The sequence below is a fragment of the Microbacterium sp. gxy059 genome (genome assembly GCF_050958665.1).
In the GTDB taxonomy this organism is placed as follows: Bacteria; Actinomycetota; Actinomycetes; order Actinomycetales; family Microbacteriaceae; genus Microbacterium.
Window position 1 is genome coordinate 1 of record NZ_JAMXWT010000027.1, and the last position, 42,435, is coordinate 42,435.

The 42,435-nt window shown below is 72.6% G+C and carries 34 protein-coding genes and 1 riboswitch; of the genes, 18 read left to right on the plus strand and 16 right to left on the minus strand.

All coding sequences use genetic code 11. The features are described 5' to 3' along the window. Positions 1-185, plus strand: a 185-nt coding sequence (locus NHL53_RS13095; RefSeq protein WP_433777317.1) for a hypothetical protein, incomplete at its 5' end; no start/stop codon positions are given. A gap of 90 nt (positions 186-275) precedes the next feature. On the opposite strand, the gene NHL53_RS13100 is transcribed toward NHL53_RS13095, so the two are convergent. Further along, positions 276-2,300 (minus strand): choice-of-anchor A family protein, encoded by a 2,025-nt coding sequence (locus NHL53_RS13100; protein WP_433777318.1) that lies wholly within the window; start codon positions 2,298-2,300, stop codon positions 276-278. Positions 2,301-2,492: 192 nt separating this feature from the next. On the opposite strand from NHL53_RS13100, the gene NHL53_RS13105 reads away from it, so the two are divergent. Genes NHL53_RS13105 through NHL53_RS13115 form a run of 3 tightly spaced genes read left to right on the plus strand, consistent with a single transcriptional unit; the run spans position 2,493 to position 6,922 of the window. Further along, positions 2,493-4,061 carry a phenylacetate--CoA ligase family protein gene (locus NHL53_RS13105; RefSeq protein ID WP_433777319.1) on the plus strand — a complete coding sequence of 523 codons (1,569 nt, stop codon included), beginning with the start codon at positions 2,493-2,495 and terminating at the stop codon, positions 4,059-4,061. Between the two features lies 1 nt (position 4,062). Beyond that, the gene (locus tag NHL53_RS13110; RefSeq protein ID WP_433777320.1) at positions 4,063-5,916 is read left to right on the plus strand and encodes a hypothetical protein; all 1,854 of its coding nucleotides are present in this window, start codon (positions 4,063-4,065) and stop codon (positions 5,914-5,916) included. A gap of 1 nt (position 5,917) precedes the next feature. After that, on the plus strand, positions 5,918-6,922 hold the full coding sequence (locus NHL53_RS13115) for a hypothetical protein (RefSeq protein ID WP_433777321.1): 1,005 nt from the start codon (positions 5,918-5,920) through the stop codon (positions 6,920-6,922). 27 nt (positions 6,923-6,949) lie between these two features. On the opposite strand, the gene NHL53_RS13120 is transcribed toward NHL53_RS13115, so the two are convergent. Continuing rightward, the gene (locus tag NHL53_RS13120) at positions 6,950-8,419 is read right to left on the minus strand and encodes an alanine/glycine:cation symporter family protein (protein WP_433777322.1); all 1,470 of its coding nucleotides are present in this window, start codon (positions 8,417-8,419) and stop codon (positions 6,950-6,952) included. A gap of 196 nt (positions 8,420-8,615) precedes the next feature. After that, positions 8,616-9,047, minus strand: coding sequence for a MarR family winged helix-turn-helix transcriptional regulator (locus tag NHL53_RS13125; RefSeq protein ID WP_433777323.1), 432 nt, complete (start codon positions 9,045-9,047; stop codon positions 8,616-8,618). Positions 9,048-9,116: 69 nt separating this feature from the next. On the opposite strand from NHL53_RS13125, the gene NHL53_RS13130 reads away from it, so the two are divergent. Further along, positions 9,117-10,916 carry a DUF2207 family protein gene (locus NHL53_RS13130; protein ID WP_433777325.1) on the plus strand — a complete coding sequence of 600 codons (1,800 nt, stop codon included), beginning with the start codon at positions 9,117-9,119 and terminating at the stop codon, positions 10,914-10,916. A 194-nt stretch (positions 10,917-11,110) separates the two neighbouring features. On the opposite strand, the gene NHL53_RS13135 is transcribed toward NHL53_RS13130, so the two are convergent. Both NHL53_RS13135 and NHL53_RS13140 read right to left on the minus strand, forming a co-directional pair. Beyond that, on the minus strand, positions 11,111-12,112 hold the full coding sequence (locus NHL53_RS13135; RefSeq protein ID WP_433777326.1) for a COG1470 family protein: 1,002 nt from the start codon (positions 12,110-12,112) through the stop codon (positions 11,111-11,113). 28 nt (positions 12,113-12,140) lie between these two features. Next, positions 12,141-12,746 (minus strand): hypothetical protein, encoded by a 606-nt coding sequence (locus NHL53_RS13140; protein ID WP_433777327.1) that lies wholly within the window; start codon positions 12,744-12,746, stop codon positions 12,141-12,143. A gap of 295 nt (positions 12,747-13,041) precedes the next feature. On the opposite strand from NHL53_RS13140, the gene NHL53_RS13145 reads away from it, so the two are divergent. Together NHL53_RS13145 and NHL53_RS13150 are read left to right on the plus strand one after the other, a co-directional pair. Beyond that, positions 13,042-16,377, plus strand: a complete 3,336-nt coding sequence (locus tag NHL53_RS13145; protein ID WP_433777328.1) for a family 16 glycoside hydrolase — start codon at positions 13,042-13,044, stop codon at positions 16,375-16,377. Positions 16,378-16,442: 65 nt separating this feature from the next. Continuing rightward, a complete protein-coding gene (locus NHL53_RS13150) occupies positions 16,443-18,614 on the plus strand; it encodes an MMPL family transporter (protein ID WP_433777329.1) in 2,172 nt (723 codons plus the stop codon). A 15-nt stretch (positions 18,615-18,629) separates the two neighbouring features. Here the strand turns inward: NHL53_RS13150 and NHL53_RS13155 are convergent, their stop codons facing one another. Beyond that, positions 18,630-18,854, minus strand: coding sequence for a hypothetical protein (locus NHL53_RS13155; protein ID WP_433777330.1), 225 nt, complete (start codon positions 18,852-18,854; stop codon positions 18,630-18,632). A 106-nt stretch (positions 18,855-18,960) separates the two neighbouring features. Next, positions 18,961-20,151: a xylose isomerase gene (gene xylA / locus NHL53_RS13160; RefSeq protein ID WP_433777331.1), complete on the minus strand. Its 1,191-nt coding sequence runs from the start codon at positions 20,149-20,151 to the stop codon at positions 18,961-18,963. 54 nt (positions 20,152-20,205) lie between these two features. Here xylA and NHL53_RS13165 point away from each other — a divergent pair, with 54 nt between their 5' ends. Together NHL53_RS13165 and NHL53_RS13170 are read left to right on the plus strand one after the other, a co-directional pair. Continuing rightward, the gene (locus NHL53_RS13165; protein WP_433777332.1) at positions 20,206-21,363 is read left to right on the plus strand and encodes an ROK family protein; all 1,158 of its coding nucleotides are present in this window, start codon (positions 20,206-20,208) and stop codon (positions 21,361-21,363) included. A 241-nt stretch (positions 21,364-21,604) separates the two neighbouring features. Then, the gene (locus NHL53_RS13170; protein WP_433777333.1) at positions 21,605-23,002 is read left to right on the plus strand and encodes an inorganic phosphate transporter; all 1,398 of its coding nucleotides are present in this window, start codon (positions 21,605-21,607) and stop codon (positions 23,000-23,002) included. 45 nt (positions 23,003-23,047) lie between these two features. Here NHL53_RS13170 and NHL53_RS13175 read toward each other — a convergent pair whose 3' ends face one another. Then, positions 23,048-23,431 carry a hypothetical protein gene (locus NHL53_RS13175; RefSeq protein ID WP_433777351.1) on the minus strand — a complete coding sequence of 128 codons (384 nt, stop codon included), beginning with the start codon at positions 23,429-23,431 and terminating at the stop codon, positions 23,048-23,050. Between the two features lie 105 nt (positions 23,432-23,536). Further along, positions 23,537-24,532: a bifunctional hydroxymethylpyrimidine kinase/phosphomethylpyrimidine kinase gene (thiD, locus tag NHL53_RS13180; RefSeq protein ID WP_433777334.1), complete on the minus strand. Its 996-nt coding sequence runs from the start codon at positions 24,530-24,532 to the stop codon at positions 23,537-23,539. Then, a riboswitch (TPP riboswitch) is annotated at positions 24,525-24,617 on the minus strand. Its footprint overlaps the gene before it by 8 nt. Positions 24,618-24,663: 46 nt before the next feature. On the opposite strand from thiD, the gene NHL53_RS13185 reads away from it, so the two are divergent. The 4 genes from NHL53_RS13185 to NHL53_RS13200 all read left to right on the plus strand — a co-directional run bounded on the left by NHL53_RS13185 (position 24,664) and on the right by NHL53_RS13200 (position 27,844). Next, positions 24,664-25,206: a DUF1697 domain-containing protein gene (locus NHL53_RS13185; RefSeq protein ID WP_433777335.1), complete on the plus strand. Its 543-nt coding sequence runs from the start codon at positions 24,664-24,666 to the stop codon at positions 25,204-25,206. Positions 25,207-25,503: 297 nt separating this feature from the next. Continuing rightward, on the plus strand, positions 25,504-26,340 hold the full coding sequence (locus tag NHL53_RS13190; RefSeq protein WP_433777336.1) for an aldo/keto reductase: 837 nt from the start codon (positions 25,504-25,506) through the stop codon (positions 26,338-26,340). Between the two features lie 55 nt (positions 26,341-26,395). Then, positions 26,396-27,157, plus strand: a complete 762-nt coding sequence (locus tag NHL53_RS13195) for a lytic transglycosylase domain-containing protein (protein ID WP_433777337.1) — start codon at positions 26,396-26,398, stop codon at positions 27,155-27,157. Between the two features lie 87 nt (positions 27,158-27,244). Next, positions 27,245-27,844, plus strand: coding sequence for a nucleoside/nucleotide kinase family protein (locus NHL53_RS13200; protein ID WP_433777338.1), 600 nt, complete (start codon positions 27,245-27,247; stop codon positions 27,842-27,844). A gap of 224 nt (positions 27,845-28,068) precedes the next feature. Here the strand turns inward: NHL53_RS13200 and NHL53_RS13205 are convergent, their stop codons facing one another. The 7 genes from NHL53_RS13205 to NHL53_RS13235 all read right to left on the minus strand — a co-directional run bounded on the left by NHL53_RS13205 (position 28,069) and on the right by NHL53_RS13235 (position 33,858). Beyond that, positions 28,069-29,109, minus strand: coding sequence for an NAD(P)-dependent alcohol dehydrogenase (locus tag NHL53_RS13205; RefSeq protein WP_433777339.1), 1,041 nt, complete (start codon positions 29,107-29,109; stop codon positions 28,069-28,071). Between the two features lie 210 nt (positions 29,110-29,319). Beyond that, positions 29,320-30,234, minus strand: coding sequence for a glycine betaine ABC transporter substrate-binding protein (locus tag NHL53_RS13210; protein WP_433777340.1), 915 nt, complete (start codon positions 30,232-30,234; stop codon positions 29,320-29,322). A gap of 23 nt (positions 30,235-30,257) precedes the next feature. Beyond that, complete coding sequence (locus NHL53_RS13215; RefSeq protein ID WP_433777341.1) at positions 30,258-30,914, minus strand: ABC transporter permease; 657 nt, start codon at positions 30,912-30,914, stop codon at positions 30,258-30,260. Further along, entirely contained in the window at positions 30,911-31,579 is a 669-nt protein-coding gene (locus tag NHL53_RS13220; RefSeq protein ID WP_433777342.1) for an ABC transporter permease, read from the minus strand. Before NHL53_RS13220 ends, NHL53_RS13215 begins: the two co-directional genes overlap by 4 nt. Before the next feature lie 103 nt (positions 31,580-31,682). Next, positions 31,683-32,192, minus strand: a complete 510-nt coding sequence (locus NHL53_RS13225) for a DUF1992 domain-containing protein (protein WP_433777343.1) — start codon at positions 32,190-32,192, stop codon at positions 31,683-31,685. A 186-nt stretch (positions 32,193-32,378) separates the two neighbouring features. Next, on the minus strand, positions 32,379-33,146 hold the full coding sequence (locus tag NHL53_RS13230) for a metal-dependent hydrolase (protein ID WP_433777344.1): 768 nt from the start codon (positions 33,144-33,146) through the stop codon (positions 32,379-32,381). Between the two features lie 13 nt (positions 33,147-33,159). Further along, on the minus strand, positions 33,160-33,858 hold the full coding sequence (locus NHL53_RS13235) for an NRDE family protein (RefSeq protein ID WP_433777345.1): 699 nt from the start codon (positions 33,856-33,858) through the stop codon (positions 33,160-33,162). A gap of 151 nt (positions 33,859-34,009) precedes the next feature. On the opposite strand from NHL53_RS13235, the gene NHL53_RS13240 reads away from it, so the two are divergent. The 5 genes from NHL53_RS13240 (at position 34,010) to NHL53_RS13260 (ending at position 42,373) form a co-directional block, all read left to right on the plus strand. Continuing rightward, positions 34,010-34,960: a hypothetical protein gene (locus NHL53_RS13240; RefSeq protein WP_433777346.1), complete on the plus strand. Its 951-nt coding sequence runs from the start codon at positions 34,010-34,012 to the stop codon at positions 34,958-34,960. A gap of 45 nt (positions 34,961-35,005) precedes the next feature. Further along, positions 35,006-36,226 (plus strand): bifunctional phosphopantothenoylcysteine decarboxylase/phosphopantothenate--cysteine ligase CoaBC, encoded by a 1,221-nt coding sequence (gene coaBC / locus NHL53_RS13245; RefSeq protein ID WP_433777347.1) that lies wholly within the window; start codon positions 35,006-35,008, stop codon positions 36,224-36,226. A gap of 558 nt (positions 36,227-36,784) precedes the next feature. Beyond that, positions 36,785-39,973 (plus strand): PQQ-dependent sugar dehydrogenase, encoded by a 3,189-nt coding sequence (locus NHL53_RS13250; protein WP_433777348.1) that lies wholly within the window; start codon positions 36,785-36,787, stop codon positions 39,971-39,973. Between the two features lie 95 nt (positions 39,974-40,068). Continuing rightward, a complete protein-coding gene (locus NHL53_RS13255) occupies positions 40,069-41,082 on the plus strand; it encodes a sugar phosphate isomerase/epimerase family protein (protein ID WP_433777349.1) in 1,014 nt (337 codons plus the stop codon). 10 nt (positions 41,083-41,092) lie between these two features. Then, positions 41,093-42,373: a hypothetical protein gene (locus NHL53_RS13260; RefSeq protein ID WP_433777350.1), complete on the plus strand. Its 1,281-nt coding sequence runs from the start codon at positions 41,093-41,095 to the stop codon at positions 42,371-42,373. The last annotated feature ends 62 nt before the right edge of the window (positions 42,374-42,435 follow it).

The following is a 42,435-nucleotide window of genomic DNA, read 5'->3' on the forward strand; positions in this document are numbered from 1 at the left end:
GACGTGTCCGTCCAGGCGCAGGTGCTCAACCTGCTCGACGGGGGGAGGACCCGCCGTTCGACGGCATGGACGGGGAGGATGTCAGCGGGGATGCGTTCGAGGAGCTGCGAGCGGATCGGACGGCGCTTCCGATCCGCGTGGACGACAGCGGGCGGATCTTCCCGGAGCGCTTGCTGTTCGGCTGATGATCCCCCTGCGGGAGGAACGACGGCTCAGCGGGGACGACGAAGGGCGGGGGGCAGCGATGCTGCTCCCCGCCCGTGTGCGTCGTCGGATCAGACGGTGCGGCGTCGCACGGCGAGGAGGACCCCGCCGCCGATCAGCAGCACGGCCGCGCCGCCGAGCGCGAGGCCGGCGATGTCGCCGCCCGTCGCGATGAGGCCGCCGCTGTTTGAACCGTCGGCGTTCGCGTCATCCGCGCCCGAACCCGCGTCGTCCGCCGCATCCGCGGCCTGATCGGCGCCCTCAGCGCCCTCGGCAGACTCCGTCGCGCCGGGGTCGTCGCCCGCCTCAGCCGACTCGTCGGCCTCGGCGCTCTCGCCCGTCTCGGTGCTCTCGGTCGCGTCGTCGGCGTTCTCGCCGGTCTCCGAGCTCTCGGTCGACTCGTCGCTCTCGGCGGCGTCCTCCGAGCCTTCGCCGGCCTCGGCCGACTCGCCCGCGTCCGTCGCGTCGGCGCCATTGTCCGCCGTGTCATCGCCCGCCTCGGTCGACTCGTCGGCCTCGGTGCTCTCGTCCGCCTCCGTGGTGTCCTCGCCGGTCTCGGTCGCGTCGTCCGCGTTCTCCGAGCCCTCGGCGTTCTCGGCCCCGTCGTCGGCGGACTCGGCGCTGTCGTCTCCCGTCTCGCCCGCGTCGTCGGTCGACTCGGTGGCCTCGGTGGCGTCGTCACCCGACTCGGCGCTCTCGCCGGCGTCGTCCGCGTTCTCGTCCGTCTCGGTGGCGTCGTCACCCGACTCGGCGCCCTCGGCGTCGTCCTCGGTGGCGTCGTCCGCGTCCTCCGAGCTCTCGGTGCTCTCGTCGGCCTCGGTGACGTCCTCGCCGGCATCGGTGCTCTCGCCCGCGTCGTCCGCGTTCTCGCCCGTCTCGGTCGCGTCGTCGCCGTTCTCCGTGGCGTCGTCCGCGTTCTCGGCGCTGTCGTCGGTCGACTCGCCCGCGTCGTCGGCGCCCTCGTCACCCGACTCGGCGTTCTCGCCCTCGTCGGTGCTCTCGCCGGCGTCGTCGGCGTTCTCGGTGCCCTCCTCGGACCCCTCCTCGCCGTTCTCGTCGCCGTCGTCGATGGGCTCGACGGTGCAGTCGAACGCGGTCGAGCCGATCCACGGGTAGTTGTGCTGCTCGTTGCCCGAGCCGCGCGTCGTCAGGTCGCCGCCGGCGTAGACGCGTCCGTTGGTGCTCGCCGTGATGTCGAGGCCCGCGTTCGGGGCGAGGATCGACCCCATGAACTGCGAGGTGCCGGTGATCTTCACGTCATCGGCGTCGACGAAGTTCCACATGAGCTGCGACGCCGCGTTGCCGTAGTTCGGCGAGGCGAAGTCGTCGACGCGCTCGCCGCCGATCATGACGCTGCTGATGTCGGTCGTGACCGGCCCGCCCGTGACGTTGATCACGACGGGCGTCGTCGGCGAGATCCCCTCGAGGACCAGGCCGCGTGCGGCGGAGAGCTGGTCCGCGGTGACCTCGAACACCTGCAGGCCGTCGCCGCCGTCACCCGTGAGGGTGAAGTCCCAGGTGCCGCCGCTCACCGCGCCGGTCGCCTCAGCGGCCGCCAGACGCTGCGACTCGGCGGCGATCACGGATCCGAATCCCGCGAACGGCGCGAGCGCCTCGTCGGCGCCCAGCTGCTCCTGCAGAGGGCTGGCCTCGATGCGGCCCGTGGCCGATCCTCCGACCTTGACGCCGCTGCCGGCGGCGACGCCGCCGATCGACTGCTCGACGAGGAGGGTGGTGCCCGATCCGACCGTGAGGCTGCCGCCGACGTGCAGGGTGTCGGTGCCCTCCGGGGCGACGATGCCCGAGCCGACCCCGACGATGCCGACGTTGAAGCTGCCGCCGCCGGTCTTCTCGAACCGCGCGTCGCCGCGCACGACGAGGACGCCCTCCGACTCGGCGGATCCGCCGGTCGCGACGTAGTCTCCGCCCACGTAGACGGCGACGTTCGCGTCGCCGAAGGTGATGCTGTTGCCGATGCTCGGCATCTCGCCCGGCGCCGTGCACTCGCCGGCGGCGGCGGCGGCAGCGGCGGGCGCGGCAGTGAGGGCCGCCAGCGAGCCGCCGGCGACGAGAGCAGCCGCGGCGGAGAATGCCACGGGGCGCGAGAATGCGCGCGCGTGTGGAGACATGCGTTTCCTCCCCAGGTTGTTGCATGTGCGATGTCGCCCGTTTCGGGACAGGCAATTCGACAAGCGTAGCGAAAGCGGTGCGAAGATTTCGTGCGCGGTGTGCAAGTTCTGGAAGGGCTAGGCTCCCTCCCAGGTGATTCACCGCCTCGGGGAGGACCCATGACCGTTCCGATTCCTGGCGACGCGGGACGACCGAGCCTGCTGCGGCAGGCGACGCTGCGGGCCGTCTCGGCCGCGCTCACGTCCGTCTACTCGCTGTACCGCGTGCATCCCGCGGTCTGGCGGTTCGCGTCGCGCGCGTACCGGCCCGCGCTCGACCGGTTCGCGAAGCTGCACGCGTGGATGATGTGCCAGCACGGGTTCCTCGACGTGCCCGCCTATCGCCACTTCCAGCTGCGCGAGGGGTTCCGCTTCCGCTGGTGGGACCTGTCGCGCTACGCCGAGACCGACAAGAAGCGCTACGTCACCCGCTACGCGGAGGCCGACCGCTGCTGGGGCGGACGCATCGAGATCGCCGGCACGGTCGTCGACGAGTCGAGCGGATCCAGCGGCACCCCGTTCAACTGGATGCGCTCGAAGCGCGAGCTCAGCGCCGTGCACCGCAACGTCGCGGGCTACGTCACGGCGCTTTTCGGGACGAAGCGGCTCTTCTGCATCAACGCGTTCTCGATGGGCGCGTGGGCGACGGGCACGAACACGGGCATCGCGATGTCGCGGGTCGCGATGGTGAAGAACACCGGCCCCGACATCGACAAGATCGTCGACACCCTGCGGCACTTCGGGCCCCGCTACACGTACATCGTCTCCGCGTACCCGCCCTTCATGAAGCACCTCCGCGATCGCCTCGACGCGGAGGGGTGGAACTGGGATCGCTGGAACATCAACGGGTTCGTCGGCGGCGAGGCCATGACCGAGGGGCTGCGCGACTACCTGCAGGAGCGGTTCGGGCGCGTGTACTCCGGGTACGGGGCCTCAGACCTCACGATCGGGATGGGCGGCGAGAGCGACCTGTCGGTGTGGCTGCGCCGCACCCTCGTCGAGCACCCGTCGCTGCGCGCCGACGTGCTGGGGGAGGACGAGCCGCGCACCCCGATGGTGTTCCAGTACAACCCGCTCGACACCTACCTCGAGACGACGGACGACGGCGAGCTCGTCGCGACGCTCAACACGACGTCGATCATGGCGCCCAAGCTGCGCTACAACATCCACGACGAGGCGAAGCTCCTCTCCTTCCCCGAGATGCGCCGCCTCGTCGCGCGCTATCCGCGACTCGTCGCCGAGTTCGACCGCGCCCACGCGACGCAGCGGCTCGGCCTGCCCTTCCTCCTCCTCTACGGGCGCAGCGACTCGACGATCTCGTACATGGGCGCCAACATCTATCCGCTCGACGTCGAGAACGGCCTCTACGCCGACAACCCGCACGCGCAGGCCATCGAGGGGTTCCGGCTGAGCCTCGTCGACATCGGCGGCCACGAGCAGCGCCCCGTCATCCACGTGCAGCTGCGGGAGGGATCCGCGCTGACGCCGGACGAGCGCGACGAGCTGGCGCGGGCCGCGTCCGACGGCGTCGTGCGGCACCTCGCCGGCGTCTCGCGCGACTTCGCGCAGTCGCTCGAGGAGGATCCGACGACCCGCGACATCCGCATCGAGGTGCACGACTTCGAGACGGGCCCGTTCGCCAGCGGCCAGAAGAAGATCAAGAACGTCTACCTCGCAAGCGGCGACTGACGTGCGCACCGACGACTTCTCGCACTGCCCGCCGCGCGGGCGGTGCGAGGCGCTCGTGCTCTCGCCCCGCTCGGCCCCGCGTGCTCGTCGCGGGGAGCGCCCGGGGCGCGCGTTCCGGATCGACGACGGATCCCGTCGGCTGCGCATGACGATGTTCGACTCCGCGGACGACGCGCGCGCGTACGCGGGGCGGATCGACGGCGCGCAGGTGTGGGCGGCCGATCCGCGCGGCTACGCCAACGGCACCTACACGGGCGGCCCGGCCGACCTCGTCGCGATCGAGCGCTTCTCGCCGACCCGGTCCGAGCGCGAGCGCGGCATCGAGCCCCCGCCCGTGCGTCGGCCGCCGGGCGTCGCGGAGCGCCCCGCGCGGAAGGCCCGCGCCGCCGACCGCCGGTCGGCGGACGACCGGCCGGGGCCGCTCGAGGCCAGCGCCCTGTTCTTCGGCGAGACCCGCTACCGCTCGCCGTTCTCCTGGCTCGCCTTCACGCGGCGCTGGACGCGGATGGTGGGCCGCATGGCGCGGATGCGCGGCTTCCGCGGCCACCGGGTGTACGGGGCGGCCCCGTTCACGCTCGGCACGATCGCCTTCTTCGGCGACGACGACGCGATGCTCGCGATGGCGCGCGGCGCCGAGCATCGGGAGCTCATGACGTGGCTCACGGGATCCTCCCGGTGGGCGACGGCCGGGTTCATCCGCATCTACCGGCCCGAGCCCCGAGACGACGACGCGCTCGCGGTGCGCGAGGTGCGCTCGCGCACCGACCTGCGCGCGTTCATCCGCCAGCCCCTCCGCTCCGCGGAGCGCGACCGGGCGGTCCCGCTGCTGCGTCCGACCATCCGCGCGTGGGCCGCAGGGAAGAGCCCGCATCCCGAGCCCGTCACGCTGCTCGTGGTGCGTGACGCCTCGGGCCGCGCGGTCGGCCGCGCGACCGCGCACACCGACCGCCGCCTCGACGCGAAGCTCGGCATCGAGGGCAGGGCCCTGCTCTTCGGAGCCGCCGACCTCGGGGCCGACGAGGAGACGGGGCGCCGCGTGCTCGCCTCGCTCGTCGACGACCTCGACCGTCGCGCCCGCGCCCTCGGCGCGACCGAGCTCATCGGACCCGTGTCGCTCCTGCCCAACCAGGCGGGAGGCGTCATCACGAGCGGCTTCGACGAGCGCGGCTTCCTCGACTCCGCCTGGAACCCCGCCTGGGTGCCGCGCGTCTACGAGGAGGCGGGCTTCCGCCGCTGGAACGAGTCGGACACCTGGATCGTCGACGTCCCGGGAAACGGGGATCCCGCCCCGCCGACCCCCGACGAGCTGCGCGCCGCGGGCGTCGTGATCGAGCACGCGACCCGCCGCGACATGCCCCGCCTCGTGCCGCAGCTCAGGGAGGTGCTCAACGCCGCCTTCGCCGCGCTGCCCTATTACACCGAGATCGAGCCGGACGAGATGGCGGCCGCGACCGACGGACTGGCCTGGCTTCTCGACGAGCGGCTGCTGCTCGCCGCGCGCGACGAGGAGGGCGACATGGTCGCCTTCGCGCTCGTCGTGCCCGACATCGCGGAGCACGTCCAGCGCACGGGCGGGCGGATGGATCCCGTCTCCCTCCTCCGCCTCCTCGCCGCGCGCCGCCGGATCCGCGACGCGGTGCTCATCATCCAGGGCACGCGGCCCGACCGGCAGGGGCGGGGGATCCTCACCCTCCTCAGCCGGGAGCTGCAGCACCAGCTGCGCGCCGGCGGATACCGCACGCTGCGCGTCACGTACGTGGGGCGCGACAACCCCGCGTCGGCGCGCCAGTTCTCCCGCTACGGCGGGCGGCCCCTGCACGGGTACGCGTTCTGCCGGAGGCCGATCGATGGGTGAGATGCCGATCGACGAGATCGTGCGCACGGCGGGCCGCGCCCCGAGCGCGCACAACGCTCAGCCGTGGCGGGTGCGCCGCACGCCAGACGGGGCGGACCTCGGCCTCGACCAGGAGCGGCTGCTCGTCGTCGGCGACCCGACGGGCCGAGACGCCCTGCTCGGCCTCGGATGCTGGATCGAGGCGGCCGCGATCGCCGCGGCCGAGCACGGGCTCGCCACGACCGTCGTGGCCGACGACGCCGCGCTCGCGGCCTTCGAGGAGCGCCCCGCCGTCGCGCCCGACGGACCGCTGGCCCGCGTGCGGTTCGCCGCGGGAGAGGCGTCCTCGCACTTCACGAGCCGCGACGTGCGCGAGCGCGCCGTGTTCCGGGGCCCGCTCGCCACGACCGGCGACGCCGGGATGCGCGCCGCGCTCGGCGACGGATCCCTGCGCCTCGCCTGGGTTCCGCCTCGTCCCGCCGCGCGCCTCATCGCCCGGGGCGACGCCGGGTCGGCCGGGCGGCTCCCCGTCGCGCGCGAGGCCGTCGCGTGGCTGCGGTTCACGGAGCGCGACCCGCGCTTCCGCCTCGACGGGCTCACAGCCGAGGCGATGCGGATCCCTCATCCCGCCGCGCGCACCGCGGGCGCCGCCTCGTGCACCGAGCCCGGAGCGCGCCTCCTCGCCGCGGCGATCGCCGCCGGATCCCGTCTCGCTCCCGCGATGCCCGGCCGGAGCCCCGGGCTGTTCGCGCTCGTCGCCGACCTGACGGGCACCGGCCGCACGTGGCTGCGCGGGCCCCGCCCCGCGCAGGCGATCGAGGCCGGTCGCGGACTGCTGCGCGCCTGGCTCGCCGCGCACCGCGCGGGCTGGGCGACGTCTCCCGCCTCGCAGGTCGTCGACGCGCCCCGCGCGCACGCCGCGCTGCGCCGCGGGCTGCGGCTCGGCGCATCCGACGCGGTGCTCGCCGTGTTCGCGGCGGGAACCCCGTCGGAGACGCCGCCGCGCGCCCCGCGCCTCGTCGACTGACGGACGCGGAGCGCGCGGACGGGCGGGTCAGAGCTGCGGGCCGGCCTTCTCGGAGCGCCGCCACTCCTCCCAGCCGGGCTCGCCCTGCATGAACTCCTCGATCTCGTCCTGCGTCGCGACGAGCTTCGGGTCGTGCTTCAGATAGGCGCGCGTCTCGCGGGCCACGAGGCCGGACAGGATGAGCAGGCCGATGAGGTTCGGCAGCGCCATGAGCCCGTTCATCACGTCGGAGAACGCCCACACGACGCTGAGCTCCGTCGTGCAGCCGACGTAGACGACGAGCGAGAACACGACGCGGAACGGCATCACGGCGCGGCGCCCGAGCAGCTTCTCGATCGAGCGCTCGCCGTAGTACGACCAGCCGAGCACGGTCGAGAACGCGAACATCACGAGGCCGATCGTGACGACCCAGTGGCCCCACTCGCCCGGCAGTCCGTGCGAGAACGCCTCGCCGGTCATCAGCGCCGCGTCGATCTGCTCGCCGTTCTCGTCCGTCATCGCGTAGGCGCCCGTCGTGATGATCACGAGGCCCGTCATCGACACGACGATGATCGTGTCGATGAACGTCTGGGTCATCGAGACGAGCCCCTGCCGCACCGGGTGGCTCGTCCGGGCCGCAGCCGCGGCGATGGCGGCGGATCCCATGCCCGACTCGTTCGAGAAGATGCCGCGGGCGACGCCCATCTGGATCGCGATGATGAGCACGGATCCGGCGAACCCTCCCGCGGCGGCGCTGCCGGTGAAGGCGTCGCGGAAGATGAGGGCGAGGGCCGCGGGCACGTCGCCGATGTTGACGATGAGGATGTAGAGGGCGCTCAGCACGTAGAACACGATCATGATCGGCACGAAGCCCGCCGTCACGCGGCCGATCGACTTGATGCCGCCGACGAGCACGACGAGCGCGATGACGGTGAGCACGACGCCCGTGACCCAGGTGGGCACCGAGAAGCTGCTCTCGAGGTTCGCCGACACCGAGTTCCCCTGCGTCATGTTGCCGATGCCGAAGCAGGCGATCACGGCGAAGACGCTGAACAGGAACGCGAGCGTCTTGCCGAACCCGTTGCGGATCCCCCGCTCGAGGTACTGCTGCGGTCCGCCGTTCTGCTCGCCGGCCTTGTCGCGGGTGCGGAAGCGCACGCCGAGGAACGCCTCGGAGTACTTCGACGCCATGCCGAGGAGGCCCGTGATCCACATCCAGAAGAGCGCGCCGGGGCCGCCGATCGCGATCGCGGTGGCGACGCCGACGATGTTGCCCGTGCCGACCGTCGCCGCGAGGGCGGTGGTGAGGGCCTGGAACTGCGAGATGTCGCCGTCGGATCCGGCGTCCTTCCGACGGAACAGGCCGAGGCGCAGCGCGGCTCCGAGGCGGATGAACTGCAGGCCGCCGAGGCGGATCGTCAGGTACAGGCCCGTGCCGAGGAGCAGGGGGATGAGCAGCCACGGACCCCAGATGAAGCCGCTCGCGGCGTCGAGGGCGGCCTGGATGGTGTCGAGCATGATGGTCTCCCGTTCACGCGCGCGGATCACGCGATATCACGTCCGAATCGGACCGGATCGGCCCGTGGGGGAGAGCATAGGGTGCTCCCAGGTTCGCGCGCGAGCGCCGCGCCCGTCAGTCGGCGTCGCGTGCGCGGCGGAGAGGCCCGCGGAGGAGAACAGGGGTGCGCTCGGGATCGCGCGCGGACGGCGCCCCTCAGTCGGCGTCGCGGAGACGCTGCGTGAGGGAGATGAGGGTGCGCAGCTCGTCGTCGTCGAGCGCCGACATCCGCTTCGCGATGGAGGCGCCGTGCCGCAGCGCCACCTGCCGGAAGGCGCGCTCGCCCTCGTCCGTCGCGGTGACGAGGGCCCCGCGTCCGTCGTCGGGGTCCGAGCACTTCGTCACGAGGCCGCGGGCGACCATCCGGTCGACGAGGCGCGACACGCTGGGCTGGCTGATGAGCATGTTCGCGGTGATGTCGCGCAGCCGCGCCGTGCGGCCGGGGGCCCGCACGGCCGTGAGGAGCACGTCGTACTCGCCCTGCCCGAGGGTCGTCTCCGAGAAGTCGACGCGGATCGCCTCGAACACCGCGTGCTGGGCGCGGAACAGGCTCTCCCAGGCGTCCACGGCGAGTCGGCGATCGGGCATGCATGCAATGCTATGCGGTTCCGTCGCGCGGGGGAGGCAGGGGGCGAGCGGCGTCCGTAGGGTGAGGGCATGCGCACCCCAGGGATCCGCCTCCTCGCGGGCGTCGCGATCGGCGCCGCCGGCGTGCTCGCGCTCGCCGCGCCCGCCTCCGCCGATGTCGACGACTTCGCCTTCGACAGCCACCACGTCGACTACGCGCTCTCGCGCGGCGACGACGGGATCGCGCGGGTCGACGTCGTCGAGACCTACGTGGCGGAGTTCCCCGAGCACGACCAGAACCGCGGCATGGTGATGGCGCTGCCCGAGCGATACGAGGGGCAGCCGCTGTTCGTCGACGTCGTGTCGGTGACCGACGAGACGGGATCCCCGCGCCCCTTCGACGAGGACCGCGACGACGGCAACGTGCACCTCGCGCTCGGCGACCCCGACGGGCCGTACCTGCACGGCGCGCAGACCTACGTCGTGCACTACACGATGGAGAACGTCGTCGACGTCGACGACGCGGACGTCGACGAGTTCTACTGGGACGTCCTGAACGACCGTCGCGCCCAGCCCGTGCGCGAGGCGAGTGCGACCGTGACCCTCGAGGGGGACCTCGCCGACGCGCTCCTGCCCGACCGCGTCGCCTGCTACTCCGGCGCGCTCGGCGAGTCGGAGCCGTGCGACATCGCGGTGGGCTCAGGCGGCGCCCGCATCGACGCAAGCGTGCCCGGCGGCCTCGAGCCGGGCGAGGGGTGGACGATCGCCGTCGGCTTCTCGCCCGGATCCTTCGCGTCCTACGACCGCTCGCTGCTGTCGTCTCCGGTCGGCTGGGCCACGATCGTCGCCGGGCTGGGCTCGGTCGGCGCGCTCGCGTGGGCGCTCGCCGCGCGCCGGCGGGGGCTCGCCGACGAGCCGGGGCGCCCGTCCGTCGTCGCGCAGTTCGATCCGCCGCCGGGCGTGAGCCTGCACACCGCGGGCGTGCTCGCGAAGAAGGGAACCGATCCGGCCCTCGTCGGGGAGATCCTGCGGCTCGCCGTGAACGGCGCGTTGCGGATCGTCGCGACCGAGGAGGGCGAGGGGAAGAAGGCGAAGACCACCACAGAGGTGGAGCTCGTCGACCCGTCGCGCGCCGACGAGACGGGCTCCCGCCTGCTCGCGGCGATGTTCCCCGGCGGGGCGCCCGCGGGCACCCGCTTCCCGCTCGGCACGCACGACAAGGCGCTCGCCGCGGTCGGCGCGGAGCTCGCGAAGGAGGCGGCCGGCGACGTGGGGAAGCGGTTCCACCGCCCGGTCGTCCCCGGCACCCGCGCCTGGCCGATCGTCGCGGCGGCCGTGACGGGGCTCGCGGCCTTCGTGCTGTCGGTCGTGGCGGCCGGCCCGCTGCAGCTGTTCGAGGGCGCCGCCCTGCCGATCGGGATCGCGGGGCTCGTGCTGCTGTTCGTCTCGATCCTCGTGCTCGCCCGGTCTCCCCTCAACGCGGCGGGCGCGCAGACGCGCGACGATCTGCTCGGGCTGCGCGAGTTCATCCGGTGGGCGGAGGCCGACCGGATCCGCCTGCTGCAGTCTCCCGAGACGGCGCAGCGCATCGCGATCGCCTCGGACGACCCCGCGCAGGTGCTGCACCTCTACGAGCGTCTGCTGCCGTACGCGGCGCTCTTCGGGCAGGCGAAGGAGTGGGCCGAGCAGATCGCGCGCTACGCGCCCGAGGCGGGGCCCGCCTGGTACGACGGGACGACCATCGGGTTCACGGCGGCCGCGTTCTCGAGCGCCGTGCAGCAGACGGTCGCCGACACGACGACGAGCGGCGCCTCGTCGAGCTCGGGCGGATCCTCGGGAAGCGGTTCGTCGGGCGGCGGCGGAGGCGGCGCGAGCGTCGGAGGCATGTAGCGGCACGAGAAGAGGCCCGGTCGGGTCACGACCGGGCCTCTATGTCCCTTGCACCAAGAGTGTCCTGCAATCACATGACGGTGAGCGCCACAGCAAAACGATCACCGTGCTGAGCACTCTATAACGGTGAGGTAACGGCGCACAAGGGGATTTCGTTACTTTCCCGTTATTCATGAGCCGTTCATCGGGAGCGCTCAGGAAGCGGGTGAGGGGGCGGCGGCCGCGCCCTCCCTGCGCCCCTCCTCGCGCGCCGCCTCGACGGCCTTCTGGAGGCGCGTCGCGCTGCGCCTCCGACCGCCGAGGACCGCGGCGAGGACGAGGCCGACGCCGCCGAGCAGGAGCAGCTGCGGCCAGGGGAGAGCCCACGTCGACACGCGCACCTCCGCGGATGTCGAGAGCGCGTCGTCTCCGGGCGCGACGCCGTGCACGACCAGGGCGTCGCCGGCGACGAACAGCGGCCAGGCGGGTGCCGGGTCGGTGCGCACGGTGCGCGTCTCCCCTGGCAGGAGGTCGCCGCGAGCCCCGGCCTTCCCGCCGATCTCGTCGGTCAGCGCGAGCGCGACGTTCCCCGTGTTCGTCACCGTGTACTCGGCGGACAGGGCCCCGGGGCGGAACGGATTCCCCTGCGCCGCGTAATCGGCCCCCGCCTCGTCGATCGTCAGGGCGGGCGCGAGCTCGCCGTCGACGCGCACGAGCAGGCGGAAGCCCACCCTGCTTTCGACGCCGATGGCGGAGGAGCCCGTCTGTCCGGCCGACTCCACGGACGCGAAGACCCCCGCCGCGTGATCGCCTGGTGCGACCTGATCGGGCACGACGATCTCGACCGGGACCACCGCGGTCTCGCCGGGCTCGACCCGCACCTCCGCGGGGAGGCGCACCCAGGTGCCAGCGCCCTCGGATTCCCGCCCCGCGGGCAGCGTGGTGAAGCGCCCCTTCTCCGTGTAGTAGCCGTCGGCCGCGCCGAGCCGGAACGTCGCCTCGGCCTCGCCGAGGTTGCGCACCGCGAGATGCTCCGTGGCGCTCTCGCCCGGGCTGAGCTCGGCCTCCACGGCGCTTCGGCCGTCCGGGCCCTGATCGTCGGCGGGGACGACGGACCAGGTGATGGCCTCGTCGGGCGCCGCCGCGACGGCGCCCGACGAGGCGCCGAGCAGCGTGAGGCCCGCCGCGGCGACGAGGGCGATCCACAGGCGGAACACGGTGGCACGCTCCTTCCGGCGGACCTGGTCAGTCCTCGAACAGCGAGAGGGTGAGCGTCGACGTGTAGGTTCCGGGCTCGACGGTCGCCGAGGTGCGCAGGGTCAGGTCGGCGCTGGCGACCCAGCTGCCGGGGCCGGCGTCCGCGGAGCTGAAGGTGCTCGCGAAGAGCTCGAAGTCCTCGAAGCCCTCGCCCGGCTCCACGTCGTCGCCGGGGGCGACGTCGGAGCCCTCGCCGGAGACGAGGCGCGGCGACCATCCGAAGCTGTCGGCGGCGATGATGTCGGCCTGATCGGCGTCGCCGGCGAAATCGGCGATCGACCCGATGACGTACCAGTAGGCGTCGGCGGGGACGCTGGCCGGATCGCGGGTGTCGGTGACGGTGACGTCGGGCAGCGAGCCGACGAACTGCCGCTCCGCTCCCGTCGACCCCTCCTCGACGAGCTGCACCGTCGCCGACGGGTCGACCGTCATGCTCAGGGCGCCCGTGTCCAGCTCGTCGATGTCGACGCTGATGTCGATCCCCTCCTCGGCAGCGGCAGCGGCGGCGGTGCCGACGCCGGCGGCGATCAGCATCGCCGCTCCGAGCGCTGCGGCGCCGGCGCGCCAGCCGGCGGCGGTACGGGAAGTCTTCATAGGGGCTCTCCTCCTGTGCACGGCGCGTCCTCGCGCCCTGTCGTGTCGAACGCGCCGTCGGTCCGGCGGCGTCGGCCGGGCGAGCGGCAGCGGCATCGCTGCGGCGTTGCCGGCGACGCCGAGGCTATGAGCATTTCCATCGGAGGTCAAGCAGGATCTGTTTTTCTCTCAGTCAGCTTTTGTAGACAGCGCGACAAAAGTCCTCTACGCTCCTGACCTGTCCGGATCGACGCGGATCCGGCATGCGATCCGCGACGCGACGCTCCGGGCGCATCCCAGAACGTAAGGAGCAACGATGCCCATACCCATCGCAGGACGCCGGAGACGGCGCGCGGCGCTCGGACGGGGAGGAGCGGCGGCGGTCACGGCCGCGGCGCTCCTCGGAACGGCCTTCGCGGCGACGCCGTCGCTCGCGACCGCCGCCGTCCCCGACGGCCACGAGCCCGGATACACGCTGCGGACCTATCAGGTCCCTCCGGGTCTCGAGATGCTCTGCACCCTGAAATCGGGCCAGACCCCCAACGCCGACAGGCTCATGTCGTCGATCGATCTCACGACCGACGAGGACTTCGGCGCGACCGACGACTTCATCACGCACGCGATCGCGACCCTCACGGTCCCGGAGGACGGCGAATACGCCTTCCGGCTCACGAGCGACGACGGCTCGCGGCTCTCCCTCGACGGGGAGCTCGTGATCGACAACGACGGACTCCACGACATCACGCCCGTCGAGAACGCCGTGACGCTCTCCGCGGGCGAGCACGACCTCCTCGTCGAGCACTTCGACGGAGGGTACGACCAGCGCCTCCTCCTCGAATGGAAGGCTCCGGGCGCCGACGACTTCGAGGTCGTCGACGAGAGCGTCCTCAGCACAGAGGCCGGAGTCGTGCGGGTCACGGCGCCGGGGCTCAAATACTGCGAGGGCGCGACGGACACGGCGGGCGACGGACTCCGCCTCGACTCCGTCAACCCCAACTACGAGCTCGTGGACCTGAGGCCAGAGGGGTTCGAGCCGAAGGTCTCCGCGCTCGCGTTCGACGCGGACGACGAGCTGCTCGTGAGCACCACGGGATCCGTGAGCGCCGGGGGATGGGTCGAGGACCCCGACCCCGGCGAGGTCTTCCGCGTCGTCGGCGCCGCCGAGGCGACCGGACCGGACGACGTGACCGTCGAGAAGGTCGCGACCGGCCTGCAGAACCCGATGGGCCTCGACGTGATCGACGACACCATCTACGTCTCGGAGCGGTACCAGCTGACCGCCCTGACCGACCCGGACGGCGACGGCTTCTACGACGAGCACACGACCGTGGCTGAGTGGCCGGACGGCGGGAACTTCCACGAGTTCGCCTTCGGCCTCATCCACGACGACGAGAGCTTCTACCTGAACCTCTCCGTCGCCATCGACAACGGCGGCGCCTCCACGAACCCGCAGCCGGCGGAGAACCGCGGCACGACCATCGCCGTCGATCGCGAGACCGGCGAGGTCAGCTATCTCGCGGGCGGACACCGCACCCCGAACGGCATCGCCTTCGGTCCGGACGACGACATCTTCACGATGGACAACCAGGGCGGATGGCTGCCGGCCTCCAAGCTCGTGCACGTGGAGGAGGGCCGGTTCTTCAACCACTACACGAACCCCTCGGGACCGTTCGACGACCAGCCGGTCACGCCGCCGGCGGTCTGGCTCCCCCAGAACGAGATCGGCAACTCGCCGAGCACCCCCTACTTCCTCGAGGAGGGGCAGTTCGCGGGGCAGTTCCTGCACGGCGACGTCACCTACGGAGGCCTCCAGCGCATCTTCCTCGAGAAGGTCGAGGGAGAGTACCAGGGCGCCGTCTTCCGCCACAGCGCCGGCTTCGAGGCCGGCGTGAACCGGGTCGTCATGGGGCCGGACGGATCCTTCTACGTGGGAGGGACCGGCGAGGGCGGCAACTGGGGCGAGAGCGGAAAGCTCCGCTTCGGCCTGCAGAAGCTCGTGCCGACCGCCGAGAAGGCCTTCGACATGGTCGCCGTCCGGATCGCCGAGGGCGGTCTCGAGGTCGAGTACACCGAGCCGATCTCCGAGGAGACGGCGGAGGGCATCGCCGAGGCCTACACCGTGCGCCAGTGGCACTACACGCCGACGGCCGCCTACGGCGGCCCCAAGATCGGCGAGGAGGCGCTGACCGTCTCCGACGCGCGGGTCTCGGAGGACGGGACGACCGTGACGCTCGACGTCGACGGCATCCGTCCGGGGAGCGTCGTCTACCTGCGCTCGCCGCAGCCGTTCGAGTCGGCGAGCGGCACGCCCCTGCTCAGCACGGAGGCCTGGTACACGGCCAACTCGGTGCCGGGGGTCGATCCTCCCTCGAGCTCGGGCTGGTACGAGGCCGAGCAGGCATCGCTGCTGGGCGGCGCGCAGACCGACGACGAGCACTGGGGGCACTCGGGCCTCGGATTCGTCGACGGCATCGACAGCGTGGGATCCGGCGTCTCGTTCGCCGTCACGGCCGAGGAGGCCGGCGAGCACGCGGTCAACGTCCGCTACGCGAACGGTCCGAATCCCGAACCCGATCAGGACAAGAAGATGACCCTCGTCGTCAACGGCGAGCCGCAGGACGAACCGTGGGTCTTCGCTCCACACGACGACTGGAAGACGTGGGAGTTCTCGTCTCGCGAGGTCGCGCTGAAGGAGGGCGTCAACACCATCGCGCTCCGATACGAGGACGGCGACGACGGCCACGTGAACATCGACGCGCTCTCGCTCGGCGATGTGGTCGACCGCTGCGTCGCCGCCGAGCCCGACGAGGGCTACGCGAGCCTGTTCGACGGGACCCTCGAGAGCTTCGAGCACTGGCAGCTGGCCGGAGCCGGATCGTTCGGCCGGATGGAGGACTGCACCATCCGCACCATCGGCGGCATGGGGCTGCTCTGGTTCGCCGAGCAGGAGTTCGAGCAGTACAGCCTCCAGCTCGACTGGAAGCAGATCGACGACTTCAACAGCGGGGTCTTCGTCGGTTTCCCGGACCCGGGCGACGACCCGTGGATCGCGGTGAACGAGGGCTACGAGATCCAGATCGACGAGTCAGACGAGCCCGACCGCACCACGGGAGCCATCTACACCTTCCAGGGCGCCGATCGCGAGGTCGTCGACCAGGTGCTCAACCCCGTCGGACAGTGGAACCACTACGAGATCGTGGTGAGCGGGCAGAACATCAAGGTGCTGCTCAACGGCGAGCTCGTGAACGATTTCGACAGCCCCCACCCCGAACGGGATCTGTCGAGCGGGTTCATCGGGATCCAGAACCACGGGCCGGGAGAGACCGTCTTCTTCCGCGACGTCCAGATCAAGGAGATCGAGGACGAGGAGCCGGAGCACGACGTGGCCGTCGAGGCGGTCCCGCGCTGCATGGCCGGCAAGGCGTTCCTCGCGGTGCGCGCGACGAACGGCGGCGACGAGCCCGTCGACCTGACGGTCTCCACGCCGTTCGGGGAGCGCGAGTTCGCGGATGTGGCGCCGGGTGACTCCGGGTTCCACACCTTCACCGCCAAGGCGAAGAGCGTGGAGGACGGAGAGGTGACGGTCGCGGTCGACGACGGCGACACGACATCCGAGATCACCGAGGAGTACGCCGCGCTGAGCTGCGGCTGATCCGGGGCGCGGGGCGGGCCGATCATCGGCCCCCCCCGCGTGCCGCGCAGAGGAAGGGACACCGCATGAGAAGGATGCTCGCCGCAGCGGGGCCGGCGCTCGTCAGGTTCCGCAGAGCGATCGTCGTGGCCTGGGCGCTGCTGGCGGTCGCCGGCGCCGTCGTGGGCGGAGGGGTGTTCGATCGGACGGCCCCCGTGCCCGACGCCCCTCCCGGCAGCGAGGCGCTTCTCGCAGACGAGCGACTCGAAGCGCTCGCGCCCACGGGGGAGACGGTCGTCGGCGTGATCACCGGGGTCGACTTCTTCGATCCGGGCGTTCGGGAGGCGGCGACCGCGACGATGCACGATCTCCGCGGGCAACCGGGCGTCGTCGACGTCTTCGACGCCTACACCGCGGGCGGCGTCGTCAGCGATGACGGTCGGAGCTCCCTCGTGGTCGTCGAGCTCGACCCTGCGCTCGACGACCACGAGGCGCTCGCGGTCGCGGAGACGGTCTCCGACGCGCTCGCGGGCATCCCGGCGCCGGAGGTGCTCGTCGGCGGCGAGCTGCTCGGCGAGCAGGCGTTCGCCGACCGCGCGGTCCGCGACGCCGCGCTCGGCGAGGGGATCGCGATCGGCCTCCTCCTCGTCCTGCTCACGATCGTGCTCGGCGGATTCCGCGCCGGAGCCCTCCCCGTGGCGGTCGCGCTGGTCGTCGTCGCGGTCTCGCTGCTCGTGCTCCGCGCGCTCGCGGAGGCGGTGCCCGTCAACGACTTCGCGGTCAACATCGTCACGATCCTCGGCCTCGGTCTCGCGGTCGACTGCACGCTGCTCGTGATCTATCGCTTCCTCGACGAACGCGCTCGCACGCCGCATGAGGAGACGGCCTCGGTCATGTCGCGGACCCTCGCCGGGGCGGGCAGGGCGATCGCGTTCTCCGGGCTCGTGATGTGCGTGTCGCTGGTCGGGATGATGCTGCTCGGCGATCCCCTGCTCACCGGGATGGCGGCGGGAGGCCTCGCGGCCGTCGGGGTGGCGGCTCTGGCCGGGGTCACGCTCGCGCCCGCGCTCGTCGCGATGCTCGGCGACGGGATCCCCGCCCGCGGCGCGCCGACGTGGGCCCGCCCCTGGTCGGGGAGGGGAAGGGGGCGCCGCTCGCTCATCAGGAGCAGCGTCGGACTCGCCCAGCGCCGGCCGGCGGCGGTCGCCCTCGCCTCGGCCGCGGTGCTCGCGATCCTCGCCCTGCCGCTGTCGGGGCTCGCGCTCGGGGGCTCGGATGTGCGGGCGCTGCCCGCCGACAGCCCCGAGCGTCGCGCGCAGGAGATCGTCGCGAGCGACTTCAGCGGCGTCTCCTTCGACGGCATCACGGTGCTGGCGGAGGGAGGGGAGTCGGACGAGCGGGTGCGCGACCACATGCGGAGGATCGCGGCGCTGGAGGGCGTCGTCGACACGAGCGTCCACCCGGAGGATCTCCCGCCGGATGTCACCGCGTTCGTCTTCGAGGCGGAGGGGGACGCGACGGGCGCGCGAGCGCAGGATCTGGTGCGCGAGATCCGCTCCCTCGACGTCGATCTCGAGGTCCTGGTCGGCGGGCCGGCGGCGGAGACGGTCGATACGATCGACCACCTCGCCTCGCGTCTGCCCCTCGCCGTGGGGACGATCGCGGTCGCGACCTTCGGCCTGCTGTTCGCGCTCACGCGGTCGCTCGTCGTGCCGCTGAAGGCGCTGCTGCTGAACGGAGCCGTCATCGCGGCGACGCTCGGATCCCTCACGGCGATCTTCGGGTGGGGGTGGGGCGAGCGGCTGCTCGGATTCGAGTCGTGGGGCGGCCTCGACGTCACCACGCCGCTCATGATCGGGATGCTCTCGTTCGGGCTCGCGATGGACTACGAGGTGTTCCTCGTCAGCCGCATCCACGAGGAGTGGCGGGCCAGGCGCCCGGGGGAGGGTCCCGCTCTCGCGAACCGCCGCGCCGTCTCGGAGGGACTCGTCCGGTCGGCGCCGGCCGTGGTGACGGCGGCGGTCGCGATCGGGATCGTGTTCGCCGGGTTCTCGCTCAGCGGGCTCCTGTCGATGAAGGAGGCGGGAATCGGGCTGCTGCTCGCCGTGGTCCTCGACGTGACGGTGGTGCGTCTCCTGCTGCTGCCGGCGACGATGACCCTGCTGGGCCGCGTCAACTGGTGGCCGGGAGCGCGGCGCGCACCGGCCCCGTCGGATCGCGAACGGCCGACGACCGAGGCGGAGCCTGTGCCCGTCTGAGCGGCGGCCGCGCCGTCAGCGCGCGTCGAGGAAGCCGGTGCGGTCGGCCTCGGTGATCCCGCGGATCACCCGCGCGGGGACGCCCGCGGCGAGCGTGCGCGCCGGGACGTCGCGGGTGATGACGCTCCCGGATCCGATGACCGCGCCGTCGCCGATGACGACCCCCGGGTTGATGGTGACGCCGCCTCCGATCCAGACGGCGCCGGACAGCATCTGCGCGCGCAGGTCGGCGAGGGTCATCGGCGGACTCCTTCCCGGGCGGAGGCCCGGATCGTGCGGCGGGGCGCGGGCGCGCAGATCGTGCGGACGAGCCTACCCACCGAGCGCGGCGAACCGTCCGGTCGCGTCAGCGAGCCCCGAGGAGGTGCTCCGTGGCGAGCTGCTGCAGCCGCACGAAGCCGTATCCGCGTCCGCCGAAGGAGGCGTCGGCGTCGAAGCCTTCGAAGGCGGAGCGGTCGGCGAGCAGGTCGTCCCACCCCTCGCCCTCGCCGAGGGTCGGCGTCCGCAGCTCGGCGACGCGGGCGGCGGCGAGGGCCTCCTGCACCTCGGGGTCGGCGCGGAACGCGGCGGCGCGCTCCTTCAGCAGCAGGTAGGTGCGCATGTTCGCCTCGACCGAAGCCCACACGCCCGACTCGTCCTCCGTGCGGGAGGGCTTGTAGTCGAAGTGCCGGGGCCCGTCGTACGCGGGACCGCCCGCGGGGCCGCCGTTCTCGAGCAGGTCGACGAGCGAGAAGGCGTTGTGCAGGTCGCCGTGGCCGAACACGAGGTCCTGGTCGTACTTGATGCCGCGCTGGCCGTTGAGGTCGATGTGGAACAGCTTGCCCTGGTACAGCGCCTGCGCGATGCCCGCGGTGAAATTGAGCCCGGCCATCTGCTCGTGGCCGACCTCGGGGTTGACGCCGACGAGCTCGGGGCGCTCGAGCGTCTCGATGAACGCGAGGGCGTGGCCGAGCGTGGGCAGCAGGATGTCTCCGCGCGGCTCGTTGGGCTTGGGTTCGATCGCGAAGCGGATGTCATACCCCCTGTCCGTGACGTAGTCGCCGAGCAGGTTCACCGCCTCGCGGTAGCGCTCGAGCGCGGCGCGGACGTCCTTCGCGGTGTCGTACTCGGCGCCCTCGCGGCCGCCCCACATCACGAAGGTCTTCGCGCCGAGCTCGGCTGCGAGGTCGATGTTGCGCAGCACCTTGCGCAGCGCGAAGCGGCGCACCTGCCGGTCGTTGGAGGTGAATCCGCCGTCCTTGAAGACGGGGGCGGAGAAGAGGTTGGTGGTCACCATCGGCACGACGATGCCGGTGTCGGCCATGGCCTGCGTCAGGCGGTCGATCTGTTTCTGCCTCTCGGCGTCGGTCGATCCGAAGGCGAAGAGGTCGTCGTCGTGGAAGGTGAGGCCGGAGGCGCCGAGCTCTGCGAGCCTCTCGACGCCGTGCACGACGTCGAGGGGCGGCCGGGTGGGGCCGCCGAACGGGTCGGCCCCGCTGTAGCCGATCGTCCAGAGGCCGAACGCGAACCGGTCGGCGGGGGTGGGTGTCAGGGACATGATCGCTCCTTCGCGCTCAATAAGTTGTTTCAGACCACATACTAGAGTGGGGGCGTGGCGGACAGCATCGGCGTGAAGCAGCGCAACCTCTCGCGCGTCCTGCGGCTCGTGCACCGCGAGGGCCCGATGCCGCGCTCCGCCCTCACCGAGGCGACGGGGCTCAACCGCTCGACGATCGCCTACCTCGTCGGCGAGCTGCGATCGCTCGGGCTCGTGACCGACCACGGGGCCGGATCGACCAGCCGCGTGGGCAGGCCGTCGCCGATCGTCGCCGTGGATCCGCGCGTCGTCGCGATCGCCGTCCACCCCGAGGTCGACGCCCTCACCCTCGCCGCCGTCGCGCTCGATCGCCGGATCGCGGTGCGCGAGCGCATCGAGGTCGATCACCTGCTCGCCCCCGAGGAGACGGCGCGGATCGTCGCGGAGAGGATCGACGCGTGGGCGGCGAGCGAGCTGCGGGAGCACCGCGTCGTCGGGGTGGGCCTCGCGGTGCCGGGACTCGTGCGCGCCCGGGACGGCATCGTGCGCGAGGCGCCGCATCTCAGGTGGCGGGACGCGCCCCTCGCGCGCCTCGCGCACGAGGCGACCGGGCTCGAGGCGGCGGTCGACAACGACGCGACGCTCGGCGCGATGGCCGAGCACCTCTACGGCGCGGGCAGAGGCCACGACGCGATCGTCTACCTCAACGGCGGCGCGAGCGGCATCGGCGGCGGCATCGTCGTCGGCGGGTGCACGGCGCGCGGCGCGGGCGGCTACGCGGGCGAGTTCGGGCAGAACCGGCCGGGCATCGCCTCCGACGACGATCGCCGCGGCGGCCGTCTGGAGGACGAGGTCGACCGCGACCGGCTCCTCCGCGCCGTCGGACTGCCCTCGGCCGACGAGCCCGCGCTCGCCGCGGCCATCGCGCGCGACCCCGACGGCGTCTCCGCCGAGCTCGGACGCCAGCGCCGCATCCTCGCCACCGCGCTCGCGAACGCGGTGAACGTGCTCAACCCCTCCATCGTCATCCTCGGCGGGTTCCTCGCGACGATCCTGCAGAGCGATCCCGCCGGCCTGCGTGCGGCCGTCGCCGCCGACGCGATGGCGGCGAGCATGGAGGATCTGGAGATCCGCGTCGCGGCTCTCGGCGAGGATCGTCTGCTGATCGGCGCCGCCGAGGCGGCCTTCGCCCGGATCCTCGACGACCCCGCGCGCGACGGCCTCCCGCGCTGACGGGGCGCCCCGGTGACGCGCAGGTGAACGGATCCGGGGCGCGGGGGCAGGCGGGACCCGCGTCGTCGGATGCGCGTCCTCCCGCAGGATCCCGCGGCTGCCGGGCGACGTTCAGGCAGGGTACTCCCAGCGCTCGGCTACCTGTTGTTAACCTTCTCTCAACCTCGTGTTCGCTCGCGGGGACTGTCCTCGTCCGGGCGTCGATCGGCGCCGTCAGCCAGACCCCCAGGAGCAGCACGCGGTGGCGAACGACGCGAAGAACGACCCCCTGAAGGCCGCGAGCAGCAAGGGACCCGGGTCGGATCGCACCTGGCATCTCGCGTTCGGCCTGCTCCTCGCCGTCGCGCTCGTCGGGTTCGCGTTCTGGTCGCTCGGATGGGTGTCGCCCGAGACCAACCGGATCCTGCTGATCACCGCGATCGCATTCGGCATGTTCATGGCGTTCAACATCGGCGGCAACGACGTGGCGAACTCGTTCGGTACGAGCGTCGGATCCGGAACGCTCACGATGAAGCAGGCGCTCCTCGTCGCCGCGGTTTTCGAGGTGTCGGGCGCGATCCTCGCGGGCGGCGAGGTCACCGAGACGGTACGCAGCGGCATCGTCGACCTGACGGTCGTCTCGCAGAGCCCCGAACACTTCGTGTTCGTCATGATGTCGGCGCTCCTCGGCGCCGCCGCCTGGCTCTTCATCGCCACGCGCATGGGGTGGCCGGTCTCCACGACCCACTCGATCGTCGGCGGCATCGTCGGCGGCGCGGTCGCCATGGGCATCGCGACCGGCATCGGCGCCGCCGACATGGTGCAGTGGGGCGAGATCGGCAAGATCGCGGTGTCGTGGATCATCTCGCCGACCCTCGGCGGGATCTGCGCCTTCCTGCTGTTCTGGTTCATCAAGCGCTTCGTGCTCTCGCACGACGACGAGGGCAAGTCGGGCCACCGCGCGCTGCGCCGCTACGTGCCGTTCATCGCGGCCGGCGCATCGATCATCCTCGCCGGCATGCTGCTCGTGAAGGGCCTCAGCAACCTGCACCTCGAGTTCAGCGTGGTGCTCATCGTGCTCGCGCTCGCCATGCTCGGCGCGATCGTGTGGGCGGTCTCCTTCGCCCTCACGAAGACCCTCAAGAAGCGCTCGTTCACCAAGGCGAGCTTCACGCTCTTCGCCTGGATGCAGGTGTTCACCGCCTGCGCCTTCGCCTTCAGCCACGGCGCGAACGACATCGCCAACGCCGTCGGGCCCTTCGCCGCGGTCCTCGACGTGCTGCGCACCAGCGCGGTCAGCTCGGCGGCCGTCGTCCCGATGCCCGTGCTCGTCTCCTTCGGCATCGCGCTGCTCGCCGGACTGTGGTTCATCGGGCGTCGCGTCGTGACGACCGTCGGCAAGCGCATCACCGAGATCCACCCCGCATCCGGCTTCGCCGCCGAGCTCGCGGCGGCCAGCGTCGTGATGCTCGCCTCCGTGCTGGGCCTTCCCGTCTCGAGCACGCACATCCTCATCGGCGCCGTGCTCGGCGTGGGGCTCGTCAACCGGGCCGCCAACTGGGGGCTCATGAAGCCGATCGCCCTCGCGTGGATCATCACGCTGCCCGTCTCCGCGGGCATCGGCGCGGTCGGCTACCTCGTGCTCAGCGCCGTCTTCTGACGCCGAGAGGGGCGGGCCCGCCGCGGGGATCCCGCCCCGCTCCGCTCACCGGTCGCGCAGGGGCGCGGCGAAGAAGGCGTGCTCGTGCCATGAGGAGGCGACGAACGCCCGTCGCATCCGCTCGCGGGTCGCCGCGTCGGCCGCGGCCGCCGTGCGCGAGGCGATGTCGATCGCGCGCCTGGTCGCCTCCGCGAACGCGTCGTCGGCGTAGGTGTCGAGCCACGACCGGTACGGATGCTCGTCGTGGGAGAGCGCGTGCAGACGCTCGCCGACGACCTGGTAGATCCAGTAGCAGGGCAGCACCGCCGCCACGAGCTGCGCGTAGTCGCCGCGCGCGCCCGCCGCCTCGAGGTGCGCGAGATAGGCCTCGGTCGTGCGGCTCGGCGCCGCGGGCGCGTCGCTCGGGATCCAGCTCTCGTGCAGCAGGATCTCCGTGGCGACCGAGCTGTGCGCGCCCTGCGCCCAGAACGCCTGCTCCTCCTGCGTGGGGGCGAGGCGGCTCGCCTGCGCGAGCGCCCGCGAGTAGTCGCGCTGTTAGAGGGCGTCCTGCGCGAGGTACCAGACGAAGGCGTCGCGGTCGAGGGATCCGTCGCCGAGGCCGCGCACGAACGGCAGCGCGTCGATCGCCTCCCGCGCCTCCGACGACGCGGCCCACCAGTCGGCGGCCGCCTCCTCGGGCGTCGGAGCCGTCTCGAGGCCGCCGCGGGCCCACAGCCCCGCGAAGTGGCTGACGGGGCCGCTGCCGCCGCCCACCCGCAGCGCGGCGCCGTGGCGGATGCTCTCGGCCAGCCAGCGCTTCGCCTCGCCGACGGCGCCCGCCCGGTCGGCGCCGCCCGCGATCCGCGTCGCGATCGCCGAGGAGAAGGAGCACCCCGTGCCGTGCGTGTTCGTCGTCGCGATGCGCGCGCCGGGGAACTCGCGCACCTCGCCCGCGGCGGTCACGAGCGCGTCGGGGGCGTCGGCGCCCGCGAGGTGCCCGCCCTTCGCCACGACGTCGACGCCGAACTCCCGCGCCGCGCGGCCCGCCTGCGCGAGCACGGCGTCCCACGTGTCGGCCTCGGGCTCGGACACGAGCACGGCGAGCTCGGGGATGTTCGGCGTCACCACGTCCGCGCGGCGCAGCAGGTCGCGCAGCGCCGACACGGCGTCGTCGTCGAGCAGCCGGTCGCCGCTCGTCGCGACCATCACGGGATCCACGACCACGACGGGCGCACCGGCGCGGGCGAGCCACGCGTCGACGGCGCGGGTCACCTCCGCGTTCGCGAGCATGCCGATCTTCACGGCGTCGATCTCGATGTCGTCGCTCAGCGCGTCGAGCTGGGCGACGAGCACGTCGACGGGAGGCACGTGCACGGCGCGCACGCCGCGCGTGCTCTGGGCCGTGAGCGCGGTGATCGCGGCCATCCCGTAGCCGCCGTTCGCGGCGATGCTCTTCAGGTCGGCATGGATCCCGGCGCCGCCCGACGGGTCGGACCCGGCGATGCTGAGCACGCGGGGCGCGGGGCGGACGGATTCTTCAGGCGTGCGCATCGAGCGACATCCCTTCGCTAGTTCGAGCTAGATCAGGTTCGACGGGTGTGTTCTCAGCCCCGGCGGGGCACCCCGTGTCACGTACGCCGCACACTCTATCGGGCGCCGGGCGCGATCCGTACGCTCGGAGGATGACCGGATCCGTCGCCCTGCTCCGCGGCATCAACGTGGGCGGGAAGAACCTCATCCGCATGCCCGACCTCGCCGCGGCGTTCCACGACGCGGGATACGCCGACGCGCGCACCTACATCCAGAGCGGGAACGTCGTGTTCTCCCATGACGGCCCCGGCGGATCCGCCCTCGAGACGCGCGTGGAGGGCGTGCTCGAGGAGCGGCTCGGCCTGCCCCTCGTCGTCGTGACCCGCTCGCGCGACGAGCTGGCGGCGATCGTCGACGCCGCGCCCGCCTCGCACGGCGACCCCGAGCGCCGCAGCGACGTGATCTTCCTCAAGCACCCCGTCTCGGCCGCCGAGGTCCACGCGGAGTTCCCCGAGCCGCGCGAGGGCGTCGACGAGATCGCCGTCGGCGACGGGGTCATCTACGCCTCGCGCCTCGCCGCCCTCGCGTCGAAGAGCCGCATCTCGCGCATCACGCAGCTGCCGTCGTACCGGTCGATGACGATCCGCAACTGGCGCACCACCACCCGGCTGCTCGCGATGCTCGACGAGGGGTGAGGCCCCCGTCCCGCCTGCCGGTTCGCCCGGCCTTCTGCCCTCCCGGCTGGCCTGGATTCCCGCCCGCCCGGCTCGCGAGCGGCGCAGATCCTCGCGAGCGGCGCAGATATTCGGCCTGATTCCTGCGCCGTTCGCGAATTCCTGCGCCACTCGCGAGCGAGACGGCACGAGGCACGCGGCGCGAGACACGCGACACGCGACACGAGACGGGCGCCCCGGGAAGGGATCCGCCCTCGCGGGGCGGAGCCCGGTGTCGATAGGGTTCGGGGAACAGCCCCACGAGAGAGGACGTCGACGGTGACCATCCGGATCCCGCAGATCGCGCTGAACGACTCGCGCCCCTTCGCCGAGCTCGGCCTCGGCACGTACAAGCTCACCGGCGACGAGGGCATCGCCTCGATCCGCGCCGGCATCGACGGCGGCTACCGCCTTCTCGACACGGCCGTGAACTACGGCAACGAGCGCGAGGTCGGCGAGGCCGTGCGGCAGTCGGGCATCGACCGAGACGAGATCATCGTCACGACGAAGGTGCCAGGGCGGCACCACGGCTACGACGAGGCGATCGCCTCGGGGCGCGCCTCCGACGAGACCCTCGGGCTCGGGCGCATCGACCTGCTCCTCATCCACTGGCCGAACCCGCGGGTCGACAAGTACGTCGACACGTTCCGCGGCATGCTCGCCCTGCGCGACGAGGGGGTCGTGCGCTCGGTCGGCGTCTCGAACTTCACCGAGCAGATGCTCGCCCGCCTCATCGAGGAGACGGGCGTGACCCCCGCGGTCAACCAGGTCGAGCTGCATCCGTACTTCCCGCAGGCGGCGCTGCGCGCCTTCCATGCCGAGCACGGCATCCGCACCGAGAGCTGGAGCCCCCTCGCGCGCCGCAGCGAGCTGCTCGGCGAGCCCGTCATCGACGACATCGCCGAGGGGCATGGCGTCACCCCCTCGCAGGTCGTCCTGCGCTGGCACGTGCAGATCGGATCCACGCCCATCCCGAAGTCCGCCGACCCCGTGCGCCAGCGCGAGAACGCCGACGTGTTCGGGTTCGAGCTCGCGGGCGACGAGGTCGACGCGATCAGCGAGCTCGAGCGCGGGCGCCTGTGGGACGGCGATCCGAACACGCACGAGGAGTTCTGAGCGGATCCCTCCCGTTCCCGGCGTTCGCCCCGCGAGGTGGGGCAGGATCGATCGGGTGGGAATCGGACGCACCGTCGGCATCGCGCTCGGCGGCGTCGCGCTGCTGGGCGGCGTCGGCGCCATCGGCTTCCTCGGCGTGCTCGCGCTGCTGACCGTGGCCGACGGGTCCGAGCCCGCCGAGGCCGCGCCCGCGGATCCCCCGCCCACCGTCGCCGCCCCCGCGCCCGACCCGCAGCCGGCGGAGGGCGACTGGGCCGACCAGGCGGCCGCTCTCACGGGGATCCCGCCGCGCGCCCTCGCGGCGTACGTCGCCGCGGACGCCTACGCGCGCGAGGAGCTCGGGTGCGACGTCGGCTGGAACACCCTCGCCGGCATCGGCTGGGTCGAGAGCCACCACGGCACGCTGCAGGGGGGATCCATCGAGGACGACGGAGTCGCCCGCCCCGGGATCCGCGGCATCCCCCTCGACGGCGAGAACGAGACGATGCGGATCCCCGACTCCGACGGGGGCGCGCTCGACGGCGACACCGAATGGGATCGCGCGGTCGGGCCGATGCAGTTCATCCCCGAGACGTGGCGCATCTGGGGCGTCTCGGCGTCCGGGGAGGGCGAGCCGTCGCCGCACAGCATCGACGACGCCGCCTTCACGGCCGCGCGGTACCTGTGCCAGACCGACGGCACCCTCGCCGAGCCGGAGCAGTGGATCCGCGCGATCCGCTCCTACAACGACACGGCCGACTACCAGCAGCGGGTCGCCGCGACCGCCGAGGGGTATCGCACCCTCACCGCCGACATCCCGCTCGACGCGGAGGGGTGAGGCGCCGGTAGGGTGCTGAATGGCGCCCGCGTCGCGGCGGCGCTCGACCATCCGCGCGGCGAAGCCGCCCCGACGCCAGGAGCGCCCATGCGCCAGATGACCCCCGGTGACGCGCTGCGGCGTGCGAGCTCCCTCTCCGGCGAGGGGCGGCCCTTCCTCCTCGGTCTCGTCGGCGCGCCCGGCGCGGGGAAGACGACGTTCGCGGCCCGCCTCGGGGCGCCCGTGCTCGCGATGGACGGCTACCACTACGCCGACGAGCACCTCGGCCGGATCGGCCTGCGGCACCGCAAGGGCGCGCCCGAGACCTTCGACGTCGGCGGCTACGTCGCGATGCTCGAGCGCATCCGGCGCGGTGAGGACGTCGTCGCGCCGCGCTTCGACCGCGGGCTTGAGGCCGCCGTCGCGGGTGCCGTGCCGCTGCCGGCCGCCAGCCGCCTGATCGTCACGGAGGGCAACTACCTCCTGCACGACGGCGGCGGGTGGGCGCGCGTGCGTCCCCTGCTCGACGAGGTGTGGTTCGTGGACCCTCCGGAGGAGCTGCGCCGCGAGCGCCTCGTCGCCCGGCACGTGGAGTTCGGGCGCACCCCGGATGAGGCCGAGGCGTGGGTCGCCTCGGTCGACGAGCCGAACGCCGTGCTCATCCGCGCCACCCGCGCCCGGGCGGATGCGGTCGTCGCCGCCGGCTGATCCGGTCAGCAGCGTCGGAGATCTCGGATCCGACGGCGCGTTCCGCGCCTCCCCGCCGCACGGCGGCCGGCATCTCCGACGGAACGGGGCGTGACGGCGTGGGGCGCCGGAGACTGCGGCCTCGGAACGCGGAGGGGCGCGACCCATCCGTCAGCGCGGGCCGGTGCGGGGAACGCGGACGGGCCCCGACGAGCGATGCTCGCCGGGGCCCGGAGCCGGTCGCGCTACAGCGTCTCGGTGTCGATGACGAACCGGTAGCGCACGTCGCCCGCGAGCACGCGCTCGTAGGCGTCGTTGATGCCGTCGGCCGCGATGAGCTCCGTCTCGGGCGCGATGCCGTGCTCGGCGCAGAAGTCGAGCATCTCCTGGGTCTCGCGGATGGATCCGATGTTGGATCCCGCGAACGACTTGCCGCCCTGGATGAGGGAGAAGACCTGCACGGGCAGCGGCTCGGGCGGCGCTCCCACGTTCACGAGCGTGCCCTGGGGCTTCAGCGTCGCGAGGTAGGCGTCCATGTCGAGCGGAGCGCTGACCGAGTTGATGATGAGGTCGAAGGCGCCGCGGAGTCCCTTCAGCGCGCCCTCCTCGCCCGTGGCGACGTGGCGCACCGCGCCGAACGCCAGGGCGTCGTCCTTCTTCGCGTCGGTGCGCGAGAGCACCGTCACCTCGGCGCCCATCGCGACGGCGATCTTGACCGCCATGTGCCCGAGTCCGCCGAGGCCGACGACCGCGACCTTCGTGCCGGGGCCGGCGCCCCAGCGGGCGAGCGGCGAGTAGGTCGTGATGCCGGCGCACAGGAGGGGCGCGGCGTCGGCGTAGGGGATCGCGTCCGGCACCTTCAGCACGAAGTCCTGGTCGACGACGATGTGCGTAGAGTAGCCGCCCTGGGTGGGCTCGCCGTCGCGGCCGATCGCGTCGTAGGTGCCGATGTTGCCCTCGAGGCAGTACTGCTCGTTCCCCGCGAGGCACTGCTCGCACTCGCGGCACGAGTCGACCATGCAGCCGACGCCCACGCGGTCGCCGACCGCGTGCTTCCGGACCTCGGATCCGACCTCGACGACCTCGCCGACGATCTCGTGGCCGACGACCTGCGGGAACGTGATCGGGCCCCACTCCTCGCGCACCGTGTGGATGTCGCTGTGGCAGATGCCGGCGTAGCGGATGGCGATGAGCACGTCGGCGGGGCCGACATCGCGGCGGTCGATCGTGAGAGGGGCGAGCGGCGCGGTCGCGGACGTCGCGCCGTAGGCCTTGACCGTGAGCATGGGGTCTCCTGGCGTCGTTGCGGTGTGGGTCCCCTCAGGATCCCACAGCTCGCGAGGGCCAGGACGGATCGGGGATCCGGGCCCTCGCGGCCCGCGTTCTCCCGCGAGCGGCGCAGGAATGCGCGAGCGGCGCAGATATCCGACCGGATATCTGCGCCGCTCGCGAGCATCTGCGCCGCTCGTGAGCGGGCAGGGCGGGCGCCCGGGGCGTCAGCCGGCGAGGCCCTTCTCCGCGAGCCAGTCGCCGGCGATCGTCGCGGCGGGCAGCTCGTCCTGCACGCTGCGCGCGTTGAGGGCGATGAGGTCCTCGGGAGCCAGCTCCGCGCTGACCGCGTCGACCACCGCGGCCGCGTCGTCGCCCAGCCGCTCGCTCGCGATCGGCACGAGGTGCGATGCCGTGAAGAGGTCCTCGGTGTCCTCGAGCACCACGAGGTCGCCGGAGTCGAGGGAGGGATCGGCCGTGTAGATGATGGCGAGCTGGATGTCGCCGTCCTCCAGCGCCTTGACCGTGAGGGGGCCGCCGCCGTCCTCGATGGGGGTGAAGCCCGCATCGACGCCGTAGACCTCCTTGAGGCCGTTCGGGCCGTTCGGGCGGGTCTCGGCCTCCGAGTTGGCGCCCATCGTGAGCGGCTCGGTGACGTTCGCGAGATCGGCGACGGTCTCGAGGTCCCACTCGTCGGCGAACTCGCGCGTGACGACGTAGGCGTCCTGGTCGGTCGCCGCGGCCTGCTCGAGCACGCGCAGCCCGTCGGGGGCGGCGTCCTCCAGCGCGCTGTAGACCTCGTCGGACCCGCGCTCGGTCGCGTCGGCGTTCCAGTACTGCAGCAGCGGCCCGGTGTACTCGGGGAAGAGGTCGATCTCGCCCGCCTCGATCTCGGGGAGGTACGTCTCCCGCTGGCCGATGCGCAGCTGGCGGTCGACGTCGAAGCCCTCGGCCTCGAGCGCCTGGGCGTAGAGCTCGGCGACGATCTCGTTCGAGTAGTAGTCCTGCGAGCCGATGACGATCGCGTCGGAGGAGGTCGTCTCCTCCGTGTCGCCGTCGACCGTGTCGCTCGTGCCGCAGCCCGCGAGGGCGAGCACGGCGACGCCGGCCACGGCGAGGCCGGAGATGCGTCGGAGGGTCATTGGTGGATCCTTTCGGAGGGGGATCAGGGGGCGGCGGCGCGACGGGCGCGCCGCTGCGCGGTGGCGAGGAGGAGCTCGAGCACGATCGCGAGGGCGGCCACGAGCAGCGAGCTGCCGAGCATCGCGTCGTACTGCTGGGTCTTGAGCCCGGAGAACAGGAAGCGGCCGAGGCCGACGTCGGCGACGTAGGCCGCGAGGGTCGCGGTCGCGACGACCTGCAGCACCGCGGCGCGGAGGCCGCCGACGAGCACGGGAGCCGCGAGGCGCAGCTCGACGCCCACGACCTGCAGCTCGCCCATGCCCATGCCGCGCGCGGCCTCGACGACGACGCGGTCGACGGCGTCGATTCCCGCGTAGGTGCCGGCGAGCAGCGACGGCACGGCGAGCACGATGAGCGCGAGGAACGGCGCCTGCAGCCCGATGCCGAGCCACAGGCCCAGCAGGGTGATGAGACCCAGGGTGGGGATCGCGCGGATCCCGCCCGCGACCGCCACGAGCCCGGCGCGCCCCCGGCCCGTGTGGCCGACGTAGACGCCCAGCGGCACCGCGACCACGAGCGAGATGCCGATGACGGCCGCGGTCAGCAGCAGGTGCTCGCCGAGCCGCTCGGGGATGGATCCCGCCCCGGACCAGCGCGTCGGGTCGGCGATCCAGGCGACGGCCTCGGCGAGGAGGTTCATGCTGTCGCCTCCGCCCGGACGCGGGAGGTGCGGCGGGGAGCGCTCCACGGCGCGAGCAGGCGGCCGGCGACGAGGCACAGCCCGTCGAGCACGAGGGCGAGGGCGACCGTGAGCAGGAGCCCGGTGGCGACCTCGGCGATGATGCCCCGCTGGAACCCGTCCGTGAACAGCGTGCCGAGGCCCGCGACGCCGACGAGCGCGCCGATGGTCACGAGGCCGACCGTGCTGACCGCGACCACCCGGATGCCCGCGACGAGCAGCGGCACGGCGCGGGGCAGGTCGACCTTCCAGAAGATCGACGCGGGGGAGTAGCCGATGCCGCGCGCCGCCTCGCGCACCGCGTCGTCCACGGCGTGGAAGGCGTCGGCCGCGGTGCGCACGAGGAGGGCGGTGCCGTAGAACGTCAGGGCGATGATCACGGTCGCGTTCGAGCGCAGAGGCACCCCGAACAGGGCCGGGATGATGATCATGAGCGCGAGCGACGGCACCGCGTAGAGCAGCGTGGTGACGCCCAGCAGGGCGCCGCCGACGCGGGGCCTGCGGTGGGCGAACAGGCCGATCGGCACGGCGATCACGATGCTCAGGAGCACGGCGGGCACGGCGATCACGATGTGATCGCCCAGCAGGTCGAGCACCTGCGGCCACGCGTGCGCGAGCCAGTTCATGCGGATCCCCCTCGGTTTCGGGCCGTGCCCCACTATTGCGCATCGGCGCGCGCAGACGGGGCGTGTTGCCGTGCGTTGCACGGACTCGTCGGCCGCGGGCGGGTCAGGCGCCGCGTCGCCACCAGCGTCGGCGCGGCGCGCTCGCCTGCTCGGCCTCCGGGCGCGCGGCGCGGCGCTCCCGCCAGGCGGCGACCTCCGCCTCGACGGCGCGCGTCGGGGTGACCACGGGAGGCCCGCCCTCCAGCTGCATGCGGGCGCGGCGCACGCGTCGGTTGAAGTCGTCCAGGTGGGCGCGCACGTCCTCCTCCCGCGGCAGCTCGTCGAGCGTCCGCTCCATCTCGCGGTGCTCGGTGCGCAGCTGGATCGCGGGCGGCGCGAGGCCCGTGAGGTTCTCGGTCTCGATCTTGCGTCGGATCCACCAGTCGGGGTCCAGGGGCTTGTCGAGGTCGGGGAGCGGCTTCCCTGCGCCGGGGAGATCGTCGAAGTCGCCGCGGCGGATCGCCGTCTGGATCGCCTGCTCGACGACCGCGGCGCGCTCCTCGGGCGTCGACCAGCGGGGCGGTCCGCTCGCGTCGCGGGTCTCGCCGGAGCGCTCGGTGCGTGCGTCGTCCATGGGGCACCTCCCTCGTCCCACCGTAGGACGGATCCGCCCCTCCCGGCTCGCCTCGGGTGAGCAACCGGGCTCGCGAGTGGCGCAGAAGTTCCCGAGTGGCGCAGATTCTCGGGCACATATCTGCGCCGCTCGCGAGAGTCTGCGCCGCTCGCGAGCCGGGCGGGCGCCGGTGTCCCCGGCGCCGGCTCAGGCGACCAGCGGCGCGAGGAGCCGCACCGCGGCGGCGACGATCCCCGTCGCGGCGAACAGCCCCAGCGCGACGGTGAGGATCCACTCCCGCCACGACCCCGCGTTCCCCAGCACGGGCAGCGCGAAGCGCCCGCGGCTCGGCCACAGGCGCGTGATGAGCAGCGTGCGGCGGAACGCGACGGGACGGCGCGGCATGACGGGCCACAGCCAGGGCACGCCGCCGGTCGTGAGCGTGTCGCCGACGAGGTGCACGACGAATCCGAGGCCGATGCAGGCGGGCAGCCAGCCGAACTGGTCGGGGAACCACCACATGAGCGCGGCCGCCGAGAGCGCGCCGATCGTCCACGAGGCGAACCAGCCGCGCGCGATCCGCAGGCACTTCGTGCCGACCGCGATGCACACGGCCGCGGCGATCGCCGGCCCCACCGCGAGCTGCTGCTCCCAGCCGGGAGGGGTCCACACGAGGAACGACAGGGCGACGGCGGCGAGGATCGCCCCGATCACCGCGAGCACCGAGTGCATGCCGCCGCGGTGGCCGCCCGTCACGCCGCTCACGGCGCCCGCGACGACGCGTCCCCCGGGGAGCGCGGTCGCGACGGTCGACGAGGGGTGATCGATGTCGGGCAGCAGCGCGGCCCCTGCGCACACGGCGGCTCCCGTGAGCACCCCGAGCGGATCCAGCGGGGCGATGCCGACGCCCGGCATCGTCGTCGTGACCGCCACCCAGACCGCGGCGCCGGACACGGCGTGCGAGAAGCCCATCATGGGCCCGATCCTGTCAGCCGAAGTCGAGAGGATCCCAGGACCCGGGGCGCCGCAGCGCGGCGTAGCGCACCTCGGCCGACCCCGGGCGCACGACCGCCGTGCAGACGAGCGTCGAGAGCGTGCCCCAGCCGTGGGGCCGGTTGTCGCGGATGATGGCGTCGTCGTCGCCCGGGGGCGTCCGCGCGGTGCGCGCCAGCACGTCGAGCCACGCCTCGACGCTCGCGTCCGCCGCGCGGAAGTCGTCGAGCCACGCGCGGATGCGGGCCGTCCGCGGGTCGTCGACCCCGTCGTGCGCGAGCATGTGCACGCCGGGCCCGGGGCGGGAGACCGCGAGGTCGCGACCGTCCCACGCGCGGACCTCGGCGCGCGGCCCGTCGACGACGAGGAGATTGAAGCCGCGCATCCGCTCGACGTCCTGCGGCGCCCGCCCCGCGGCGGCGTCGAGGGCGAGCCCGCCGCGCGAGACGATCTCGTCCTCCCCGACGGGCGGATCCCCGGCTCGGTTGAGCGTCACCGCGAGGCGTCCGGCGCCGGGCATCGCCGCGAGCCAGGCGCCGCCCGCGCGGCGGTCCTGCACGCCGATGAGATCGGGGAGCGCGGGCCATGACGCGCCGAGCGGGTTCCACGGGCGCGCGGGATCCTCGTCGCGGACGGCGAGAAGCAGCAGGGGGTCGGCGTCCGACTCGGGGACGCGGAAGACGACGGTGCACATGGGGATCGGGGACAGCCTATGACGTCGCGGCAGCGCCGAACGCCTCTGTCGCTCTCCCCGCGCGAGATCCGACTTTCGATGGATGTCCGGGGGAGCGGCGCGTTGCTACGTTCGGTGTGACCGATGGCCAGCGAGACGAATCAGGGGGATCATGTTCAATCGGTGGAGGCGCGAACGTCGGCTCGGCAAGGTCAGGCCGGGCAATGGGGCTGCCCTCCCGCCGTATCGGTGGTACCACCTCTTCTCGCGCTCGGTGTTCTTCATCGACCTCGACGAGCGCGACGGCGCGCACACCTACGCGGTGGACGCCCGGTACTTCCAGGACGAGATCAGCGAGCAGGACGGCGACGACTCATCGGACGGGACCGCCGACGGCGACGAGGGGAAGCCGCTGCGCGCCGTGCTGGATGACCTGCTCGGCGATGGCTCGGGCGGCGGAGGGGCAGCCGGCGGCGGCGGCCGGGGATTCCGCGCCCTGCTGGACGGCTGGCTCGGAGACGGGGCGGGAGGTCCGGCGCGGAGCGCCCAGGGAGACGCCGAGCGCGTCCCCGCGGCGGCGGGTCGCGGATCCGCGGCGGGCGGGACGGGAGAGCACGATGCCCCGAGCGCCCGCAAGCCCGGCAAGGCTCCGGCGGTGCTCTACCGCGACGGCGTCCAGCTGTATCGCTCGACGCTGCCGGCGACCTTCCCCGTGCCGGGCGGGGTGATCGAGGTCGCGGCGAGCGGGTACGGCGCCTCCCGGATGCACTTCGTCAGCGAGCGGGGAGGCGAGCAGGTGCTCGCTCCCCACTCCCGAACGGCGGAGGGACTGCGCGCGAGGTTCGACCGGCGCTTCCCCGCGGCGAGCAGAGGGATCGGCGTCCTCGCGATCATCATCCTGCTGATCGGACTCGTCACGGGCATTCCGCAGATGATCGAGATCATCACCCAGATCGATCCGATCGCCGAGCGCATCGGGACCTTCACGTCGCCCATCCAGCTCCCGTTCTGGCTGAACACGACGCTGCTGATCGCCGGGATGCTGGCCGCGACCGAACGCGCGCTCACCCTGCGCAACCACTGGCTCATCGACTTCGACACCACGTGGACCGCGTTCAGCTGACGCGCTTCGGGGACGCCGACGCCGTGCGGCTGGTTGGATGGAGGCATGTTCGTCGTCGTCGGAGTGACCGGTGGGATCGCCGCGTACAAGGCCGTCAGCCTCGTGCGTCTGCTTGTGAAGGACGGCCACGACGTGCACGTCGTGCCGACGGACGACGCCCTGCGCTTCGTCGGCACGCCCACGTGGGAGGCGATCAGCCGGAACCCCGTCACGACGTCGGTGCACGACGACGTCGCCCAGGTGCGGCACGTGGCCCTCGGCCAGCGGGCCGATCTCGTCGTCGTCGCCCCCGCCACCGCGAACACGATGGCGAAGATGGCGGCGGGCCTCGCCGACGACCTGCTCGGCACGACCTTCCTCGCCACGCGTGCCCCGGTGCTCATCGCCCCCGCGATGCACACCGAGATGTGGGCGCATCCGGCCACGCAGGCCAACGTCGACGTGCTCACCTCGCGCGGCGTGCGGATGATCGGCCCCGTCTCGGGCGCCCTCACGGGAGGCGACGAGGGGCAGGGGCGGATGGCCGAGCCGGAGCGCATCCACGAGGTCGTCGACCGCGAGCTGCGGCACGGATCCGGCGAGGCCGCGGGGCAGGCGTGGTTCGTGTCGGCGGGCGGCACGCACGAGCCGCTCGATCCCGTGCGCTTCCTCGGCAACCGCTCGAGCGGCAGGCAGGGCGTCGAGGTCGCGCTCGCCGCGGCCCGGTGCGGAGCCGAGGTGGTGCTGGCCGCCGGACACGTCGCGCACGGGGTGCTGGACGCCGCCGAGCGGGATCCGCGGATCCGCATCGTCCGGGTGAGCACGGCCGACGACCTGGAGCGCGTCGCCGGTGAGCACGCGCCGTCCGCGGACGTGGTGGTCATGGCGGCGGCCGTCGCCGACTACCGCGCGGCGGAGGTCTCCGACGCGAAGATCACGAAGGACGGGGCCGACGCGCCGCTGCGCCTCGAGCTCGCCCAGACCCCCGACATCCTCGCGGGGCTCGCGGCGCGTCGACAGCCGGGGCAGCTCGTCGTGGGCTTCGCCGCCGAGACCCCGGGTCCGGGGGAGACGCTCGTGGAGCGCGCGATCGCGAAGCGCCGCCGCAAGGGCGCCGACCTCCTGGCGGCCAACGAGGTCGGGTGGGACCGCGGGTTCGAGGGCGGCGAGAACCATCTCGTCGTCGTCGACGCCCGCGACCGGGTGGTCGAGGAGGCGGAGGGCGCCAAGCGCGAGACCGCCGAGGCGCTCGTGCGCCGGATCCTCGCGGTGCGCGCGGCGCGCTGACCCCGCCTGGTTCCGCGAGCTGCCGGGCGGATCCGTCTGTCTTCTCGGCGGATCCGCCCGGCCCGCGAGTGGCGCAGGAACTCGCGAGCGGCGCAGATATCCCGGCCAAGATCTGCGCCGCTCGCGAACATCTGCGCCACTCGCGAGCGACGTCGGCCCGGGAGTCGCACCGCCCGCTCAGGCGCAGGCGGCGAAGCTCGCGGCGAGCACGTCGGGGCCCAGTGCGTGCTCCCGGCCGAACGCGGTCCGGAGGAGCCGATACCTGCCTTGCCGCGATCAATAGGGGATGCTCGATGCGCAACTTTTGATTGACTGCCGTCAGAACATCCCTATGATGGCAGCTGGGCGGACGCTGAGCGCGAGCGCAGAGCGCCGGCCCCCGCGGCGACGTCGCCGCGGACTCGACCGGCCCTCGATGATGAGCGGAGGTGCGCACGACACCGGCGGAGCACGCCGGACAGCATGATCGGGCCACCTCGCGAGCCGTTGCCGCGGCTGAAGGTGACCCGACCTCACAACACATCCCTGACAGGACTCAGACTCCCGGGAGTTGTCACGATGAATCGTATCCTTCAACGCGGAAGGCGGCGATCGGGCGCGATCGTCGCCGTCGCCGCGCTCGCCGTCGGAACGGCGGCCGTCGCCGCCCCGGCGGGCGCCCACGACGGAGAGCACGGAGATCCGCCGCCGAACGAGGCGACCGAACCCGCTCTCGACTGGACCAACTACGAACGCAACCTGCTCACCCGCGATGTCGGCGAGCCGATCGGGCTCGCGGTCCTGCCCGACGCGCGGGTGCTGCACACCGCGCGCAACGGCGAGGTGCGCCTGACCGATCCCTCGCTCGGCACGACCGAGATCGTCGCCGAGTTCGACGTCTACGCCAACTCCGAGGACGGGCTGCAGGGCCTCGCGCTCGATCCCGACTTCGAGGAGAACGGCTGGGTGTACTTCTCCTACGCGCCGCGCGATGCGGACGGAGACGGCGAGCCGGACACGCCGCAGGGCAACGCCCCGGAGACCCTGCCGGAAGGCGAGGACGAGAGCTACTGGGACGTCTGGAAGGGCGTCAACAGGCTCTCCCGATTCCAGTGGACCGGCGATGGGCTGGACATGGCGAGCGAGCAGGTGATCCTCGACATCGAGGTGCAGCGCGGACAGTGCTGCCACGTGGGGGCCGACATCGACTTCGACGGCGACGGCAACCTCTACCTGACGACCGGCGACAACACCCCGGCCAGCACGCCCGGCGCGAACGGCTTCGCGCCGACGAACGACGCCCCCGGCATGAACCCCGGGTTCGACGCGCGCCGCGGCGCCGGCAGCACCGCCGACCTCCGCGGCAAGATCCTGCGGATCCAGGTCGAAGAGGACGGCTCCTACACGATCCCCGAGGGCAACCTGTTCGAACCGGGCACCGAGGGGACCCGGCCCGAGATCTTCATCATGGGCGTGCGCAACCCGTTCCGTTTCGACGTCGACGCGGAGACCAACTCGATCTCTTGGGGCGACTACGGGCCGGACGCGACGCGAGAGCAGGCGGCCGACGGCGTGCGCGGCCCCATGGGGTACGTCGAATGGAACGTCGCGAGCCTCGACGACCCGCACAACGCCGGCTGGCCCTACGTGCACGGCGACAACTTCGCCTACAACGACTGGGACTTCGAGAACAGCGAGCCCCGGGACTTCTTCGACCCGGAGAACCTCGTCAACGAGTCGCGGTGGAACACCGGCCTGACGGAGATCCCCGAGGCGAGAGCCGCCACCGTCTGGTACGGAGACAACCCGGGGGACCAGCCCTGGGACGAGCTCGTCGAGTTCGGGACGTCGTCGGGACAGGGCCCGATGGGCGGTCCCACGTACCACTTCGACCCGGACAACCCGTCCGACACGAAGCTGCCCGAGCACTGGGACGGCAAGGTGTTCATGGGCGAGTTCTCTCAGGACTACGTCGCCGCGTTCACCGTCGACTGGGAGTCCTTCTCCGTCACCGACATCGAGAACTTCCTCCCGAACGACGCGCTCATCGCGGCGGGCCAGCACCCGCACGACAACCCCATGGACATGGAGATCGGTCCCGACGGGGCGCTCTACATGCTCGACTACGGCGACGGGTTCTTCCGCGCCAACCCCGACGCGGGGCTGTACCGCATCGACTGGGCTCCGGACAACAAGACGCCCCAGGCGGCGTTCTCCGCGACCCCGGGCTCCTCGTCGGAGGCGCCGCTCGACGTCGAGTTCGACGCGTCCGCCTCCGTGGATCCCGACGGCGACGCGCTCTCGTATGAGTGGGACTTCGACGGCGACGGCGAGTTCGACGCCGAGGGGGTCACCGCCTCGCACACCTACGAGGAGATCGGCGCGTTCTCGGCGCGACTGCGCGTCACCGACGAGAACGGCCGGTCTGCGGCGACGAGCACGGTGATCTCGGTCGGCAACCAGGCGCCGGAGGTCCGCGTCGACTACCCGGCGCAGGGCGGCTTCTTCGACTGGGGCGACGAGATCCCGTTCCTCATCTCGACCGAGGACGCCGAGGACGGCGCGGACACGGTCTGCGAGCGCGTGACGTGGACCTACGGTCTCGGCCACGACGAGCACGCCCACCCCGAGTCGTCGGGAACCGGCTGCGAGGGAGCGTTCCGCACGGATCCCAACTCCCCCGAGCACGGTGTCGGCGCGCTCCTCTACGGCGCGGTCGTCGTGCACTACGAGGACGCGGGCGCCAACGGACTGCCTCCCGCCCGCGGAGAGGCGACCGTGCGCATCAACCCGAAGACGCAGGAGGCCGAGCACGCCATCGAGAAGGTCGGCGTCGAGGTCTTCTCCGACGCGGAGGCGTCCGGAGGGAACGCGGTGCGCGGCCTCGGAGCCGACGGCTTCCTGAGGTTCGACCCGGTCAACTTCGTCGGCATCGACAGCGCGGTCGTCCGCGCGTCGGGCGCCGGCGACGTTCAGCTGCGCTGGGGCGAGCCCGAGGCCGAGCCGTTCGCGACGGCGACGCTCGACGGGGGCGACGGCTGGCAGGACATCGCCGTGGATCTCGCGGACGCGCCGTCGGGCACGGGCGAGCTCTATGTGACCTCGACCGACGACGTCTCCGTCGACGCCATCACGATGGAGGGCGCGGGCATCGCGGAGGCTCCGGACACGGAGCCGACGGAGCCGGCTCCGAGCACGACGTCGGCTTCGGCGGAATCCGCTCGCGTCGTCTACGGCGCTCCCGGATCCGTCGCGGTGACGGTCGAAGGAGACGGCGGCGTCCCCTCCGGCGACGTCGTCGTCACCGAGCGCGACGAGGAGATCGCGCGCGCGACCCTTGACGGGAACGGGGAGGCGACGGTGGATCTGCCGTCCGACCTCGGAGTCGGGTCGCACAGCCTGCGCGTCGCCTACACGGGCGACGAGGAGTTCCTCGCCTCCGACGACTCGGTGAGGATCGTGGTCGCGCAGACGGCGTCGAGCGTCGACGCCGCGCTCGTCTCGAACCCCGTCAAGCCCGCGGTCGCCGCCAAGGTCGACGTCGCGGTGACGACGGCCTCGGGGATCACGGCGCCCGGCGGGGTGACCGCCACGGTTCGCAGGAACAACGCCGTCGTGGCGACCGTTCCCGCCGACCTCGACGGCGGAGACGCCGTGATCGTCCTGCCGAAGCTCGACGTCGGCACGTATCAGGTGACGATCGCCTACGGCGGCTCCGACGGCGTGAGGAAGTCGAACGCGACTCTCACGCTGCAGGTGCGCCACTGACGCCGGCTCCGGGGCGGCGGATCCTCCGCCGCCCCGGAGCCCCCTCCACCCACATCACGAGGGCTCCGGCCCGGTCTCGTTCTCGAAGGAGAGACATGACACACCATCACCACCCGACGGTCTCGGCGAAGCCGATGAGCCGCCGGAATCTGCTGAAGACCATCGCCGCCTCATCTGTCGCGGTCGGCGCGGGGGCGCTGCTGGCGCACACCGGCGCCGCGGCGGCCGCAGCCGCCGCAGCGCCGGCTACCCCGTCGCCGCTCACCGCCGGCACCCGGCTCGTGCCCACCAACCGGGTCGGCATCCAGATGTTCACGGTGCGCGACAAGGTCGCATCGGAGGGCTTCCGAGCCGTGCTCGAGGAGCTCGCGGACATCGGCTACTCGGAGATCGAGTTCGCCGGATACACGCAGGGCGACGTCGGACCGATCACCGTGCCGGAGCTGAGGGGGCTGCTCGACGACAACGGGCTGCGCGCCGTCGGATCGCACGTCACGCTCACCCCCGACAACATCGACGCCCAGATCGCGGACGCGACGGCGCTGGGGATGCCGTTCCTCGGCCAGGGAGGGCCGATCGCGCAGGGCACGGCGAAAGCCGACTGGCAGCGCGCCGCGCAGACGTGGAACGAGATGGGGCAGAAGGCGAAGGCCGCCGGCCTCACCCTCTACATCCACAACCACGCGGGCGAGTTCGCCTACGCCTCCGACGACCCGAAGACGCGGATCTACGACGTCCTCTGGAACGAGCTCGACCCCTCGCTCGTCGTCTTCGAGCTCGACGTGTACTGGGCGTACGTCGGACAGCATCTGCACGGCGGCTTCGAGCCGATCGACTACGTGACGGCCGATCCGAGGCGCTTCCCGATGCTTCACCTCAAGGACGGCCGGCTCAACCCCGACAGCGACAACGGGCTCGACATCATCGAGTTCGGGGCGGGGGACATCCCCTACCAGAGCTTCCTCGCGCAGCTGAAGCGCGACCGCGGTCAGCGGTTCGGGCTCTACGAGCAGGACAACGCGTCGAACGTCGCCGAGCCGCCCCACCCGGCGAACTCGCTCGGCAACGCGCGCCGGAGCTACGCACAGATCGCCGCGCTGCGCGGCTGAGGAGAAGGTCATGAAGAACACGAAGAAGTGGATCGCCCCGACGGCCGCGGTGCTGCTCGCCGGAGGATCGCTGGTCGTCGCGCCCGCCGCGTACGCCGCGGGGGTCGAATGCGCGGAGGATCTCGGCGACCGCGTCGTCGAGGGAGACCTCGTCGTCCCCGCCGGCGCGACCTGCGTGCTCGGCGGAGCGGAGGTCTCCGGGAGCGTCATCGTCGAGCCGGGCGGCTGGCTCGATGCCACGTCCGCGGTCGTGGGCGGCGACCTCGTCGCCGACGACGCGTACGGCGTGCTCGTCGACGGCACCCGCGTCGGCGGCGATGTGAGCGCCTATTCGGAGGGCACCCGCAGCGGCTTCCTCTACCTGCAGGATCTCGAGGTCGGGGGATCCGTCGCGGCGGGCGGCATCGACGTGGAGGTGTCCGACTCGTCCATCGGCGGGGGCCTCCTCACGCAGCAGGCCAGCTACGTCACCCTCCTGCGGACCTCCGTGGGAGCCGACATCGATCTCGTCGGCTCCCCGTACGGCGCCGTCGTCAGCGGCGCGATCGCGGCCGGATCCCTGACGGTCACGGGATCGTCGCGCGAGATCCTCATCGGCGCGACCGCCGACGGGTCCCCCGAGGCCTGGGGGAACACGATCGGCGGCGACCTCGTCCTGACCGACAACACCGGCCCCCTCCGGGTGGCGGGCACGCAGGTGCACGGCGCCATCCGCACGTCGGGCAACGACCCCGCGGCCGTCCTCGGAGAGGGCAACGCCGCGGGGTCGGTCGACGGAGAGCACGAGGGAGAGGCCCCCGGTGCCCTGCCGGAGGGCGACCAGTCGATCGCGGTGACCGTGCCCGAGCAGCGCGCGGGCGAGCTCATCTGGTCGCTCGAGGGCACGTCGTCCCTCGTCGACCTCGGCGTCGCGGAGGAGGACGGCGACCGCTTCTCCGCCGAGGGCGAGATCGTGCCGATCCGCGTGCTCGACACGCGACCGGGCAGCCCCGCGTGGTCGCTCACGGCTCAGGTGTCTGACTTCGTCGCGGGCGGGGAGACGATCTCCAGCCGCTTCCTCGGGTGGAGCCCCGAGCTGATCGAGAACGCCGGCGACGCCGTCGCCGGCGCCGCGGTCTCCTCGGGATTCTCCGGCGGAGACGGCCTGTCGGTCTCCCGCACCCTCGTGCAGGCCAACGAGGGTCACGCCAGGGGCGACTCGCTCACGGGCGCCGGACTGGATCTCCAGCTTCCGCTGGACACCCCGCTCGGCACGTACAACGCCACGATCACGCTGACGGCGCTCAGCTGACCGACCGGGCCGGGGCGAGCGAGCTCGACATCTCGCGCCCTACGCCTGCGGGGGAAGCGCGG

Coding starts and splice junctions, on each gene's coding strand:
- NHL53_RS13105 (WP_433777319.1), top strand. CDS start 2,493: ATGACCGTTCCGATTCCTGGCGACGCGGGACGACCGAGCCTGCTGCGG.
- NHL53_RS13115 (WP_433777321.1), top strand. CDS start 5,918: ATGCCGATCGACGAGATCGTGCGCACGGCGGGCCGCGCCCCGAGCGCG.
- NHL53_RS13120 (WP_433777322.1), bottom strand. CDS start 8,419: ATGCTCGACACCATCCAGGCCGCCCTCGACGCCGCGAGCGGCTTCATC.
- NHL53_RS13125 (WP_433777323.1), bottom strand. CDS start 9,047: ATGCCCGATCGCCGACTCGCCGTGGACGCCTGGGAGAGCCTGTTCCGC.
- NHL53_RS13130 (WP_433777325.1), top strand. CDS start 9,117: ATGCGCACCCCAGGGATCCGCCTCCTCGCGGGCGTCGCGATCGGCGCC.
- NHL53_RS13140 (WP_433777327.1), bottom strand. CDS start 12,746: ATGAAGACTTCCCGTACCGCCGCCGGCTGGCGCGCCGGCGCCGCAGCG.
- NHL53_RS13145 (WP_433777328.1), top strand. CDS start 13,042: ATGCCCATACCCATCGCAGGACGCCGGAGACGGCGCGCGGCGCTCGGA.
- NHL53_RS13150 (WP_433777329.1), top strand. CDS start 16,443: ATGAGAAGGATGCTCGCCGCAGCGGGGCCGGCGCTCGTCAGGTTCCGC.
- NHL53_RS13155 (WP_433777330.1), bottom strand. CDS start 18,854: ATGACCCTCGCCGACCTGCGCGCGCAGATGCTGTCCGGCGCCGTCTGG.
- xylA (WP_433777331.1), bottom strand. CDS start 20,151: ATGTCCCTGACACCCACCCCCGCCGACCGGTTCGCGTTCGGCCTCTGG.
- thiD (WP_433777334.1), bottom strand. CDS start 24,532: ATGCGCACGCCTGAAGAATCCGTCCGCCCCGCGCCCCGCGTGCTCAGC.
- NHL53_RS13185 (WP_433777335.1), top strand. CDS start 24,664: ATGACCGGATCCGTCGCCCTGCTCCGCGGCATCAACGTGGGCGGGAAG.
- NHL53_RS13200 (WP_433777338.1), top strand. CDS start 27,245: ATGCGCCAGATGACCCCCGGTGACGCGCTGCGGCGTGCGAGCTCCCTC.
- NHL53_RS13205 (WP_433777339.1), bottom strand. CDS start 29,109: ATGCTCACGGTCAAGGCCTACGGCGCGACGTCCGCGACCGCGCCGCTC.
- NHL53_RS13210 (WP_433777340.1), bottom strand. CDS start 30,234: ATGACCCTCCGACGCATCTCCGGCCTCGCCGTGGCCGGCGTCGCCGTG.
- NHL53_RS13215 (WP_433777341.1), bottom strand. CDS start 30,914: ATGAACCTCCTCGCCGAGGCCGTCGCCTGGATCGCCGACCCGACGCGC.
- NHL53_RS13220 (WP_433777342.1), bottom strand. CDS start 31,579: ATGAACTGGCTCGCGCACGCGTGGCCGCAGGTGCTCGACCTGCTGGGC.
- NHL53_RS13225 (WP_433777343.1), bottom strand. CDS start 32,192: ATGGACGACGCACGCACCGAGCGCTCCGGCGAGACCCGCGACGCGAGC.
- NHL53_RS13230 (WP_433777344.1), bottom strand. CDS start 33,146: ATGATGGGCTTCTCGCACGCCGTGTCCGGCGCCGCGGTCTGGGTGGCG.
- NHL53_RS13235 (WP_433777345.1), bottom strand. CDS start 33,858: ATGTGCACCGTCGTCTTCCGCGTCCCCGAGTCGGACGCCGACCCCCTG.
- NHL53_RS13240 (WP_433777346.1), top strand. CDS start 34,010: ATGTTCAATCGGTGGAGGCGCGAACGTCGGCTCGGCAAGGTCAGGCCG.
- coaBC (WP_433777347.1), top strand. CDS start 35,006: ATGTTCGTCGTCGTCGGAGTGACCGGTGGGATCGCCGCGTACAAGGCC.
- NHL53_RS13250 (WP_433777348.1), top strand. CDS start 36,785: ATGAATCGTATCCTTCAACGCGGAAGGCGGCGATCGGGCGCGATCGTC.
- NHL53_RS13255 (WP_433777349.1), top strand. CDS start 40,069: ATGACACACCATCACCACCCGACGGTCTCGGCGAAGCCGATGAGCCGC.
- NHL53_RS13260 (WP_433777350.1), top strand. CDS start 41,093: ATGAAGAACACGAAGAAGTGGATCGCCCCGACGGCCGCGGTGCTGCTC.